60 protein-coding genes and 2 pseudogenes (2 of these 62 running past the window's edge) are annotated in these 57,671 nt (G+C 49.3%); 52 read left to right on the plus strand and 10 right to left on the minus strand.

Features of this window, described 5'->3' with window-relative positions:
• The 24 genes from gmd to THINI_RS08290 all read left to right on the plus strand — a co-directional run.
• Positions 1-794 carry the 3' portion of a GDP-mannose 4,6-dehydratase gene (gene gmd, locus THINI_RS08175; protein ID WP_002708145.1) on the plus strand. 313 nt of this gene lie to the left of the window's left edge, so only the last 794 of its 1,107 coding nucleotides appear in the window; the start codon falls outside the window, past its left edge; the stop codon is at positions 792-794.
• A gap of 74 nt (positions 795-868) precedes the next feature.
• On the plus strand, positions 869-1,450 hold the full coding sequence (locus tag THINI_RS08180; protein WP_245536594.1) for a Uma2 family endonuclease: 582 nt from the start codon (positions 869-871) through the stop codon (positions 1,448-1,450).
• A 295-nt stretch (positions 1,451-1,745) separates the two neighbouring features.
• Complete coding sequence (locus THINI_RS08185) at positions 1,746-2,912, plus strand: nucleotide sugar dehydrogenase (RefSeq protein WP_002708147.1); 1,167 nt, start codon at positions 1,746-1,748, stop codon at positions 2,910-2,912.
• Positions 2,912-3,919, plus strand: a complete 1,008-nt coding sequence (locus THINI_RS08190) for an NAD-dependent epimerase (RefSeq protein WP_002708148.1) — start codon at positions 2,912-2,914, stop codon at positions 3,917-3,919. Before THINI_RS08185 ends, THINI_RS08190 begins: the two co-directional genes overlap by 1 nt.
• Entirely contained in the window at positions 3,916-5,703 is a 1,788-nt protein-coding gene (locus THINI_RS08195) for an ABC transporter ATP-binding protein (RefSeq protein WP_002708149.1), read from the plus strand. The genes THINI_RS08190 and THINI_RS08195 overlap by 4 nt, the downstream gene beginning before the upstream one ends.
• Before the next feature lie 5 nt (positions 5,704-5,708).
• On the plus strand, positions 5,709-6,707 hold the full coding sequence (locus tag THINI_RS08200) for an NAD-dependent 4,6-dehydratase LegB (protein ID WP_002708150.1): 999 nt from the start codon (positions 5,709-5,711) through the stop codon (positions 6,705-6,707).
• Between the two features lie 8 nt (positions 6,708-6,715).
• The gene (locus tag THINI_RS08205) at positions 6,716-7,858 is read left to right on the plus strand and encodes a LegC family aminotransferase (RefSeq protein ID WP_002708151.1); all 1,143 of its coding nucleotides are present in this window, start codon (positions 6,716-6,718) and stop codon (positions 7,856-7,858) included.
• 5 nt (positions 7,859-7,863) lie between these two features.
• On the plus strand, positions 7,864-8,442 hold the full coding sequence (locus tag THINI_RS08210; protein ID WP_002708152.1) for an acetyltransferase: 579 nt from the start codon (positions 7,864-7,866) through the stop codon (positions 8,440-8,442).
• Positions 8,439-9,440 carry an N-acetylneuraminate synthase gene (gene neuB, locus THINI_RS08215; protein ID WP_002708153.1) on the plus strand — a complete coding sequence of 334 codons (1,002 nt, stop codon included), beginning with the start codon at positions 8,439-8,441 and terminating at the stop codon, positions 9,438-9,440. Before THINI_RS08210 ends, neuB begins: the two co-directional genes overlap by 4 nt.
• On the plus strand, positions 9,437-10,615 hold the full coding sequence (gene neuC, locus THINI_RS08220; RefSeq protein WP_002708154.1) for a UDP-N-acetylglucosamine 2-epimerase: 1,179 nt from the start codon (positions 9,437-9,439) through the stop codon (positions 10,613-10,615). The genes neuB and neuC overlap by 4 nt, the downstream gene beginning before the upstream one ends.
• Before the next feature lie 3 nt (positions 10,616-10,618).
• Positions 10,619-11,671, plus strand: coding sequence for a nucleotidyltransferase family protein (locus tag THINI_RS08225; protein WP_002708155.1), 1,053 nt, complete (start codon positions 10,619-10,621; stop codon positions 11,669-11,671).
• 68 nt (positions 11,672-11,739) lie between these two features.
• On the plus strand, positions 11,740-12,657 hold the full coding sequence (locus THINI_RS08230) for a Gfo/Idh/MocA family protein (RefSeq protein ID WP_002708156.1): 918 nt from the start codon (positions 11,740-11,742) through the stop codon (positions 12,655-12,657).
• Positions 12,650-13,354, plus strand: a complete 705-nt coding sequence (locus tag THINI_RS08235; protein ID WP_002708157.1) for an acylneuraminate cytidylyltransferase family protein — start codon at positions 12,650-12,652, stop codon at positions 13,352-13,354. The genes THINI_RS08230 and THINI_RS08235 overlap by 8 nt, the downstream gene beginning before the upstream one ends.
• Positions 13,344-14,111 (plus strand): oxidoreductase, encoded by a 768-nt coding sequence (locus tag THINI_RS08240; RefSeq protein WP_002708158.1) that lies wholly within the window; start codon positions 13,344-13,346, stop codon positions 14,109-14,111. The genes THINI_RS08235 and THINI_RS08240 overlap by 11 nt, the downstream gene beginning before the upstream one ends.
• The gene (locus tag THINI_RS08245) at positions 14,108-15,499 is read left to right on the plus strand and encodes a surface carbohydrate biosynthesis protein (RefSeq protein WP_002708159.1); all 1,392 of its coding nucleotides are present in this window, start codon (positions 14,108-14,110) and stop codon (positions 15,497-15,499) included. Before THINI_RS08240 ends, THINI_RS08245 begins: the two co-directional genes overlap by 4 nt.
• Before the next feature lie 4 nt (positions 15,500-15,503).
• A complete protein-coding gene (locus THINI_RS08250; RefSeq protein ID WP_040839282.1) occupies positions 15,504-17,006 on the plus strand; it encodes an asparagine synthetase B family protein in 1,503 nt (500 codons plus the stop codon).
• Positions 17,007-18,083: an EpsG family protein gene (locus tag THINI_RS27230; protein ID WP_002708161.1), complete on the plus strand. Its 1,077-nt coding sequence runs from the start codon at positions 17,007-17,009 to the stop codon at positions 18,081-18,083.
• Complete coding sequence (locus THINI_RS08260) at positions 18,080-19,168, plus strand: glycosyltransferase (protein ID WP_002708162.1); 1,089 nt, start codon at positions 18,080-18,082, stop codon at positions 19,166-19,168. Before THINI_RS27230 ends, THINI_RS08260 begins: the two co-directional genes overlap by 4 nt.
• Positions 19,165-20,421, plus strand: coding sequence for a TolB family protein (locus tag THINI_RS08265; RefSeq protein WP_002708163.1), 1,257 nt, complete (start codon positions 19,165-19,167; stop codon positions 20,419-20,421). Before THINI_RS08260 ends, THINI_RS08265 begins: the two co-directional genes overlap by 4 nt.
• Complete coding sequence (locus tag THINI_RS08270; RefSeq protein ID WP_002708164.1) at positions 20,418-21,242, plus strand: glycosyltransferase; 825 nt, start codon at positions 20,418-20,420, stop codon at positions 21,240-21,242. Before THINI_RS08265 ends, THINI_RS08270 begins: the two co-directional genes overlap by 4 nt.
• Positions 21,239-22,276 carry a UDP-glucose 4-epimerase family protein gene (locus THINI_RS08275; RefSeq protein WP_002708165.1) on the plus strand — a complete coding sequence of 346 codons (1,038 nt, stop codon included), beginning with the start codon at positions 21,239-21,241 and terminating at the stop codon, positions 22,274-22,276. Before THINI_RS08270 ends, THINI_RS08275 begins: the two co-directional genes overlap by 4 nt.
• 146 nt (positions 22,277-22,422) lie before the next feature.
• Positions 22,423-23,061: a hypothetical protein gene (locus THINI_RS08280; protein ID WP_002708166.1), complete on the plus strand. Its 639-nt coding sequence runs from the start codon at positions 22,423-22,425 to the stop codon at positions 23,059-23,061.
• A 42-nt stretch (positions 23,062-23,103) separates the two neighbouring features.
• Positions 23,104-23,457 carry a hypothetical protein gene (locus THINI_RS08285; protein WP_040839288.1) on the plus strand — a complete coding sequence of 118 codons (354 nt, stop codon included), beginning with the start codon at positions 23,104-23,106 and terminating at the stop codon, positions 23,455-23,457.
• A gap of 72 nt (positions 23,458-23,529) precedes the next feature.
• Positions 23,530-23,913, plus strand: coding sequence for an IS4/Tn5 family transposase DNA-binding protein (locus THINI_RS08290; protein WP_002708168.1), 384 nt, complete (start codon positions 23,530-23,532; stop codon positions 23,911-23,913).
• On the opposite strand, the gene THINI_RS08295 is transcribed toward THINI_RS08290, so the two are convergent.
• Together THINI_RS08295 and THINI_RS08305 are read right to left on the minus strand one after the other, a co-directional pair.
• A protein-coding gene (locus THINI_RS08295; RefSeq protein WP_425358282.1) for an IS3 family transposase occupies positions 23,903-25,065 on the minus strand; the annotation gives its coding sequence in 2 pieces (ribosomal slippage) (positions 23,903-24,801 and positions 24,801-25,065; 1,164 coding nt in all). The genes THINI_RS08290 and THINI_RS08295 overlap by 11 nt on opposite strands.
• A 203-nt stretch (positions 25,066-25,268) precedes the next feature.
• A complete protein-coding gene (locus THINI_RS08305; RefSeq protein ID WP_154724382.1) occupies positions 25,269-25,553 on the minus strand; it encodes a hypothetical protein in 285 nt (94 codons plus the stop codon).
• 43 nt (positions 25,554-25,596) lie between these two features.
• Here THINI_RS08305 and THINI_RS08310 point away from each other — a divergent pair, with 43 nt between their 5' ends.
• Positions 25,597-25,887: an integrase core domain-containing protein gene (locus THINI_RS08310; protein WP_040839292.1), complete on the plus strand. Its 291-nt coding sequence runs from the start codon at positions 25,597-25,599 to the stop codon at positions 25,885-25,887.
• Here THINI_RS08310 and THINI_RS24205 read toward each other — a convergent pair.
• The gene (locus THINI_RS24205) at positions 25,819-26,031 is read right to left on the minus strand and encodes a transposase (protein ID WP_081485796.1); all 213 of its coding nucleotides are present in this window, start codon (positions 26,029-26,031) and stop codon (positions 25,819-25,821) included. The genes THINI_RS08310 and THINI_RS24205 overlap by 69 nt on opposite strands.
• 458 nt (positions 26,032-26,489) lie before the next feature.
• Here THINI_RS24205 and THINI_RS08320 point away from each other — a divergent pair, with 458 nt between their 5' ends.
• From THINI_RS08320 to THINI_RS08340, 5 genes are all read left to right on the plus strand, one after another.
• Entirely contained in the window at positions 26,490-26,786 is a 297-nt protein-coding gene (locus THINI_RS08320; protein ID WP_050988014.1) for a PglD-related sugar-binding protein, read from the plus strand.
• Positions 26,787-27,003: 217 nt separating this feature from the next.
• Positions 27,004-27,267, plus strand: coding sequence for an LbetaH domain-containing protein (locus THINI_RS24210; protein ID WP_245536596.1), 264 nt, complete (start codon positions 27,004-27,006; stop codon positions 27,265-27,267).
• Positions 27,268-27,345: 78 nt separating this feature from the next.
• Positions 27,346-27,924: a sugar transferase gene (locus THINI_RS08330; protein WP_002708172.1), complete on the plus strand. Its 579-nt coding sequence runs from the start codon at positions 27,346-27,348 to the stop codon at positions 27,922-27,924.
• A 223-nt stretch (positions 27,925-28,147) separates the two neighbouring features.
• A complete protein-coding gene (locus THINI_RS08335; protein WP_002708173.1) occupies positions 28,148-28,588 on the plus strand; it encodes a Uma2 family endonuclease in 441 nt (146 codons plus the stop codon).
• Between the two features lie 17 nt (positions 28,589-28,605).
• Positions 28,606-28,806, plus strand: coding sequence for a hypothetical protein (locus THINI_RS08340; protein ID WP_040839297.1), 201 nt, complete (start codon positions 28,606-28,608; stop codon positions 28,804-28,806).
• Positions 28,807-28,825: 19 nt separating this feature from the next.
• Here THINI_RS08340 and THINI_RS27235 read toward each other — a convergent pair.
• Positions 28,826-30,093: pseudogene (locus tag THINI_RS27235) on the minus strand (ISAzo13 family transposase).
• Between the two features lie 92 nt (positions 30,094-30,185).
• Here THINI_RS27235 and THINI_RS08355 point away from each other — a divergent pair.
• The 8 genes from THINI_RS08355 to THINI_RS08390 all read left to right on the plus strand — a co-directional run bounded on the left by THINI_RS08355 (position 30,186) and on the right by THINI_RS08390 (position 36,541).
• Entirely contained in the window at positions 30,186-31,181 is a 996-nt protein-coding gene (locus THINI_RS08355; RefSeq protein ID WP_245536597.1) for an ATP-binding protein, read from the plus strand.
• A gap of 288 nt (positions 31,182-31,469) precedes the next feature.
• A complete protein-coding gene (gene tnpA / locus THINI_RS25625) occupies positions 31,470-31,817 on the plus strand; it encodes an IS66 family insertion sequence element accessory protein TnpA (RefSeq protein WP_002706643.1) in 348 nt (115 codons plus the stop codon).
• The gene (gene tnpB, locus THINI_RS25630) at positions 31,817-32,185 is read left to right on the plus strand and encodes an IS66 family insertion sequence element accessory protein TnpB (protein WP_002706841.1); all 369 of its coding nucleotides are present in this window, start codon (positions 31,817-31,819) and stop codon (positions 32,183-32,185) included. Before tnpA (THINI_RS25625) ends, tnpB (THINI_RS25630) begins: the two co-directional genes overlap by 1 nt.
• A 35-nt stretch (positions 32,186-32,220) precedes the next feature.
• A complete protein-coding gene (gene tnpC, locus THINI_RS08370) occupies positions 32,221-33,846 on the plus strand; it encodes an IS66 family transposase (RefSeq protein ID WP_002707094.1) in 1,626 nt (541 codons plus the stop codon).
• Between the two features lie 271 nt (positions 33,847-34,117).
• Positions 34,118-34,594: a Uma2 family endonuclease gene (locus tag THINI_RS08375; RefSeq protein WP_002708174.1), complete on the plus strand. Its 477-nt coding sequence runs from the start codon at positions 34,118-34,120 to the stop codon at positions 34,592-34,594.
• 36 nt (positions 34,595-34,630) lie between these two features.
• Positions 34,631-35,071, plus strand: a complete 441-nt coding sequence (locus THINI_RS08380) for a DUF29 domain-containing protein (RefSeq protein WP_002708175.1) — start codon at positions 34,631-34,633, stop codon at positions 35,069-35,071.
• Positions 35,068-35,301: a hypothetical protein gene (locus THINI_RS08385; protein WP_040839298.1), complete on the plus strand. Its 234-nt coding sequence runs from the start codon at positions 35,068-35,070 to the stop codon at positions 35,299-35,301. The genes THINI_RS08380 and THINI_RS08385 overlap by 4 nt, the downstream gene beginning before the upstream one ends.
• Before the next feature lie 451 nt (positions 35,302-35,752).
• On the plus strand, positions 35,753-36,541 hold the full coding sequence (locus tag THINI_RS08390) for a nucleoside-diphosphate sugar epimerase/dehydratase (RefSeq protein ID WP_050988015.1): 789 nt from the start codon (positions 35,753-35,755) through the stop codon (positions 36,539-36,541).
• A 22-nt stretch (positions 36,542-36,563) separates the two neighbouring features.
• Here THINI_RS08390 and THINI_RS08395 read toward each other — a convergent pair whose 3' ends face one another.
• Positions 36,564-37,709, minus strand: a complete 1,146-nt coding sequence (locus THINI_RS08395; protein WP_002708100.1) for an ISAs1 family transposase — start codon at positions 37,707-37,709, stop codon at positions 36,564-36,566.
• A gap of 108 nt (positions 37,710-37,817) precedes the next feature.
• Between THINI_RS08395 and THINI_RS08400 the strand changes: the two genes are divergently transcribed.
• The 10 genes from THINI_RS08400 to ltrA all read left to right on the plus strand — a co-directional run bounded on the left by THINI_RS08400 (position 37,818) and on the right by ltrA (position 48,660).
• Entirely contained in the window at positions 37,818-38,978 is a 1,161-nt protein-coding gene (locus THINI_RS08400; protein WP_425358283.1) for a UDP-N-acetylglucosamine 4,6-dehydratase family protein, read from the plus strand.
• 197 nt (positions 38,979-39,175) lie between these two features.
• Positions 39,176-39,988, plus strand: coding sequence for a tyrosine-protein phosphatase (locus THINI_RS08405; RefSeq protein WP_002708176.1), 813 nt, complete (start codon positions 39,176-39,178; stop codon positions 39,986-39,988).
• Positions 39,989-40,077: 89 nt separating this feature from the next.
• The gene (locus THINI_RS08410; protein ID WP_169314596.1) at positions 40,078-40,731 is read left to right on the plus strand and encodes a polysaccharide biosynthesis/export family protein; all 654 of its coding nucleotides are present in this window, start codon (positions 40,078-40,080) and stop codon (positions 40,729-40,731) included.
• A gap of 87 nt (positions 40,732-40,818) precedes the next feature.
• Positions 40,819-43,029, plus strand: coding sequence for a GumC family protein (locus tag THINI_RS08415; RefSeq protein WP_002708178.1), 2,211 nt, complete (start codon positions 40,819-40,821; stop codon positions 43,027-43,029).
• A 15-nt stretch (positions 43,030-43,044) separates the two neighbouring features.
• On the plus strand, positions 43,045-44,352 hold the full coding sequence (locus THINI_RS08420; RefSeq protein WP_002708179.1) for a hypothetical protein: 1,308 nt from the start codon (positions 43,045-43,047) through the stop codon (positions 44,350-44,352).
• A 5-nt stretch (positions 44,353-44,357) separates the two neighbouring features.
• A complete protein-coding gene (locus THINI_RS08425) occupies positions 44,358-45,719 on the plus strand; it encodes an O-antigen ligase family protein (protein WP_002708180.1) in 1,362 nt (453 codons plus the stop codon).
• 195 nt (positions 45,720-45,914) lie between these two features.
• Positions 45,915-46,181, plus strand: a complete 267-nt coding sequence (locus THINI_RS25115) for a hypothetical protein (protein WP_002708181.1) — start codon at positions 45,915-45,917, stop codon at positions 46,179-46,181.
• Positions 46,182-46,386: 205 nt separating this feature from the next.
• Positions 46,387-46,821, plus strand: coding sequence for a transposase (locus tag THINI_RS24220; RefSeq protein WP_081485801.1), 435 nt, complete (start codon positions 46,387-46,389; stop codon positions 46,819-46,821).
• Positions 46,784-47,092, plus strand: a complete 309-nt coding sequence (locus tag THINI_RS08435) for an IS3 family transposase (protein WP_169314597.1) — start codon at positions 46,784-46,786, stop codon at positions 47,090-47,092. Before THINI_RS24220 ends, THINI_RS08435 begins: the two co-directional genes overlap by 38 nt.
• Positions 47,093-47,580: 488 nt before the next feature.
• The gene (ltrA, locus tag THINI_RS08440) at positions 47,581-48,660 is read left to right on the plus strand and encodes a group II intron reverse transcriptase/maturase (protein ID WP_002708182.1); all 1,080 of its coding nucleotides are present in this window, start codon (positions 47,581-47,583) and stop codon (positions 48,658-48,660) included.
• Between the two features lie 6 nt (positions 48,661-48,666).
• Here the strand turns inward: ltrA and tnpC (THINI_RS08445) are convergent, their stop codons facing one another.
• The 3 genes from tnpC (THINI_RS08445) to tnpA (THINI_RS25640) are packed head-to-tail and all read right to left on the minus strand — an operon-like array spanning position 48,667 to position 51,043.
• Complete coding sequence (tnpC, locus tag THINI_RS08445) at positions 48,667-50,292, minus strand: IS66 family transposase (protein WP_002707094.1); 1,626 nt, start codon at positions 50,290-50,292, stop codon at positions 48,667-48,669.
• 35 nt (positions 50,293-50,327) lie between these two features.
• Positions 50,328-50,696, minus strand: coding sequence for an IS66 family insertion sequence element accessory protein TnpB (tnpB, locus tag THINI_RS25635; protein ID WP_002706841.1), 369 nt, complete (start codon positions 50,694-50,696; stop codon positions 50,328-50,330).
• Entirely contained in the window at positions 50,696-51,043 is a 348-nt protein-coding gene (tnpA, locus tag THINI_RS25640) for an IS66 family insertion sequence element accessory protein TnpA (RefSeq protein WP_002706643.1), read from the minus strand. Before tnpA (THINI_RS25640) ends, tnpB (THINI_RS25635) begins: the two co-directional genes overlap by 1 nt.
• Before the next feature lie 355 nt (positions 51,044-51,398).
• Here tnpA (THINI_RS25640) and THINI_RS08460 point away from each other — a divergent pair.
• Positions 51,399-51,857, plus strand: a pseudogene (locus THINI_RS08460) (IS3 family transposase); the annotation flags it as partial.
• 90 nt (positions 51,858-51,947) lie between these two features.
• Here THINI_RS08460 and THINI_RS08465 read toward each other — a convergent pair.
• A complete protein-coding gene (locus THINI_RS08465; protein WP_002708183.1) occupies positions 51,948-53,321 on the minus strand; it encodes an HlyD family type I secretion periplasmic adaptor subunit in 1,374 nt (457 codons plus the stop codon).
• Positions 53,318-55,048, minus strand: coding sequence for a type I secretion system permease/ATPase (locus tag THINI_RS08470; protein ID WP_050988017.1), 1,731 nt, complete (start codon positions 55,046-55,048; stop codon positions 53,318-53,320). Before THINI_RS08470 ends, THINI_RS08465 begins: the two co-directional genes overlap by 4 nt.
• 439 nt (positions 55,049-55,487) lie before the next feature.
• Between THINI_RS08470 and THINI_RS08475 the strand changes: the two genes are divergently transcribed.
• The 3 genes in view from THINI_RS08475 to THINI_RS08485 are tightly spaced (at most 25 nt apart) and all read left to right on the plus strand, a layout consistent with a single transcriptional unit that may run on beyond the window.
• The gene (locus THINI_RS08475; protein ID WP_002708186.1) at positions 55,488-56,354 is read left to right on the plus strand and encodes an SAM-dependent methyltransferase; all 867 of its coding nucleotides are present in this window, start codon (positions 55,488-55,490) and stop codon (positions 56,352-56,354) included.
• Between the two features lie 25 nt (positions 56,355-56,379).
• On the plus strand, positions 56,380-57,153 hold the full coding sequence (locus THINI_RS08480; protein ID WP_002708187.1) for an ABC transporter permease: 774 nt from the start codon (positions 56,380-56,382) through the stop codon (positions 57,151-57,153).
• Positions 57,140-57,671 carry the beginning of an ABC transporter ATP-binding protein gene (locus THINI_RS08485; RefSeq protein ID WP_002708188.1) on the plus strand. The gene runs 665 nt beyond the window's last position, so the window shows 532 of its 1,197 coding nt (coding positions 1-532); the start codon lies at positions 57,140-57,142; its stop codon lies beyond the right edge, outside the window. The genes THINI_RS08480 and THINI_RS08485 overlap by 14 nt, the downstream gene beginning before the upstream one ends.

Consider the following 57,671-nt stretch of genomic DNA (forward strand, 5'->3'; position numbering starts at 1 on the left):
AGCCGGAATATACTGCAAACTCTGACGCACTGGGGACTTTACGCTTGCTGGAAGCTATCCGCATTCTGGGGCTGGAAAAGAAAACCCGTTTTTATCAGGCTTCTACTTCAGAGTTATATGGGCTGGTTCAGGAAAGCCCCCAGAAAGAAACTACGCCTTTTTACCCACGCAGCCCCTATGCCGTTGCCAAACTGTATGCTTACTGGATTACGGTCAACTACCGCGAAGCGTATGGCATTTACGCCTGCAATGGCATCCTGTTTAACCATGAGTCACCCAAGCGTGGGGAAACCTTTGTCACCCGCAAGATCACCCGCGCACTGGCGCGTATCAAGCTGGGTTTACAGGATTGCCTGTACATCGGCAACCTGGAAGCCAAGCGCGACTGGGGACACGCCCGCGACTACGTGGAAATGCAATGGCTGATGTTGCAACAGGAACAGCCCGAAGATTTTGTGGTGGCAACCGGGGTACAGCATAGCGTGCGTGAATTTTTGGAGATTGCAGCCCAGGAACTGGATATTCCGTTGCGCTGGGAAGGCTCAGGAGTAGAGGAAAAAGGCTACGATACTGCCACGGGCAAATGCATTGTGGCTGTTGACCCGCGCTATTTCCGCCCTACGGAAGTGGGTAATTTGCTGGGGGATGCCAGCAAAGCCAGGGAGAAACTTGGCTGGAAACCCAGAATTACTTTTGCTGAACTAGTGCAGGAAATGGTGCAGGAAGACATGCGCTTGGTGCAGCGGGATGAGCTGGCTAAACAGCATGGGTTTGTGAGCCATTTGCGGCACTAACCTCAGCATTTACAGCCCTGCCCTTGTCCTGCTAGCCTTACCGGATGGCTAAGGAGAACAAGGTAAGCAAAAACATGGCACATGCACAGAAATATGACCTCATCCCGTTTGAAGATTACCTGGCGGGTGAACGCGACGTTGAGATTCGCAGCGAGTATGTGGATGGCCTAGTTTACGCAATGGCAGGGGCAAGCGAAACACACAATACCATTGCAGGTTCATTTTTTGCACAGATTGAAATCAACCTGAAAGATGGTTGCCGCGTATGGCAGTCAGACATGAAAGTGGTTATCCGTAATAAAGGGCAGAAATTCAGCTATTACCCCGACACCATGGCGGCTTGTGGTGAAAATACGGATGACTTGTATGTGCGTACCAACCCAATTCTGATCGTCGAGGTGTTATCCGATAGCACCGAACGCACTGACTTAAAAGAAAAGTTCGATAACTACATCAGCATCCCCACGCTACTGGAATACGTGGTGGTGTCGCAGGATGTGCCACTGGTGCGCCTATGGCGGCGACGTACCTCCTGGGAGCGGGAGATGTACCGTGCTGATGACACTTTCAGGTTGGAATCAGTGGAACTGGATGTACCCGTACAGCATATTTATCGGCGGGTGCGTAAAGAAGTCGGGCTGGACGTATCGCGATAAAATATCTTATCGACGTAAACCTGCCACGATAAGCAAGCATACCAGCAAGACATCATCTATGCCTAAGCGGTAACCCGGCACTTTACATTGATGACATTCTTGATTCCATTCAGGCCATCAGGTCATTCACTGCCGGTATGGAGCTGGAAACCTTGGTATTGACGCCCGTATCCTGTGGGATTTGACCACACAAGAGCTATCAACACTCGAAGCAATGGTAGTCACGCTAAAAGGCCAGCTTCAGCACAGGCAATCCACACTTGATCACTTTAACATACACACTTGTAATTTCCCCATGAAAATAGCTATCGCCGGAACCGGCTACGTCGGTCTTTCCAATGCCTTGTTGCTTGCCCCCTATAATGAAGTCGTGGCGCTGGACATCTTGCCCGAGAAAGTCGCGCAACTGAACGCAGGCCAGTCGCCCATTGTGGATGCGGAAATCAGTGAGTACCTGCAACGCGGTGACCTCAACTTCCGCGCCACGCTGGACAAGCACGAAGCTTACGCCAACGCTGATTTCGTCATTATCGCCACACCGACGGATTACGACGCCAAGACCCACTATTTCAACACCCAGTCGGTTGAGTCGGTGATCCGGGATGTGATGAGCATCAACCCGCAGGCGGTGATGGTGATCAAGTCGACCATACCGGTGGGCTATACCAAACGCATCCGTGAAGAGCTGGGGTGCGGCAACATCCTCTTCTCGCCCGAGTTTTTGCGTGAAGGCAAGGCGCTGCATGACAACCTCTACCCTTCGCGGATCGTGGTGGGGGAACGTTCGCAGCGGGCGCAAACGTTTGCGGAATTGCTGGTGCAGGGTGCGGTGAAAAAGGATGTGCCGGTACTGTTCACCGACTCGACGGAAGCGGAGGCCATCAAGCTGTTTGCCAACACTTATCTGGCGATGCGGGTGGCCTACTTCAATGAACTGGACACCTACGCGCTGACACATGGGCTGGATACGCGCCAGATCATTGATGGCGTCTGCCTTGATCCACGGATAGGCAATCACTACAACAACCCGTCGTTTGGTTATGGCGGTTACTGCCTGCCGAAAGACACCAAGCAGTTGCTGGCGAATTATCAGGACGTGCCGCAAAACATGATCAATGCGATTGTGGATGCCAACCGCACGCGCAAGGATTTTATTGCGGATGACATTATCCGGCGCAATCCACGGGTGGTAGGGATTTACCGGCTGATCATGAAGGCGGGGTCAGATAATTTCCGGGCGTCTTCCATCCAGGGGATCATGAAGCGCATCAAGGCCAAGGGGATTGATGTGGTGGTGCATGAGCCGGTGCTGGAAGAAGAGACTTTTTTCCGGTCTGCGGTGATTCGTAATGTGGAAGCGTTCAAGCAGATGAGCGATGTCATTATTGCCAACCGGATGGTGGCTGAACTGGATGATGTGGCAGCTAAAGTCTATACACGGGATTTGTTCGGGAGCGATTAATGAAAGTACTGATCACAGGTTCGGCTGGTTTCATCGGCTTTTTCCTTGCCAAGGCTTTATTGGTGCGTGGCGATAGCGTGGTGGGAATTGATAACCTCAACAATTATTACGACCCAGCGTTAAAGCGTGCGCGTTTGCAGGATTTGGAACAGTTCGCGGAGAAGCAGCAGGCAAACCAACATTATACCTTTATCCAGATGGATATGGCAGATCGGGCGGGTATGGCGCAGTTATTCGAGCGTCATGCGTTTGATGCGGTGGTGAATCTGGGGGCGCAGGCGGGGGTGCGGTATTCGATTGATAACCCGAATGCTTATGTCGATTCTAATGTGGTGGGCTTTGTGAATGTGCTGGAAGGTTGCCGTCACCGTGGGGTGAAGCATTTGGTGTATGCGTCGTCGAGTTCGGTGTATGGGATGAATGTGAAGCAGCCGTTCAGCACTGCTGACCGGGTGGATTATCCGATCAGTTTGTATGCTGCAACTAAGAAGTCGAATGAGTTGATGGCGCATACTTACAGCCATTTGTTCAATATTCCGACGACGGGTTTGCGCTTTTTTACGGTGTATGGACCGTGGGGCAGACCGGATATGGCGTATTTCAAGTTCACTAAGGCGATTTTGGCGGGCAAGCCGATTGATGTGTATAACCACGGGGATATGCTGCGGGATTTCACGTATATCGACGATATTATCGAGGGTGTGGTGCGGATTATTGACCGTATTCCTCAACCGCAGGTGAATGACACGACGACGGTGCAAGCGCCTTATAAGATTTATAATATTGGGAATAATCAGCCGGTGACGTTGCGACGGTTTATTACGGCGTTGGAAACGGCACTGGGGCAGAAGGCGGTGGAAAATCATCTGCCGATGCAGCCGGGGGATGTGCCGGTGACGTATGCGGATGTGGATGAGTTGATTGCGGATGTGGGGTTCAAGCCTGCTACTGAGGTGGAGGATGGGCTGGAGCGGTTTGTGCGGTGGTATATAGGAGCGATACATTGACAATTCAATCTGAGACGCGATCTATAAAATCGTTACTAGCTCGCCTCTGGAAGCATATCAACCCACGTCGCCGTCACCAGTTTAGCTTATTGCTTCTATTGATGGTACTAGCTTCTTTTGCCGAAATCGTCAGCATTGGAGCAGTTTTACCTTTCCTTGGGGTGTTAACAGCACCAGAACGAGTATTTGAACATGCAGCCGCTCAACCGCTCATTAATGCATTAGGGTTGAACGAACCAAAACAGCTATTGTTACCATTGACCATTGCTTTCGGGATAGCGGCTATTGTTGCAGGAACAATGCGCTTGCTGCTGTTGTGGGCGAGTACTCGCATATCTTTTGCGACAGGTGCTGATTTAAGCATTAGCATTTATCGCCGTACACTGTATCAGCCTTATGCTATACATTGTGCGCGTAATAGCAGTGAAGTCATTACCGGAATCTCAACTAAAACCAACCAAGTCATCTATCAGACCATTGTCCCTGTCTTAACACTAATTAGCTCCAGCATTATGTTAATCGTCATTTTGGTGGCACTGTTAGCGGTAAATCCTATGATTGCACTGCTTGCGTTTGGGGGGTTTGGTTTGATCTACGCACTGATTATTCGCCTCACTCGTAAACGTCTATTAGCAGGTAGCAAGCGTATTGCTCATGAATCCACTCAAGTAATTAAATCGCTACAGGAAGGTTTAGGGGGGATTCGTGACGTACTTATTGATGGTAATCAAGCGACTTACTGCCAAGTTTATCGCAATGCCGATTTACCGCTACGCCGCGCCCAAGGTAATAATATGTTTATCAGCAATAGTCCGCGCTTTGGTATGGAAGCCTTGGGAATGTTGTTAATCGCTTTATTGGCCTATTCACTTGCCCAACAAGTGGATGGAGTAGCTAAAGCTATTCCAGTGTTAGGTGCTTTGGCATTGGGTGCGCAACGTTTATTACCTGTACTGCAACAGGCTTACAATGCATGGTCACAGATTCGCGGCGGTCAGATGTCATTACAAGACACTATTGCCTTACTCGAACAGCCCCTTCCCGCTCACGCTAATCAGCCTGTCAGTGAAGCACTGTCTTTCAAACAACAGATTCAGCTTCAGCAACTAGCGTTTCGCTACAGTGGCGCAACACCGTGGATATTGCGGGATATTAATTTAACTATTCCCAAAGGTAGTCGTATTGGTTTTATTGGTGCGACCGGCAGCGGTAAAAGCACCTTAATTGATATTATTATGGGTTTATTACCGCCTACGGAAGGAACTTTGGCTATTGATGGTCAAGTGCTCACAGCGGAAAACCACAGGGCTTGGCAACAGCATATCGCTCATGTTCCGCAGAGTATTTTCTTGGCGGATAGCACCGTGGCTGAAAACATCGCCTTCGGTATTCCCAAAAAACAAATTAATCATGAGCGTGTCAGGCTAGCAGCCCAACAAGCGCAAATCGCTGAGAGTATTGAAAGCTGGTCTGAACAATACCAGACTTTTGTGGGTGAACGCGGTATTCGCTTATCCGGTGGTCAGCGGCAACGGATTAGCATTGCCCGCGCACTGTACAAACAAGCAGACGTTATTGTATTCGATGAAGCCACGAGTGCACTGGATACCGAAACAGAACAGGCTGTCATGCAGGCGATTGAAAGTCTAAGTAATGACCTCACACTTATTATCATTGCGCACCGGCTGACAACCCTGAAAAACTGTACGCAGATTGTGGAGTTAGGGGATGGGCATATCAAGCGTATTGGTAGTTTCAATCAAATCGTCAATCAATCAGCATAAAAGTCATGATAAACAACAACGAAATTTCAACTGTTCTTATCACGGGAGCCGACGGCTTCATCGGCTCACACCTAACCGAACTGCTCGTGCGCGAAGGCTATCAAGTCAAGGCGTTATCGCAATACAACTCCTTCAACAACTGGGGCTGGTTGGAAGATGTAGACTGCCTAAATAAAATAGAAGTCTTAACGGGTGATGTTCGTGATCCACATTACTGCAAACACATTACCAAAGATGTTGATATTATCTTTCATCTGGCTGCATTAATTGCTATCCCCTACTCTTACGTTGCTCCAGATAGTTATGTGGATACCAATGTCAAAGGCACGCTTAACATCTGCCAAGCTGCATTGGAAAATGGGGTAAAACGAATTATCCATACCTCAACCAGTGAGGTTTATGGTACGGCGCAATATGTTCCTATTGATGAATCCCATCCCTTACAGCCGCAGTCACCCTACAGTGCCTCCAAGATTGGTGCTGATATGATGGCAATGAGTTTTTACAATGCTTTTGAGCTGCCTGTAACTATCGCTAGACCATTCAATACTTATGGGCCCCGCCAGTCAGCTAGAGCAATTATTCCGACCATTATTAGTCAGATAGCGACAGGACAGAAACAGATAAAATTGGGCGACTTATCCCCAACCCGTGACTTCAATTATGTGGAAGATACTTGCAGAGGTTTCTTAGCGTTGGCACGTTGTGATAAGGCGATTGGCAAGACCGTTAATATTGCCTCTAACTATGAAATCTCTATGGCGGATACCCTAAACATTATCCGTGAGTTAATGCACAGCGATGTGGAATTCATTACTGATGAACAACGTCTACGCCCCGGTAAATCAGAAGTCTTCCGGCTTTGGGGTGAAAATCGCTTGATCCGCGAATTGACAGGCTTTGAGCCACAGTATGATATTCGTGCCGGTTTACAAAAAACTATTGATTGGTGTACCCGACCTACCAATCTGGCAAAGTACAAAGCCACCATCTATAACGTTTGAGCATAGCAATGTATCAACAGTTAATTGAATTTGTGCGGGATCACTACCAAACCACAGCATTTATCCCGCTCCACGCCCCAATATTCAATGGGCAGGAAAGGAACTATGTCTTAGAAACTATTGATTCAACCTTTGTTTCCAGCGTTGGGGCATTCGTAGACCGTTTTGAACAAGAGGTTGCCGCCTACACCCATAGCCCCAAAGCCATTGCTACTGTCAATGGCACTGCTGCATTACACATTGCTTTAAAACTCGTGGGCGTGGAAAACGGTGACTTGGTTATTACCCAGCCACTTACCTTTGTTGCCACTTGTAATGCGATTGCCTATTGTGGTGCTGAACCCGTTTTCGTTGATGTAGATAGGCATACACTGAGTTTATCTCCACAAGCAATGCAGGCATGGTTGGAAGAATACGCTGCTATTGATGACCAAGGTATCTGTCGCCATCGTGATAGCCAACGCATCATTCGGGCGTGTTTGCCCATGCACACCTTTGGGCATCCTGCTGATCTTGAAGGCATCATGCAGGTTTGTGAGAAGTGGCATATTGCATTAGTTGAAGATGCAGCGGAGTCACTAGGTAGCCTGTACAAGGGCAAACATACTGGCGCATTTGGCTTGTTAGGCATACTCAGTTTCAACGGCAACAAAATCATTACCACAGGTGGCGGCGGGATAATTCTGACGAATGAAGCTTTGGGTCAACACGCAAAACACATCACCACGACAGCAAAACAGCCACACCCTTATGAGTTTGTGCATGATGAGTTGGGTTATAACTACCGTTTGCCGAATCTGAATGCCGCACTCGGCTGTGCCCAACTGGAACAGTTGGAAGCTTTCGTTGCTGAGAAACGTGCTTTGGCTAAAGCCTATACAGATTTATTGGCTCATTCCTCACTGCAAGTTGTGGTCGAGCCAGAACATTGCCGCAGTAATTACTGGTTGAATGCAGTGATCTGCGAAAACCAACAACAACGGGATGAATTGTTAAAAGCCACCAATGATGCAGGTGTTATGAGTCGCCCCATTTGGCAACTGATGAACCATTTACCCATGTACCGCCATGCATTGAAAGGCGATATACCGAATGCTGAATGGTTGGCTCAACGGGTAGTCAATTTGCCTAGCAGCATAAAAAGCCAATAGCGTTTATGAAAAAACTTCTGCTAATCGGTGCCGGTGGACATTGCAAGTCTTGTATTGATGTGATTGAGCAACAAGACTTATACGAGATTGCAGGCATTATTGACAAGCCAGATTCTGCATCTGAAGCCGTGTTGGGCTACTCAGTGATTGGCACAGACGGTGAATTACCCGCTTTGAAGCAAAATTTTGACTATGCTTTGATTACCGTAGGTCATCTAAGAAATGTCACCCCTAGAGTAAAACTTTACGAACTGTTGAGAAAACTGGGTTATCAACTCCCCGTCATTGTTTCACCTTTGAGCTATGTTTCAAAACATGCCAAGGTTGGAGCGGGCACAATTATCATGCACCATGTGATTGTTAATGCTGATGCCGAGATAGGTGATAATTGCATTATCAACACCAAAGCCTTGGTAGAACATGATGCACAAGTGGGCAACCATTGCCATATATCCACCAATGCTGTGGTAAATGGTGGCGTGAATGTGGGGGAACGTAGCTTCATCGGCAGTTCAGCCACCACAAAACAATACATCGATATCCCGACAGATTCTTTTATCAAAGCAGGAAGTTTGACGCAGTGAGTGTTTTTATTATTGCCGAGGTTGGAGTCAACCATAACGGCTCGCTAGACTTAGCCAAACAGTTGGTTGATGTTGCCAACCTTTGTGGCGCAGATGCTGTCAAGTTTCAAACATTCAAGGCAAGTACCTTAGTTACCAAAACAGCGCGGCAAGCCGATTATCAAACAACCAATACCCAGAAAGAAGAAAGCCAGTTTGATATGTTGACACGTCTTGAGCTGAGTGAAGCCGGTCATCATGCCTTGTTTGAATACTGTGATCGGAAAAATATCGAGTTCATGTCTACACCATTTGACTTGCACAGTATTCAATTCTTGGCTGAACTTGGTGTGAAACGCTTCAAGATACCTTCGGGTGAGATTACCAACTACCCTTACCTCAGCCTGATTGGGTCGTTCAATAAAGAGATTATCCTCTCCACTGGCATGGCAAATTTGGGGGAAGTTGAAGCGGCCATTCAGGTATTGCTGGAGGCTGGTACGGAACAGCATAAAATCACCGTACTGCACGCAACAACGGATTATCCTACCCAAATGATAGATGTTAATTTAAGAGCCATGCAGACTATGGCACAAGCCTTTAAATTCCCCGTTGGTTATTCGGATCACACCCCCGGCATTGAAGTGCCTACTGCTGCGGTTGCTCTGGGGGCAAGTGTCATCGAAAAACATTTCACCTTAGATCGCAATCTGCCGGGGCCTGACCATAAAGCGAGTTTAGAGCCTGACGAACTTAAAGCAATGGTCGTTGCCATCCGCAATATAGAGATTGCCTTGGGGGATGGGATAAAACGCGCCTCCCCGAATGAGGCTAAAAACAAACCTATTGCTCGTAAATCCATTGTTGCCAAGCAAGATATTCAAGCGGGTAAGGTATTTACCCTTGAAAATCTAACCACTAAACGCCCAGGTACAGGTGTTTCGCCTATGCGTTGGCATGAAGTGTTAGGTAAAACAGCAAACCGTGCTTTTGTCGCAGATGAGTTAATTGAACTATGAGCCGTAAGATTTGTATCATTACTGGCACTCGTGCTGAATATGGCTTGCTGCGTTGGGTTATGCAGGGTATCAAAGATGACTCTGAACTAACCCTGCAAATCATTGCTACAGGTATGCACTTGTCACCGGAATTTGGTCTTACTTACCAAGCAATAGAACAAGACGGTTTTCAAATTGACCGCAAAGTTGAGATGCTAACCAGCTCAGATACTTCCGTCGGGATTGCCAAATCCATGGGGTTAGGCATGATCGGCTTCGCCGATGCTTTAGCGCAATTACAACCGGATATTATTGTGGTCTTAGGAGATCGTTTTGAAATTTTTGCCGCAGTATCGGCAGCATTAGTAGCCCGTATTCCAGTTGCACATTTGCATGGTGGTGAAACGACTGAAGGTGCATTTGATGAAGCATTACGGCATTCCATCACTAAAATGTCGCATTTGCATTTCGTAGCAGCCGAGGCATACCGCCAACGGGTCATTCAACTGGGTGAGCAGCCTGAACGTGTGTTTTTGGTCGGTGGGCTGGGTATTGATAACATCAAACGCCTGTCATTACTGAATAAAGCCGAAATTGAGCAATCACTGGATTTCAAACTAGGCACTAAAAACCTGTTGATCACATTCCACCCTGTCACGCTGGAAACGGCTACGGCGGCTGATCAAATGCAGGCACTGCTGTTAGCCTTAGAAGAATTGGAAGATACACAACTTATTTTCACACTCCCCAATGCTGATACTGATGGACGCACCCTTATAAAGATGGTCGAGCAGTTCGCGACTAAACATAGCAATGCCCGTGCTTACACATCTCTAGGACAACTACGTTATTTATCTTGTATAGCTCATATAGATGGAGTGGTAGGTAATTCATCTAGTGGTTTAGCTGAAGTCCCTAGCTTTAAGAAAGGGACAATTAACATTGGAGATCGTCAACGCGGCAGACTTCAAGCTGACAGTATCATCAACTGTGAACCTAATCTTGCGAGTATCAGAGCAGCTTTAGGGCAACTTTACTCTATTGAATTTCAAGAAAAGCTTTGCCATGTCATTAACCCTTACGGTGAGGGTGGGGCTACTATCAAAATTATAGATACTTTGAAACATTATAAAATCAACGAAATTCTTAAGAAAAAATTTCACGATTTACCAACAAACAATATTACGGCACATTAATTCATGAACTCATCCGAACAATTGTGGCAACAAGCTATTCTCAAGACTGATGCAACCATTGGCGAAGCCATCCGCAATCTAGATCAAGTTGCCATTAAAATTATCTTAGTGTGCAATGAGGCGGGAATTCTGGAAGGTACAGTATCTGATGGTGATATACGACGCGGGTTACTGAAAGGCTTAAACATGGATAGCCCTATTCTCAGTGTCACGCATCGCAATGCACTGGTTGTGCCACCTGATTTTAGCCGTGAAATGGTGATGCAGCTCATGGTAGCGAATAAGATCCACCAAATTCCTGTACTTGATGAAGAGCGTCATGTTATTGGCTTATACCTTTGGGATGAAATGACCTCGCCACCAGCACGCCCGAATCTTATGGTCATTATGGCGGGTGGTATGGGGACACGTCTACGCCCTCATACTGAAAACTGCCCTAAACCATTATTGCCAGTGGCAGGTAAGCCCATGCTGGAACACATTATTGAGCGCGCCAAACAAGAAGGATTTAACCAGTTCGTGCTTGCCATTCACTACCTTGGTCACATGATTGAAGATTACTTTGGTAATGGCGAGCGCTTAGGGGTACAGATTAACTATCTGCGAGAGGAAGCACCGTTAGGGACGGCTGGGGCATTGAGCTTGCTTAATCCCGTGCCTGATGCGCCCTTTGTGGTGACTAATGGCGATGTAATGACTGACATCCGTTATGGTGAACTTCTTGATTTTCACATCCGACACGCTGCGGCTGCTACTATGGCGGTACGGGTGCATGAATGGCAGCACCCCTTTGGTGTTGTGCAAATGCAAGGGGTGAATATTGTTGGTTTTGAAGAAAAACCCACCGCCCGTAGCCATATCAATGCAGGCGTTTATGCACTTGATCCGGCAGCATTGGATGTTTTAACTGCGGATAACCGTTGTGATATGCCAACGCTGTTTGAACGTTTGCAAGCTCAAATAAAACGGACGGTTGCTTACCCGATGCATGAGCCTTGGCTAGATGTGGGTAGACCGGATGATTTAGCTGCCGTGCGACTCAATGCAAATCCATGAAATTAGTTAGACATTGGACGCATGTACCAATACGAACAAGCTAACCGACTATACCGTCAGGTGTTTGGATGAAAGTGCTTTTAATTGGTTATGGCTCAATAGGACGACGCCACGATGAGGTCTTGTCTTCATTTGCAAAGATTAATGAAACGCACATCGTCACTAAACAAACCTTGGCTGATCGCGTCACGTTTAGCGCCCTTGAAAATGTCGGGAATATTCAATCGTATGATTATTTCTTAATTGCATCTGAAACTAAAAAACACTATGAGCAACTTTGTTGGTTGAATGAGCAGGTAAGTGGCAAAAAAATATTTTGTGAAAAACCTTTGTTTGAAAAACATTACGATTTGCCACCAATGAATAACCAGATTTATATAGGTTATGTTTTACGTTTTCACCCGATTTTGCAAAAAATGAAAAGCTTACTCGATGGTCAGGAAGTTTTAACGGCTAATATTGCCTGCGGTTCATACCTTCCAAGCTGGCGAACGAATATTGATTATCGGGATTCATACAGCGCGAAAAAAGCTGAAGGCGGTGGGGTGTTACTCGATTTAAGCCATGAGCTAGATTATGCCGCCTGGTTGGTAGGGAGTTTGCAGGAGGTTAAAAGCTACCAGGCCAAGGTGTCAGACTTGGAGATCGACAGCGATGATCTTGTTTCATTAGTCGGGAAAACAGATCAAAAAGCCATTATCAATTTAGTAATGGATTACTTTAGTCCATCTGCGCATCGTTTAATTCGCATCAATACTAATACGTTTACGCTCGAAGCCGACTTGATTAAAAATGAACTGATTCAAACCCACGTGAATGGTGAAAAAGACGTGTTTGCATTTCAAAGGCTGCAAAGAAACGATATGTTTCAAGCAATGCATCACGAAATTCTGTTCAATGAGCAAAAGAATTTTGTCTGCACCCTAGGTCAAGGGTTAAGCATTATGCAAACGATTAATACGATACAGGAACAAAACAATGAGTGATGTGCTTTGCACTATTTGTGCTCGAGGTGGCTCAAAAGGCGTAAAAAATAAAAACATTAAACTGCTCAACGGTAAACCCTTGCTTGCTTATACCATTGAGCAGGCATTGCAAAGTGAGTTATTTGATCATGTGGTGGTGAGCACTGATTCGGATGATATTGCGAATGTGGCAACACAATGCGGCGCAGAGGTGTTTTTTCGCCGTTCGCCGGAATTGTCTTCGGATACCGTAGGGAAATTGGACGTGATTCGCGATGCCTTGTTAAAAAGCGAAGTGCATTACAATAAAACTTACGCTTATCACGTGGATTTAGATGCTACTTCACCATTGCGTGATGTGATCGATATTGTAGTGTCGTTTAAGCAATTCAAGGCGAATAACAACAGCAATTTAATCACCGCAATGCCCAGCCGTAGAAGCCCATATTTCAATTTAATTGAGGTGGATGCAAATGGGCGGGTGGCGCTGTCTAAGAAACTAGACGGAACCGTTGTGCGCCGACAAGATGCGCCTAAGAGTTATGACATGAATGCCTCAATTTATATCTGGACAAGAGATGCACTGTTAAATCAGCCAAGTTTATTTTCAGAAACAACGGGGTTATATGTTATGCCCGAAGAACGCTCAATCGATATAGATGCCGAAGTGGATTTTGAATTTGTCGAATTTTTAATGAGAAAGAAAGATGCTAAATAATCAAATTGTAGTGGTAACCGGCGGAGCAGGCCTGATAGGTAAAGCTTTTGTTGAAGCGATTGCACAGAATGGCGGTGTCGCGATAATTGCAGATATCAGTATAGAAAGAAGTCACCAAGCTAAAGCAAGTTTGCCAGAAAGCTTGCAATATAATATTGATGTGATCGAATTGGATATTACCAATAAAGAATCCATTACCCAACAAATACAAGCCTTGCATCAAAAATATGGGCGAATCGATGCATTAGTGAATAACGCCTACCCAAGAAATAAAAATTATGGTCGTCATTTTTTTGATGTCGAGTATGAAGACTTTAATGAAAACGTAGGGTTGCATTTAGGAGGATACTTTAATGTCTCAAAACACTTTGCGAAATTCTTTGTTGAGCAAGGGCATGGCAATATTATCAATATTTCGTCTATATATGGCTTAGTCGCACCGCGCTTTCACATCTACGAAGGCACAAAAATGACCGTGCCAGTGGAATATGCGGTTATTAAGTCGGGTTTAAATCATCTAACCCAGTATATGACCGTCTACTTAAAAGATAAAAATGTCCGCGTGAATACCTTAGCGCTCGGCGGTATTTTAGATGGTCAGCCGGAATCGTTTCTTAAAAACTATCGGGATGAATGCTTAAACAAAGGCATGCTTAATCCTAAAGATATTGTGGGTTCATTGGTTTACTTGCTTTCAGAGCAAAGCAAATACGTCAATGGACAGAATATTGTTGTAGATGATGGGTTTAGTTTGTGACTTTAAAGAAGCCATTAGCATTGTTCCATATAGAATTGTATAAAAGGGAGATAGTACCCAAGCTATATCTTGCTATGTACTTGGCCAAAAACTTTAATTTTCAAATTTATCTTGGAAAAGTTGAGAATTATGCACAGGCGACAATCGGAAAAGGTGTTTACCTTAATAAAGATCATGGTGTATGGAGTGAAGAAAGGTTATTGAAAATAAAGTCTAATGGATACTTTGTTACAGCGTTTGATGAGGAGGGTATGATATATAAATCTGATGAAATTTATAACCGTTCTAGAGGTTCAAAAAAATTATTGGATGAACTCGATGCTATTTTTCTTTGGGGAGAAAATCAATCAAAAACAATCGGAAAAATTTCCCAAAATTTTAATAACAAGTTTATAACAGGATCACCTAAGTTTGATTTTTATAAAAGCGTTAAAAATAGATCTATAGATCAGAAGATTGGGGGAAGGGATGTTATAAAAGTTTTAGTCAATACACGATTTACATATGTTAATAGTTTAAACCCCACTCTCCAAAGTGACATAGATAATTTAAAAAAACTTAGTTTTGTTAAGTCAAAAGAAGATGAATTTTTATTTAGACAACTTGTTGAATCAGATAAAGTTATTTTTAATGAATTTTGTAAGTTATTTAACTTATTAGGTGATGATGAGCGTTTTGCTGTCGTCATAAGGCCACATCCTGCTGAAAATGGCGAAGTTTATAAAGAGTTCGCGAGTAAATACAATAATATACACGTTGATGGTAATTCGGATTTGATACAGCAAATTATTACGCATGACTGTGTAGTACACGATGGTTGTTCTACAGCAATTGAAGCAAGGGTTTTAGGTAAGTATGTTTTTGGATTAAGGCCTGAAAATTTAAAATCAGCATATATAGCTACAGCGAATAGATTTTCAAGAAATTTCATGGATGCAAGTTCTTTAAAGAAATATTTACTTAACAAGTCTGAATGGTACTTGGAGGATGTCGATCACTTGGGGAAATTGTTTATAGAAAACTGGAAAGATAAATCTGCGTCCATTTCGTTTGGAAAGATAATCGATTCTTTTGATTTAGAAAAAGTTGAAATATTGAAACCAAGTATTGAAAAACAAAGTGTTAAGCGATTTATTGCCGATGTAGTCTACTTTTTTGTTAGAAAATATCCCTCTTTGCTAAAACTGTTGCCAACAAGCACAGCGAAAAAGGTTCAAAACTTTTATCAGGCTAGATCTAAAAGCCAGAAAGTTTTTCCAAAAATTAAACTAGAAAATGTGAAAGAACAAATTAATTATCTATGTGGTCTTGATGAAATCCTTGGTAATTATGAAAAATACAATATAAAAAAAATAAATTCTTATTCCTTTGTTATTACCTATGATTAACTCTATGATTAACCAATACCTCTCCAACCAACCAGGCATGGTGCTTGAATCCGATTTAGCGGGCGAGTTTCCGCTGTATCTTTATTGGCCGCAAGATCAATCGACCTTGTTGTATTCCACCTCGATTACCGAGTTATTAAACGATGCGTGCGTGCCGAAGCCGTTAAAGGTCAGCACAGAAGGCCTGTCGTTTTTATTGCAAAGCGGAGTGGTGCCACCGCCGAAAACCGCTTATCAGGATATTTACCTTCTCGGCATTGGCGACAAGGCGAAGGTATCCACGATCAATGGCAAAGTCGACATTCAATTTAGCCACGCATTTCCGTTTTTAAACGCCAACCGTTTACAAGCCGATGAAATGCAGCCGGATGAAAACTTAATCCTGCAAATGTTGGCAGAAGCAACAATCAGTCGCATAGATCAATCAAAACCAAGTTTTTTATTCCACAGTGCAGGAAAAGATAGTAATACGATTGCATTAGCATTAGCTGAAGCAGGCTGGCAAAATAAGGTGACTCTTATTACCCACAAATCCAAAGGCAAAGCTGACGAAAGTGAAATTAGTAAAAAAATTGCTAAGCAACTTGGCTTTAAACATCAAGTGTTATATGAAGTCGATCAACTACAAATCAATCACAAACTCGCGATTAAAGAATATTTAATCCAGACACCTTTCCCTTGTACTGATAATGTGACACTAGCTTATCCTATTTATACACATCAACTCCCAGAGCTTAAAGGTGCAAATATTATTGATGGAGGTGGCAACGATAGCTATATGACGATACCACCGAGTGTTCGAGACTTAAAAGTCATTCCACTATCGAAGTGGACACATTACGCCAGCTTTATTCGTCACCTAGTACAGTCAGAGAGTGTACTATCTCTAGTGATTCGCACCCCAGCAGAATGGTGTGGCATGAGTGGTCTAAGTCTTGCTGATGCAAAAAAATTAATGCCTGATACAGTGAGTGTTTATCCGTATTGGAAACAAGAAAGTCAACTACGTAAAGATTTGGATTTATTTGATTTTAAAACTAGTATATTAACGCCAGTAACTGCTTCTGAATTGCATATTAGAAAAGTCAGGAACTTTGCTGATTCTATCTCTTCAAACATGGTATTACCTTTTGCCAATCAAATCATTGCTGAATACTTCGCCAATATGCCGGAAGAATATTTATTTGACCGTAAAACTCTTAAAAACAAACTTATTCTCCGCAAAATTTTAAAGGAGCGTATCGGCTTAGATTCTGATGCATTAGGTAAAATGGGATTCAAATACGATTCACGTAGCATTGTACTACAAAACAATGATGAACTTTTCCAGGAAATTTTTTCTTGTAAACTTTGGAATCAAGTAGGACTAGAGAAAGTGCTAAAGCGTCTGAAGCACAACATGAATGGACAAGGTTGGAGTTCTATAGCATCAGGGCGATTTTTGTATAGAATCTACCTTTTATCAGGATGGTATAACAATAATTTCACTATAAATATTGAGAGCTAGATGAATCTTACTACACTGCACCTATACTTATTTGTTAGCTTTGTTGCACTAATAGGTTTTAGCACAAAAGTAAAAAAATTACATAAGTATTACAAAATAGGGATTTACTTTATACTTCTACTAGGGTCTACTCTTCTATTAGCTAGAGACCCTCTAGCACCAAATGATGCTTATAATTATATAATAATGTATAATAATAGTGATAGTTTTAGGCAAATTTTTAACGCTTATCATGGTAACTATTTTTTTTCTTTTACTCAATTTATTGGAAATTATTTTAATGTAGAAGCAGAAAGATTTCTTCTTATTCAATCCTTTCTGCTTTTTCTTTTAACTTTAATATCATTCAGACTTATTTTTAGAGAAAGCCATGAGTACCTTCTAGGCATATCATTATTTTTATTAACATCAACTTTTATTTTATTATATACTAATGTTATCAGACAAGGCTTGGCTCTATCATTGTTGTTTTTGGCATTGGGTTTTTTCTTAAGAAAGTCGTATATAAACTCATATTTAGCCATGGCACTTTCTTTCTTTTCACACTATTCGGCAATAATTTTTATATTATTTATTTTCACACAATCATTTATAAAAATAAATAACAGGTCTTACTTTTATATTTTAATAACCCCACTTGTGATAGCTCCAGCTTATTACATACTACCAAATCTTAGTAATTTTTTCTCAAAAATAGATACCTTTTCCGAAAAAAGTTATGAGAACGCACTAGTTTATGCAAAAATCTTCATACTATATATCTCTCTTATTTTATTTTTCTATTTAGGGAAAAAAAATAACTTGTTCAGCATTAAAAAATATAGTTTCTTGTTTAAAATTTATTGGCTTTTAGTCATTTTTACGTTTTTTACACTTCCTGTATTACTCTTAGCCTCTCGCTTCCTATATTACGCCAGTGCATTAATGCCATTATTGTTTACTATTGTAATTTTTCGCTCTAAAAGCTCTTTAAGAATAAGTTATAGGCTATTTATAAGCTTCATTTCAACATTAATATATGGCTACTTTGTTTATAGTTACTCATCTACGCAACAGATGTTAGGAATATATTTTTGAAAAAAATTCTTTACATTACTAGTACACTTAAAAACTCTGGTCCAACTAATCAACTCTTTAATCTAATAAAGTATCTTGATCGAAGCCAGTTTACCCCTCATCTCATAACTCTTTCTCCAGAGCCAACGGATAGCAGATGGAAAGACTACAAAAATATAGGTGTCCAACTACATACACTTAACTTATCTCGATTCTCAGGTATGCTCTTTGCTAAAGAGTATCTCTACAACCTAATCAAGGTAATTCAACCGGATTTGATTCATACGCAAGGAATACGCGCTGATAGTCTGTTGGCTTCACTCCGCCTCAATGCTCCTTGGGTGATGACTTCACGTAACTTTCCTCCTGATGACTATCCAAGCAAATTTGGTCGCTTAAAAGGTGCACTAATGATTAGACAACATTTTTCGACCATGAAGCATTGTAAGTACTTAGTTACTTGCTCTAAAACCATACAGAAAAAATTATCAACTGTAGGTATTCAAGGAATAGCGATACAAAATGGAGTACAAACCTCGATAGGTGATCCATCAAAAGTTTCTTTATTTAATGATTTACCTCGACCTATCTTTATTTCAGTAGGCAGCTTGATTCCACGTAAAAACATGCACTTATTAATCAAGTCCTTTGCTGATTTATCTAAAAAAGATAAAGGCACTCTTATTATCTTGGGTGATGGTCCATTGATGAATCAATTAAGTGCAACTGCTATCAAAGATGTTCATCTCGTTGGTAATGTTAATAATGTTCCTGACTACCTTGCAGGTGCTGATTACTTTGTCTCTTCTTCTTTATCAGAGGGTTTACCTAATACTGTGCTTGAAGCATTAGCGGCTGGTCTTCCAGTTATTTTATCAGATATTGAATCACATCAGGAAATCGCTTATGAATCCTCAAAATCTTGTAAAATATTCAGCCTAAAAGCAGGCTCAACATCTTTAGCTGAGACTATGGCAAGTGCAACTAAAGACTTCGATGATACTGCACGATTGGATGCAAAGAGACTTGCTAATGATGTTTTTTCAGCAAAGCGTATGTCTATAAATTATCAGGAATTTTATAACAGCATATGGGAGATGAAGTGAGTAGTTATAACGTCTTAGAACGCGGTATTGCAAGGCTTCTTGGATACTTTCCGGCAGCAAAAAAATTTTCCAAATTTAGTTACTCTCACTTGATGTACTTGATATACAAAAAATCTTTCAAGCATCAATCAATTGCTGATCCGGTAGCTTACACACCAAACCAACAAAGTAGCTTTTTCGGCTATTACGATAAAGCACCTGAAAGTAGTAAAGGCGTTATTTTAGCTCAGATTTTCGCCAACTCAACCCATAAAAAGCCTTCTGCTCAGAAAGGGATTGAATTAGTAGTTTTTGATAAACAAAAAAAGCCTCTACTTCATATACCCATCTGTGCTTATAACTGGCAACAAGGTTGTCGTGCGCATTGGTTATCTAATGATCTTTTTATCTTCAATGATTTTAACCACTCAAAAAATTCTTATGTAGCTCGTGTTTATTCACTTGCCACTCAGCAACAAGTCAAAACCTTTGATCACCCTGTTCAAGATTCCTTTAAAACAGACTATTTTATTTCATTAAATTACCGACGTTTAATGGCTTTACGACCTGATTATGGTTATCGAAATTTACCTTCTTTGGAAAAAGAACAACTATCTGATCTACAAAACGATGGACTCTGGCGTATTGAATATGCCACAGGTGAAGCTAAATTACTTATCTCTTTGGCTGATGCCTGTAAGGTCAATCCACACCCTGAATTTGAAAACGCTACCCATAAATTTAACCATGTAATGATTTCCCCAGATGGGACACAATTCATTTTCTTACATCGTTATCTTCTTGGAAAACGCCGCGTTGACCGACTCATGTTAGCAGATTCAAAAACAGGTGTACTAAAACTACTCTCAGACTACGGTATGGTAAGCCACTGCTTCTGGGCTGATGACAAAATAATCCTTGCTTATATGAGAGGTCCAGAGAATAAAGATGCTTACTGGCTACTTGATATAACAACAAAAACTTTCACACACTTCCCTTACTTAGAAAGTTATGGAGACGGTCATCCCCATGTACACGGTGACTGGTTCGTTACAGATACTTATCCAGACAAAGCACGTATGCAACACTTATTATTAGCGAATTGGAAAACAAGCGAAGTAAAAAAATTAGGCGAATTTTTTCATGGCTTTGAATTTAATGGTGAGACACGTTGCGACCTACATCCTCGATTTAGCCCTGATGGCAAAACTGTTTACTTTGATTCAGTTTTTTCAGGCAAACGTCAACTTTATGCAATGGGGATAGACTATTGAATTTTTCAGTCTTAATGTCTGTCTATGCTAAAGAAAATGCTCGCTATTTAGAGGAATGCCTAAATAGTCTAGCAAAACAAACACTTCAAGCAAACGAAGTCATTTTGGTTGAAGATGGACTGATTACTACGGATCTGTCTGAAATAATTAAACAATATCGAAACGAGTTAAATATTATATCTGTCCGCATTCCAAAGAATGTAGGTTTAGCCATGGCTTTAAATACAGGCTTGAAAAACTGCTCATATAACTTAATAGCTCGAATGGATACAGACGATATCGCTTTACCCATACGATTTGAAAAACAAATAGACTTTATAAAAAAGAATCCTGATGTAGATATTGTTGGATCATTTGCGATAGAGATAGATGAGCATGGAGCACATGGAAATACAAGAAAAACCACAGTCAACCATGACCAGATCCACAAAAACTTATTTACCTGTCCCTTCATACATCCCACTATCCTTTTTAAAAAGGATAAAATCACAGCACTGGGAGGATACAATACGAAACTGAAACGTCGTCAGGATTATGAGCTATGGTTTCGATGTGCACAAGCTGGCGCGAAATTTGCCAATATTCCAGAATCCTTATTGTTATACCGTTTTACAACACAGACACATAAACGCCAAAACCTTAAAACTTGTATTGAACAAGGAAATATTGGATATAACGGTGTCAAGTCACTCAAACAACCATTATGGCAAGGCATTGCTTGTTATATTCCTATCCTAAGAGCAATACTACCCCATAAAATACAACATATAATCTATCCAATTTTAAAAAAATTTGATCCAAGGCAAAAGGAATATTCTTGAACAAACTCTTAATCACTGGTGCTACCGGCTTCGTCGGCTCTGCCCTCATCCAACACCTACACCAACAAGGTCACACCCTCACCGCAGCAGTACGCCGCGTCACCGATAGCCTCCCCTCCAATATCCAACAAGCCCCCATAGGCAACCTACTCCCCGACACCAACTGGACACCCGCCCTCAATAATGTGGATACCATCATCCACCTCGCCGCCCGTGTCCACGTCATGCACGACACCGCCACCGCCCCCTTAACCGAATTCCGCCGCACCAACACCGCCGCCACCCTCAACCTCGCCCAACAAGCCGCCGCAGCCGGAGTACGCCGCCTCATCTACCTAAGCTCCATTAAAGTCAACGGCGAAACCACCGCACCGGGGCAACCTTTCGTGGCTTCGACTACGCTCAGCCACCACGCTGTGAATTGCCCTTCGACTTCGCTCAGGGCGCGAACTCGGTCACTGAGCGAAGCCGAAGTAGACCCCTACGGACAATCCAAACAAGAAGCCGAACAAGGCTTACGTGAAATCGCCCAACAAACCGGCTTAGAAGTCGTCATTATCCGCCCCCCCCTAGTCTACGGCGCAGGCGTAAAAGCCAACTTCCACAATATGATGCACTGGCTACACAAAGGCATCCCCCTCCCCCTAGGCAACATCCATAACCAACGCAGCCTAGTCGCCCTGCCCAACCTCATCGACTTAATCACCACCTCCATCGACCACCCTGCCGCCGCCAACCAAACCTTCCTCGTCTCTGACGGCGAAGACCTTTCCACCACCGAACTCTTGCAACGCCTCAGCCGCGCCTTGGGCAAACCCGCCCGCTTACTCCCCATCCCCCAAAGCTGGCTGGAAACCGCCCTAACCCTGGTGGGCAAACGCGCCATCGCCCAACGCCTCTGCGGCAACCTGCAAGTCGACATCAGTAAAACCCACGACCTGCTCGGCTGGTCTCCCCCCGTCAGCGTCGATGCAGCCCTGCGTCAGACTGCCCAAGCCTATCTCACCAATACCCAACGTAATAAGCAATCATAAATAAATACAATCCATGTGACACCCATCACAGAAACCACCAAGGGTAAGTTATATAAATATAACTAATTAATATAAATGCTATTTCAATGCTGTTTACTGATACGATCAGCATTATTTATTGATTAACACAAAGGGGTATAGAGGAAATGCTGCGTAACAAACGTTTCTTAGCCATAGCGCTCGTCGTTAGCACAGTTTGCAGCTACTACCTGTTTGCATCGCCTAAGCTGTGGGATTCCGCACCAACCGACGCAGCCCTAAATCAATTACCCGATGTATCCACATCTCTGGAATCACCACCCTCGCCCACAGATCAAAGCAACACGGCAATGATTCCAGAAAGTATAATTTCAAGCATCCCCGCTAAGAGCGATACCATAGCACCAACCAATGCAGCGGAAACCTCAATCAATCATGACTTTAACGTAGTATCAGCCGAAGTCTTAGCATTAGAACAGCAATACCGCGAAGGCAAACTGCCAATAAGCGCATCCGATGAAGTTGATTTCTCCCCCGATGCGGCTGTCACACCAGAGGTCGCAGAGCTTGAAAGGCAATACCGCACAGGTGAAATACCAATACTCACAATTGATGACATCGACACCACGCCTAATGCCCCGGTTACACCAGAAACCGCCGAACTCGAAAGACAATACCGAGCGGGGGAGACTCCACTTTATTCACCTGATGAAATTGACTTCTCACCAGACGCTGCCATCACTCCCGAAGTCGCGGAACTCGAAGCACAATATCGCCAACGAGAAACCGGACAACGCGAGGAATAAACCTCGAAATATTTACCAACCACGCAAATTCAGGAAACCGACATGAAACCTAAACTCTTCACACTATTACTCACTGCCATCTTAGTAATGGCGACCAGCCAAGCTAATGCAGCAATATTTACAAAAACAGGAAAAATCGTTAGAGTGCTATCAGATTCAAAGAAATATGGAGGCTGTATGGCGCTACTCGATGTATCAATCGGTAACAGTTGCCCTAATAGTGGCTGGGTCTCTTTAGATTGCAAAGCAGTTAAAACTCCTGCCGGTGATGGCAATCGCCATTTTGCTAGCGCACTATTAGCCGCATCATTAAATAAACAGGTCACAGTTTATATTAATAATGCCAACAAGATTGACAACTACTGCGTAGCCGACAGAATTGACACCATATTTTAAACAACCACTACCTTCAGGGCATCTCCTTATACACAAGTCACCAAGCTACTGTAAACTGAGCCATTTTTGCCGATGAACTGGTCATCCACCGAACTTAACGATCTTGACTTGGGAGACAATCGTCTCGAAGTCCGCGCCGCCACGATCCTCAACGCCATGTTGCACGCCCCGCAATCCAGCATCCCCAAGGCTTGCCGGATCAGGTCAAGCACCTTGGCAACCTACCGTTTCTTCTGGAATGAGGCGGTTAGCCATGAAGCATTGATGGCCTCACACTTTGAGGCGACCGAGTGCCGAATCCGTCAACAGGACTCGAAGATAATCCTGTGCATCCAGGACACCACTGAACTGGACTTCAACGGGCAGGAAACCGAAGGTCTGGGCCGGTTATCCTACGACAGGCAACGCGGGATGTACCTGATCTGGCCCAGCAATTCCGGACATCTCAAGAAGTGAGGGCTTTAGCCTCAAAGTCCACCGGGCTGAGATAGCCAAGTGTACTGTGCAGGCGGTTGCGGTTGTAGTCCGTTTCGATATATTCAAACACGGTTTGCTTCATATGTTCACGGGTGGCAAAGCGTTCACCCTGGATGGCCTCCACTTTCAGGGAATGGAAGAAGCTTTCAGCACAGGCATTGTCATAACAGTTCCCTTTGGCACTCATGCTGCCAAGCAGTTGATACTTTTGTAACAAATCCCGGTAGGCATGTGAACAGTATTGGCTGCCACGGTCAGAATGCACAACCACGCCTTTGGGGCGTTTGCGCTTGAAAATGGCCATTTGCAGGGCATCACACACCAAATCAGCGGCCATGCGCTCACCCATAGCCCAGCCAATCACCTGGCGTGAAAACAGGTCAATCACAACGGCGAGATAGGGCCAGCCTTCGTCTGTCCCCAGGTAGGTGATGTCACCCACCCACTTTTGGTTGGGTGCTGTGGCGGTGAAGTCTTGCCCCAGCAGGTTATCAAATACCGGCAGGTTGTGGTTACTGTTGGTGGTGGCCTTGAACTTACGGGCAGCCTTGGCAACCAGCCCTTGGCGGCGCAGGCTGGCAGCAACGGTCTTGCGGTTACAGGCATGGCCTTGTTTGACCAATATACGTTGCAACCGGCGTGCGCCGGAACGGCTTTTGTGTTTGGTAAACAAGCGGGCAACCTCCTGATCAAACTCAGCTTTTTGTTGCTGGCGGCGTTGCTTGCGCTCCACTTGAACCAGCCATTCGTAGTAACCGCTGCGGGACACCGCCAACAGGTGGCAGAGGGTTTTCAGCCTGAATTGGGTGCGGTGCTCCCGGATAAAGGCGTACTTCACTTGAGCTGTTTCGCAAAGTACGCGCTGGCTTTTTTTAGGATGGACACCTCTTCCTGTGCTACTGCCAGTTCACGGCGCAAGCGGGCGTTTTCGGTTGACAGTTCCTGTTCACGTTGGCTGACCGTCTGTTGGTGCTGTTGCTGGCTGCGCCATTGGTACAGTTGCGGTTCGCGCAAGCCCAATTGCCGCGCTGCTTCAGGTACACCAAGCCGCTCTGCCAGTTTCAGGGCTTCAGCCTTGTAGCTGGCGCTGTGGCGGGTATAGGGCTTTTTGTCGGTTTTTGCAGTTTTCATCGTTCACCTCAAGGTCAAGTACGTAGTGTACTCACTTCTTGCTGTGTCCGGAGGTGCTGGGCCGAATCAGGAATGGTCTGCGCCAAAATCCGTGACCACCCGTTGCAACGGGCCGGACACGCCCCGGCAGCAAACGGCCGCTGAGGCTGAAAAAGGCCGTTGCCGACGGGAACCCTGGCGGAATAGCCGCTCGTTGACTTCAATCAACCCGTAGGTGCTTTGCCAGTAGAGTTTTTTTGACCCATAGGCCGCCAACCCGGCTCCTGCCTGCCTTGTTCGACGGCAGTTTCCGCGCGTTGTTCCGCCCAGCCTGACAGGGCGTCATGCCCCAGTTGGCGCAGGGTTTCGATGATCTGGCGTTCGGCTTCATCGGCGAGCTTCAGGTCATCCCCTCTGGACTCCACGATGTTCAGGATCGCTTCGATCCGTTCTTGGAGGGCGGGGTGGCGGGCAATGCGTTGGGCCAGGATCATTGGTTTGCCTGACATGCTGCGTTCTCTTCTCATAGGAAATTCCAACAGAGAGTAGACTATGCATCACTTCCGGTCACGCCCCAAGGAATACCAGCAGTTGCTTAGGCAAAACCACATGGTTTGCTCCATGAGCCGCAAAGGCAACTGCTGGGATAATGCCCCCACCGAACGTTTCTTCGGCAGCCTCAAACGTGAATGGCTGACAGGGAATCACTATGTGACACGGGACGCCGCTATCCGGGATGTACGTGACTACATCGCGTACTACAACTCACGGCGGCTACATACAACCATTGGGGACAAAACTCCGATTGAATTTGAGACAGGACAATTGGCTAAATCCGCTTAACAAGGTGTCCGGTTTTACTTGACCAGAACAGTCCCGTGAACCGCAATGTGGGCACACCGTACCGTCAGGCCAGCGCAACACACGCACTTGCTGGTAGCAAGCTTCATCACTGGTCAGGCTGGCTAGGCTAATCAAACTGCCCATATGGCTCCCTCACTGGCTTGTCGGATGCTTATCAGTTGGGGATTCTACCAGCGCTTTCAAGGTTCAGGTGGCAAGACCCCGAAACACATAATGAGCCTTGTTCAAAACGGGTATCCAGTACAGGTGGCAACTTCATCGGGACTTTCACTTTGGTCGGTAAAAGCACTTGATGTTGTTGCCACATCTCGCTTTTTCAAGCTTTAACATGAAGTTATCGATTAAGTTGGCGCGTATGGGGCAAGCCCTCTCCCCTCGGTCGACTTTCTCGTTTCACTCGAAAGCGGGGTATCACTTCACTTCGCTCACACACTTCGTGGATCGCTACGTTCAACAGCGCCTTGCGACGCTGTTTGAAGAATCGCCCCAAGGGGCGGGGAATAAAACCCGAAGTGATTCAATAAGCGGGTCTATGATCACATGGGTCTTGACAATCATTCAAGCCGAGCTGCTCCTCAATAATGCCTGAGCTTTACCTCTACGGCGCTGGCGGTCACGGCAAGGTGGTGTTCCATGCCTTCGCCAGCCAAGGCAAAATCATCACCGCCTTCATTGATGACCAAGCTGATCGCCGCGTGTGCGGCTTGCCTGTCCTCAGCCCTGCGGAAGCGCGGGACATCTTCCCCCGCGTCATCCATGTCGCGATCGGCAACAACCAGGCGCGCCACGACCTGCAAACGGCATGGGAATGCCTGGGAGTGACCGCGGCAACCGCCATCCATGGCCGCGCCACGGTTTATTTCCATACCCAAGGTTAAAACCACCGGCTTTAGCCGGTCAGCTTTAGCTCAGGTCGCTTTTTAAGGCTGTTGCAAGTTTGCACAATCTTTGTCGAAGCGGTTCTTAAGCGCGGGGAGCGAAACGGGTGGACTTTCAGTCCTCTGCGACCCGCGCCAAACCCACCTACTTTAGTAGGTGGTCGTTTAGTCCACCGCCACGGTCGGAGCCGGCAGCCTAATCGCGGCGGGCGCGGTCGTGGGGCCGGACGCCACCGTCGGCGCGGGCTGTATCATCAACCATAACGCAGTGGTGGAACATGACGCCTTCATCGGCGACTTTTGCCATATCGCCCAGTGCGCCGTTATCGGCGGCGGCGGGCGCGTTGGGACGCAATGCCACGTTGGCGCCGGCGTCGTCATCCTGCCTTATGTAAGTATCGGCAACCACGTCACCATCGCGGCGGGCGCGATTGTCTCTCGCGACCTGCCTGACCACGGCATCTTCCCCCCGCCCCTGTGATACCGATCACAGACATTAATTAACCCAACTTATATAAAAACACTATATTGTTGTTGGGCTTAAAACAGGGGAAGCATCATGAGTCTGCGTACAACCTTCAAACGCCAGTCCGATATTACACTGGCATTCATCGCCGCCACTGTGCTGTTATTGCCAGGGTTATTGGTGGCCTTGCTGGTGCGCCTTACCTCTCCCGGCCCGATCCTGTACTGGTCCGAGCGCGTGGGTGAAAACAACCGCATCTTCAGGATGCCCAAGTTCCGCACCATGCGCACCGACACTCCCGCCGTCGCCACCCATTTGCTGCAAGACCCGGCCCGTTGGCTAACGCCTATTGGCGGTTTCCTGCGCAAGACCAGCCTTGACGAACTCCCCCAGTTGTGGAGCATCCTGAAAGGTGACATGAGTTTCGTCGGCCCCCGCCCCGCCCTGTTCAACCAGGATGACCTCATCGCCCTGCGTACCGAACGTGAAGTTCACCGCATCCTCCCCGGCCTCACTGGCTGGGCGCAAATCAACGGGCGTGATGAACTCCCTATTCCGCAAAAAGTGGCGTTGGACGCCGAATACCTGCTGCGCCAATCCTTCTGGTTTGACCTCAAAATTATCTGGCTGACGGCGCTCAAGGTCATGCGCAGCGAAGGCGTGACCCATTAATCTACCCACGAGGGCAGCCAACGGTTGCCCTCTCCCCTCCCTCTGGCGCGTTGCGCGACCAGAAAAACTTCCGCCACACTCCCCCACCTGCCCCATGCTATACTCCCTCCCCCTATGTCAGGATAGTTGTCGCATTTGCTGATGTTGGCAACCAAAACACATTTGCAGCCAGTCCCCTGCCTTGCTACCCTCAAATCATGGCAAACACAAGCAGTTGATACACATGGCGCAAGCATTATCCAAACATCCCCCTGTTTCACCAGAACAATACCTGCTGGATGAAAATGACAATCCCGGTGGTATCCGGCATGAATACGTCAACGGGTATGTCTATGCCATGGCAGGAGCAAGCCGGGGGCATAACCGTGTAGCAATGAACCTCGCAGCAACGCTCCATAGCCATCTAAAAAAAAGCCATTGTGAAGTCTTCCAGTCAGACATGAAGGTCGGCATCCGGCACCAGGATGATGTCCGCTTTTACTACCCCGACATTCAGGTCAGTTGTGAAGAAGAAAGCGACGCCTATTACAACACTTCACCCTGCCTGATCATTGAAGTATTATCGGAAAGCACCGCTCGAAAAGACCGCACCGAAAACCTGCTGCTGGAGTCCGTTGACCTGACCATCAGCGTGGATGATTTGTACGGCTTTTTACAAGCGTAGGTGGATGATCCAGACACATGCCCAGACACTTCAACACCACCGGCCCCGTTCACCCAGAAGATCACTACTGCATCGACCCCATGACCCGACTCGATTGGGAAGAAGTCCACGCGCTCATCGATGCGAAAAAATTCTTCGTCCTGCACGTCCCCCGCCAGACCGGCAAAACCACCACCCTGCTGGCGATGGCAGACGTACTTAACCAATCGGGTAATTAGGTGATTTACCTCAAAGACATTACCCAAAAACAGGGCGAATCAGAATGTCCCATTTTGGTAAAGCAGCATTTCTTTCCAGCCTCGCCTCAACAGCCTCCATAGCTTTTTTGCTGAGGGTCACACCCTTCTCATAAACCTTGCGACTGAATTCGACCATGGGGTTGATGCCTTTCCAGGTCATGGTTTTTGCCCATTCCAGCAGGGTTTCGGCATCCTTGAGCTGGGTGCCGTTCCAGTGTTGTTCCAGAATCCCCCAGCAGCGTTCAATCGGGTTGTACTTGCTGTGGTAAGGCGGGTAGTACAGCAGGTGGACTGTCTTACCGGTATGGTTGGCGAATTCCACCATGCGCTTGAGGAATTGCGTCCTGATCCCGCTGCTTTCCGGGCCATTGTCCGCTTTGATCTGGATGCACTGGCAGGCGTCCTTGTCAGCAGAAGGCATCTGTTCCCATACCCGGCACAGGGAATCCACGATGAAGTCACTGGTTTTGCTGGAACTGCCGAAGGTCAGGTAAACCTGCCCACTGTCCTCATCCAGTACGCCAAAAGGGATGTATTTCTCTTTGCAGCCCATCTCATGGTCAGCGGCTTTATTGTCACCCCGTGTTTTCCCGCCCCGTGAGTAGTCACCGATGTTGACGGTCGCCTTGCAGTCCATGCTCAGGCGTTTGACCGCCCCATCGGCAAACTGCCCATCGTTGGCCTGGATATTGGCGAAGATGGCGTCGGTTTCTGGAATTTTTTTTGCGGCTTGGCTTTCTCCACCTTGCGCAGGCGGTAGCCATTCCGGTTGAGTATCCGCGCCATGGTGCTGGGGGCGGGCACTTGTCCACCGCTGAAACCCATGGCCTGTAACTGCCGGATGGCTTCCGCCGCCGTCAGGCGGGTGTAGGCGATGCTGCTGCGGAATGTCGGGTCTTGCTGGCTATGTGCTTCCGCCAGCGCCAGCAAGGCGGCTGCCGCTTCCGGCTGGGTTTCCTCCCAGCGCTTCTGGCCACAATACGCCGCCTGCGCACCCACGCAAACCATGCCGCTGCGCTGTTCCTCCAAACCCAACTGCACCCCCTCCCGACCCCAGCCAAAACACCTTTCAGTCTGGCGGGCGTTGCCTGCACAATATTTCCGGCTCATGTCCGCCTGGAACGCACGGCGGGTGCTGCCAGACATTTTCGAGGCCGCCAGTTTCAGGTCGGCTATCTGGGATTCACTCAGGATCGGGTTAGCTGTTTGGGGTTCGGGGGGCATGGGGATAGGGACTCCGCTTGTCGATAAGACAAGTGTAGCCATTGCGGGGGAATCTTTCAGGGAAATCCCCTTACACCGCCCTCTACATTAATGTGGAATCGGCTCAATCTGCCCGTGGCGATGTGCAACAAGGCATGAAAGCCATCATTGATAGCCTGATTGAAGGAGCCACGTTCCGTTTAGGGGATGAACGTATGCAGGCATGGCGCGAAGCCGCCTGGAATAACGCAGGCCCACACGCTGCCTTCAAACACCTGCTAAGCCGCTGGACGCAAGCCTCCACCAAGCCGATCGTCTTGATGATCGACGAAGTGGATGCCCTGGTTGGCGACACCCTCATCTCGCTGCTGCGCCAGCTGCGCGAAGGCTATATCGGGCGGCCTGTTGTGCCTTTTCCACAAAGCGTCATTCTGTGTGGCGTGCGTGACGTGCGCGATTACCGCATCCACACAGAACACCACGAAATCATCACTGGCGGCAGCGCCTTCAACATCAAAGCCAAATCGCTGCGCATGGGCAGTTTCAACCAGGCCGAAATACAAGCCCTGTACCAACAACACACCGATGAAACCGGTCAAGTGTTTGACTCGACCATTTTCCCTGAGCTGTGGGAAGACACCCGTGGGCAACCATGGCTGGTGAATGCGCTGGGGCATGAGCTGATCTGGGAAGACAAAACCGCCCGTGACCGCTCCACCCCCATCACGCTGGAACGCTATCGTGCTGCCCGCGACCGTCTGATCTATTCCCGCACCACCCACCTGCACCAATTGACAGATAAATTGCATGAGCCACGGGTGCATCGCCTGATCGCGGCCATGTTGGCGGGTGATGAAAACCTCAGCGGCATTCCTGCGGATGACCAGGAGTACGTAGCCGATCTGGGGCTGATCGAAACCCGCCCGCAGATGCGTATCAGCAACCGCATCTATCAGGAAATCATCCCCCGCGAGCTGATCTGGGTCGAGCAAACCAGCATCGTGCAGCAGCAGGCATGGTATCTCACCCCCCAACGGCGCATCGACATGCCCAAACTGCTGGCCGCTTTCCAGCAGTTTTTCCGCGAAAACTCGCAAAGCTGGATCGAACGCTTCGACTACAAGGAGGCCGGGCCGCAACTGCTGCTGTAAGCCTTCCTGCAACGCATCATCAACGGCGGCGGGCGCATCAACCGCGAATACGGCCTGGGCAGGAAACGCACCGACCTGTTCATCGAATGGCCTGTCGATGAGCAACAAGGCTATTCCGGCGAGGTGCAGCGCATCGTCCTGGAATTGAAAATCCTCCACAAATCGCTGGAAACCACCATCGACGATGGGCTGGAACAAACGTAAGCGCTTCTAAATCCCCCTCCTTTCAGCGCCCCACGTAATCCCGGACACTCAGCCCATCAGCAACAGATTGCATGGGAGAACACGATGAATCCAGGTCAAGATGGGCGTCTGGCGTACTGGCAAGCCCAGCTCCAACGCTTCCAGTCCTCCGGCCTTTCCGGAGTCCAGTATTGTGAACAGGAACAGTTGAGTTACCACGGCTTTGTCTACTGGCGGCGCAAATTATGCGGTACGGCGGGCAAGCCGCCCGGGGATGGCAAACGCCCGGTATTGCCAGAGCCTTCCGGTTTCGTGACTGTCCGCCCGGCGCAGCCGGGGACAGACGCCCGGACGGGCGATGGCCTGGAGCTGTCCCTGCCGAATGGCCTGGTGATCAGGAATATCCACCCCGGCAATGTGGCCTTGCTGCGCCGGTTGCTGGGGCAGTTGTAATGGCCCGTTATTTCCGCCCCGCCGGGGAGATGCCGGACATTTACCTTTACCGCCCGCCCATTGATTTCCGCAAGGCCGCCCAGGGGCTGGCGGCGATCGTGGCGCAGGAATTGGGCCACGACCCGTTTGCCGGGGCGCTGTACGCCTTCACCAACCGCCAGCGCACGAAAATCAAATGCCTGTATTGGGAAGACAATGGCTTTGTGCTGTATTACAAAGCCCTGGCGGAAGAGAAGTTCCATTGGCCGCAAACGGGGGATGGCGGGGTGATGGCGCTGACGGCCCAGCAGATCAACTGGCTGCTGGACGGTTATGACATCAGCCTGCTCAAAGGGCATAAAAAGTTGTGCTACGGGGCGCTGTTTTAGCGACTTATCCTGATGATTTTGTTATCATTTAACCCATGGATTTAGCACCGCCGCCAGCCCCCAAAACCACATCCCATAGCGACCTGGACGCTGCCCGCCTGCGCCAGTTGCTGGCGCAGCAAGAGGCGGAATTTGCCGCCGTCCTGAAACAGCGTGACCACCATATCCAGCTCCTGGAAGAAATGCTGCGCCTGGCCAAAATACAGCGGTTTAGCGCCCAGTCTGAAAAGCTCCCCTTCCAGATTGACCTGTTTGATGAAGCCGAGTTGGCAACCGCGCTGGAGGACATCGCCGGACGACTGCCGGAGGCGGAACCCGCCAGGCCCCGCCCCAGCCAACGCCAGCGCGGCTTCCCGCCCGGGCTGAAGCGCCAACGGGTGGAGCTGTTGTTGGGTGATGCGGAAAAAGCCGGGGCGACCCGCACGTTTTTCACCAAGGTCAAGGAAGAGCTGGACTACATCCCGGCGCAACTGGTGGTGCTGGAATACTGGCAGGAAAAAGCCGTGTTTGCCGCCGGGGCCAGCCAGGATCCCGCCCCGGCAACGGCAGATGGCGGGCCAACGCTGGTCGCCGCCGCCCGTCCGCCCCATCCGTTGGGCAAATGCCATGCCAGCCTCAACCTGCTGACGCAGGTCATCATCGCCAAATACGCCGATGGCCTGCCCCTGTACCGCCTGGAGGGCATTTTCAAACGCCACGGCGCGGAACTCAGCCGCAGCAGCATGGCCCACTGGATCATCCGTCTGGAGGACAGCTTCAAACCCCTGCTCAACCTGCTGCGCGAAACCCAGAACAGCGGCGCTTACCTGCAAGGCGATGAAACCCGCATCCAGGTGCTGAAGGAGGACGGCAAAACCGCCCAGGCCGACAAATGGATGTGGGTGGTGCGGGGCGGCCCGCCGAACCAGGTGGCGGTCTTGTTTGAATACGACCCCAGCCGGGCGGGGAGCGTCCCCGAACGCCTACTGATGGACTTCCACGGCATTTTCCAGGCCGACGGCTATTCCGGTTACGCCGCCGTGTGCCGCAACAACGCCATCACCCGCATTGGCTGCTGGGACCATGCCCGCCGCAAGTTCGTGGAGGCCGTCAAGGCGGCGGGCGGCAAACAGGCCCGTGGCAAACCCACCCTGGCGGATATTGCCCTGGGCATGATCCGCAGGCTCTACCGCATCGAGGACAACATCAAGGGCCTGGACACGGCGGAGAAATACCGCCTGCGCCAGCAGTTGAGCGTGCCCCTGCTCAACGAACTGAAAACCTGGCTGGAAACGCAGGTCGGCAAGGTGATGAAAGGCGGCCTCACCCGCAAGGCGATGGAATACTGCCTCAACCAGTGGGAATACCTGAGTGGCTACTGCCAACGCGGCGACCTGCATATCAGCAATGTGCTGGCGGAGAACGCCATCCGCCCCTTTGCCGTGGGCCGCAAAGCCTGGCTGTTTGCCGACACCCCGCATGGCGCGCGCGCCAGCGCCGCCTGTTATTCCCTGATTGAAACCGCCAAGGCCAACGGCCTCGAACCGTATGCCTATATCCGCTATCTGCTGGAGCATATCGCCCAGGCCGACACCCTGGAAAAATGGGAGGCCCTCCTGCCATGGAATGTGCCGCTGGAGAAATGTGCGAAAAAAGTCCCTTTTTTTGACAAGGGCAAGTAGGGCGATTTAACGGCGCTTACGAACAAACCAGTGGATATGCCGACCAATGCGGTGCGGACGAGGCCCACCTCATCATCTTTGACCGTCGGCCAGAAGTGGCATGGGATGACAAGATCTGGAAGCGGCAAGAAAGCTGGCAAGGGCGTAGTTTGGGTGTATGGGGAATGTAACATCACAATGGAGCACCGGAAGCCAGCATGCCGAATTTTACAGGTTTATCAGGCTCTGCTACGCTATAAACCATTAATTTTTGGACGTCAGGCGGTAAGTTATGAATTGGCAAGAGGTCTGCGCCAACACTGCATTGCAAAACCTACCCTACAAAATGGAACTGAATCGACAAGGACAGATTATCATGAGTCCAGCCAGCGTCCGTCATGTCATCTTTCAGGCCAGAATCATTGCGTTACTCAACAAACAGGCTGGCGATTGGTTAGTTGTTCCAGAATTTCCAATCGAAACACCCGATGGCGTCAAAGTCGCTGATGTTGGTTTGTTGACAATCGAGCAGGCCAGAACCATCAAAAATAATATAACATCGGCTTTTGCCCCAATCATTTGTGTAGAAGTGTTATCCCCCAGCAATACCCTAGCGGAGATGCACCATAAAAAAGCTCTGTATTTCGGGCTAGGCGCGGAAGAGTTCTGGCTCTGCGACCAAATGGGTAGTATGACGTTTTATGATGAGAGCGGGGAATTACTAGCCTCCAAAAAGGTACGGGATTTCCCTGTAAATGTTGATTTTTGATTGAGAGATAAAATACAAGGGGCGTATTGCATAAATATGAGTACCGCAACCTACGATCAGGATTTGTACACATGGGCACTGGAACAAGCCGCCTTGTTACGCGCCCGTAAATTCGACCAGATTGATCTGGAGCATATCATTGAGGAAATCGAGGACATGAGCAAATCTGAAAAACGCGCCTTGCAATCCTTTTTGGAAACCTTGCTCATGCACTTGCTGAAGTGGCAATACCAATCAGCCTATCAAGGCAATAGCTGGAAATTCACCATTATCGAACAACGCGAACGTATCATTGAACATCTACAGGATAATCCGGGGTTAAAAAGCAAATTACCTGATTTGATCATCAGAGCTTACAATTATGCTGTCAAAGGTGCAGTGCGTGAAACAGGTTTGCCTGTCATCCACTTCCCGGCAGATTGCCCGTGGACTTTTGAAGAGTTCATGAATCCTGATTTCTGGCCTGAATCCTCATGATCTTGGCCGAACAAACCAGCATCGTGCAACAACAAGCGTGGTACCTTACCCCGCAACGGCGTCTCGACATGCCCAAACTGCTAGCCACTTTCCAGCAGTTTTTCCGCGAAAACTCACAAAGCTGGATCGAACGTTTCGACTACAAGGAGACCGGGCCGCAACTACTGCTGCAAGCCTTCCTGCAACGCATCATCAACGGCGGGGGGCGCCTCAACCGTGAGTACGGTTGAGGGAGAAAGCGCACTGACTTACTTATCGAGTGGCCTGTCGATGAAGCACAAGGCTTTTACGGCGAAGTCCAGCGTATCGAGCAGAAAACGGGCAAGGGCATACAGTCGGCGTATGGGGGATGTGACGGGGTAAGTACCACCTTGGGTAGCCAGATATGTAAAGTAGCCGTAACGCGACCCTGAATACAATAATTTTAAGCCCCATAATTCATTGATAACATTTATGTGCTTCCCGTCACATCCAGACACTTGCCCATTACAATAGACTTGTCTTATTGAGCATTCATAAACACTTTCAGGCGAGCAGGTGATGCTAGGGCATATTGGGCATCCCGATGAAACACATGGTTTCCGATCCATTCTCAAACAACCAAGCCCCATTGTCTTTATAGACAAAACCATCGCCTTCCTGAAAGCTGGTTTATCCGCATCTCTGACAGGAATAATGGTTATGTTTTTTGGACAACAATTTGCGACTTCCCTGTTCACACTGCCCCGCTGGCAAAAACGCTTGCTCATGCTGGCCAGTGACCTTGTCCTGTTACCACTGGCAGTCTGGCTCAGTTTCTGCCTCCGCTTCGGAAGTTGGCATCCCCCCCTGAATGACGGCGTGTGGTTGATGCTGGCCTCCCCGCTACTGACACTTCCCATCATCATGGGAGCCGGCTTGTATCGGGCGGTTATCCGTTTTATTGGTAACCATACCCTGACAACGGTTTTCTACAGCCTTACCCTATCCTCTGTCCTGCTGGCGGTTACAGCCGCCTTATTCGATTGGCAGGGCATCCCCCGTTCCATTTATCCTATCTACTGGGGTGTTGCTTTTTTGCTGGTCGGTGGTAGCCGTTACCTGATGTTGCGCTACCATCAATCCCTCCGGCACAAGCCTGACCGCATCGGCGTGGCTATTTATGGCGCTGGGCAATCAGGCACGCAACTGGCCATTGCCCTGGAAAATCTGCCGGAGTACCGGGTCGTCGCCTACCTCGACGATAACCCACGCCTGCATAAATCCATCATCCACGGCGTCTCCGTCCACTCCCGGGAAACACTGCCAAAGTTGCTGGAAAAACACGACATCCAGCAGATTCTGCTGGCGATGCCATCCGCCACCCAGGCACAACGTAGTGAAATTGTCCGCTACCTGGAACCCATGGATGTGCATGTCCGCACTATTCCTGGGCTGAATGAACTGGTTTCCGGCCAACATTCCATTGCTGAACTAGGGCAATCGCATTAAAAACATCTTGTTTTACAATGGTCTAAATTTTAATCTTGGTAGCCCCCAGTCTGCCGGTGACAATTTTTAGCAGATAATCTTCATCCCACCCGGCATTGAGGCGTTTGTTTTTCACACCGACCTTGATGGTTTTGTCAGTTTTAACCAGATTGAGGGCAATGTGGCGGACGACAGCCATGTTGGCGTCGCTGTTGCCGGAACGCATCCGCTGGTCATCTTCGCGGAAAGCGTAATCCAGCACCCAGTGCAGGTTGTTTTCAATGCCCCAGTGTGCCCGCACGACCTGTCCCAGCCGCTCCGGGTTGGAGGCATCCATGCTGCTGATGAAGTAACGGGTTTCTTCAGTGGTCTTATCCTTGCATTCACGGATGGCAGTGACAGCGATAATGCTGGTCAGTTTTGTCCAATGGGGATGGTCTTTCTTCAACCAGCCAATGTTGGAGGTAGCCCGCACGATGCGGGTTTCAATCCGTCCATGCCCGCCGTCATAACGGGTATGGCCAATGGGTGGGCAGGTGTTGGCCGATTCAAAAAATAGCTTCACGTCCTGATGGAGCGTGCCCTGGTTGCCTTTCAGGCTGAGCAGGTAATCGGCTTGCTGGTCGATGATCTGCCTGGCAATGGCCGTTTGGCAACCCATCGCATCCAACGTCACTACCGCTCCTGTCATGTTCAGTTGCATCAATAGTTTAGGGATGGCAGTGATTTCGTTGGATTTATCATCCACCCGCTGTTGTCCCAGCACCAATTGATTCCGGGTCGCCCAGGCACTGACCATGTAGATGGCCGCTTTGTCCGAAGCACTGTCCAGGCTGCGGCGCAGGCATTTGCCATCAATCGCGATGATTTCGCCATCACTGAGGTCGGACAGGTCAGCCACCCAGCGGCTGAAACATTCACTGAACTGCTGTGTGTCGATCAGGCCAAAAACCCGGCCAAAGGTATCGTGTGACGGGATGCCGTGTTGCAACCCCAACACCTCCGTGAACCATTTTCGTTTGGATTTGCCGAACAGCTCAATGGAAGCCCAGTCATCCGCCCCGCAAATCACTGCGCACAGGGTAATGAAGAAGATGTCACTGAGTTTGTGCCGCTTACGGCGGTTCAGACGTGGGTCAGGGATGGAGGCAAAATGGTCAACAATAGCGGCGGTTGGGTGGAGTTTCATGGGCTACCAAAATACCCGCAGCTAACCCTCGGCACAGCAGTTTGTCAATAGCGTTTTAATGCGATTACCCTGATTGCTGAACTGCGTGAGATTGACATTGATGACCTGTTGGGTCGTTTGCCAGTACAACCTGACCCGGAATTGCTACATCACTGCATCACCCATAAGGCAGTCATGGTCACAGGCGCGGGGGGATCTATTGGATCTGAACTTTGCCGACAGATCATCCGCCTGCAACCTACTTGCCTGGTACTGTTTGAGCTTTCAGAGTTCGCCCTCTACCAGATTGACCAGGAGCTATCCAACCTGACAGCCAGTGAAGGGCTGAATGTTCCCCTTATCCCTGTCCTGGGTTCTGTCCAGGACAGGGCAAGGGTCGAAGATGTATTGCGCACTTACCAGGTTGACACCTTGTACCATGCAGCAGCCTACAAGCATGTGCCCATGGTGGAGCACAACCCTGTGGAAGGTATCCGCAACAACGTGTTCGGAACCCTGCACACTGCTCAAGCTGCCTCTGCTTGTGGCGTCAGCCATTTCATCCTCATTTCCACCGACAAGGCGGTACGCCCCACCAATGTCATGGGTGCCAGCAAGCGCATGGCGGAACTGGTACTGCAAGGGCTGGCGCAACTGCCGGGCAACACCACATTCGGCATGGTGCGGTTTGGTAATGTACTGGGGTCATCCGGCTCTGTCGTGCCCCTGTTCCGCAAACAAATTCAGGCTGGTGGTCCACTGACCGTCACCCACCCCGAGATTATCCGTTACTTCATGACCATTCCCGAGGCCGCCCAACTGGTTATTCAGGCGGGTGCCATGGCGGCTGGTGGGGAGGTTTTCCTGCTGGATATGGGAGAGCCTGTGCGTATCTTTGACCTGGCACAACGCATGATTCGCTTGTCAGGGCTGGAAGTAAGGGATGAATACACCCCGCACGGCGACATCCGCATTGAATTCTCGGGGTTGCGCCCGGGCGAAAAACTGTATGAAGAACTGTTGATCGGCGAAGCACCCGAAACCACAGGACATAGCCGTATTTTCAAGGCTAGGGAAGACGCATTGGAGTGGAGAGAGCTGGAACGTATATTGGCGCAACTGCAAACTGCCTGCCGCCAGTATAACCTGCCAGTGATTTACCGCCTCCTCAAGCTGCATGTGCAAGGCTTCAAACACTCCGGAAATATGCCGGGCGTAGGTGGCAACCACCCAGCAGTATTTGATACACCTGCACAAACTCCCCAGACCCATATCAAATGCGTCGCATGACCGCATAACCCGAGGATGTGATCACTATCACATCCCGGGAACCATTCATCGGGTATTCTTATCGCAGCAATTAAGGCCGGGTATAACTTGGCAAATGAATTTACAGAATTTTGGGCATCATTCTGTCAAAAGATTGCTGTATACTAAATGCTCAAGAATATGCTTGCGGCTAACTTCTTTATTAACGGGCGATACACATGATTGATTTACATAGCCACATTCTTCCCGCGCTGTGTGACGGCTCACAAGACATTGAGACTTCATTGGCCATGGCCCGGATTGCCGTTGCTGATGGCATCACCCATATGGCTTGTACGCCGCATATATACCCAAATGTTTATGAAAACACAGCAGCCGATATTCGACCGGCACTGGAATCCTTACAAGCGGTACTTAACCGGGAAGGCATCCCCTTGAGGCTCGTGATGGGCGCTGACGTGCATATGGTTCCCGAGGTCATCAGCGGATTGCGGCGGGGAACCATCCCCACCCTGCATGGCTCACGCTATTTTTTGCTGGAACCATCCCACCATGTGCCAGTCCCCAACTTTCTGGAGCAGGTGGAAAATTTTGTGAACGCCGGTTATGTCCCGCTTATCACCCATCCTGAACGTTTGCACTGGGTGCATGGGCATTATGAAACCTTTCTGGAGGCCGCCAAGCTGGGGGCCTGGATTCAGATTACGGCTGGCGCCGTTACCGGGCATTTTGGCCGTTCCGCCAAAAACTGGTGTGAACGCTTCCTGGGTGACGGTTATGTGCATGTGATCGCCTCCGACGCACATGAAGCCCGCTCACGTATTCCCGTTCTCACAGATGGCGTGGAAGAGGCTACCAGGATTCTGGGTGACGAAGATGAAGCCTGGCGTTTGGTGCGGGATCGCCCCCAAGCCATCCTGGACGACCTACCGCCGGAAGAAGTCTACGCCCCACCTGCGTTCCAGCTGGCTCGGACTGCCGCCCCCATCCCTGCGGCCAGAAAACCTTGGTTGCAACGCCTATTTGGTTAAATGGATTAACAATGATGCGAAACAATATTCCCCGGTACGGCTCACTGGCGTTGGTTGTGTTGATGGCAACAGCGTGCAGCAGCAATTACATGCCCGAAGATAAAGCAGGTGTTAGTGCCGCCGCCATCAATGAGCAGGAGCTGTTTTCCAGCGTCAGTGAACTGGATTACTCTGCCAAATCCGAGGATTACCGGATTGGGGTTGCAGATTTGCTGAAAATTAGCGTATTCCGCGCCGACGAGTTTGAACAGGAAGCCCGGGTAGACAGTGATGGCAGCATTTCCTTACCCTTGTTGGGCAATGTCCGGGTGGAAGGCTTAACCCCTTCCCAGCTTGAACAGCAGCTTGCAAGCCTGTTGAAACAGAAATACCTGCAAAACCCGCAAGTGACCGTATTCGTCAAGGAATATAGCAGCCAGCAGATTACACTGGATGGCGCTTTCAGGAAACCAGGCATTTACCCGGTAACAGCAGGGCAAGTCACTTTACTTCAAGCATTGGCTTTAGGTGGTGGTTTAGACACTATCGCCGACCCGGGCAAAGTCGTGCTGTTCCGCAAAATTGGCAACCGGCCCAAAGCCTTCCGCTTGAACATCGACGCCATCCGCGATGGCCAGATGAAAAACCCCTACTTGCGTAACAATGACATCATTGTCGCGCATCGTTCCAACAGCCGTTACTGGCTGAAGGAAGTTGCCTCCACCATCAGCAGCGCCAGAAGCATTGCCATCCCCTTCTATTAAGCGAATCGTGTTATGTCAAGTATGAACGCACCCTACCCTATTGCCCTCGCCCAGAAGCCTCACAAACTGGTTGTTCACGAGGAAGAAATGCATAGCATCATCAATCCAGAGACTCCGCGGGACAATGAGGATAATGACGATGAAATTGACCTGCGCCAACTATGGGCTGTTATAAGGCGCTATCAGTGGACTATTCTTGGCATTGCACTGCTAATTTTTGCCGTGGTTAGCGTGGTAACCCTCATGATGACACCCACTTACCGCTCTACCGTCACACTTAAAATTGACATGGAAGACAGTGGCAAGGTACTGAATTATGATGTTCAGACGCAGCCATCGCGCCCCGTCAATGACAAGGACTTTTATCAGACCCAGTATGAGCTATTGCAAAGCCGTTCCTTGGCACGCAAGGTCATTGACCAACTCAACCTGTACCCCAATGATGAAGACAGCGAAAACAAGCTGGCCAAACCTTTTTTTGCTGACACGCTAGACCAGCTCCACGCTTTGTTAGCAGGCGAAGCAGCCGACATGCCAGACACAAATAAGTTAGGTGTCTATCCGGTGGAAGATAAATTTCTGGCAGGTTTGGCGGTTGAACCGATTAAAAACTCCAGCTTGGTCAAGGTCAGTTACACAGATAAAGATCCCGCCTTGGCACAGCAGATTGCCAACGAAATTGGTGCCCGATTCATCAGCCTGAACCTCGAACGGCGGGTAGACGCCACCTCATATGCCAAGGAATTTCTGGATGACCAGCTGGCTCAGGCTAAAAGCAAGCTGGAAGAATCTGAAGCCAAACTGGTCGATTACGCCAAAAAAGAGCAGATCATCAATACCGATGAGAAAAATAGCCTATCCTCCCAGCGGCTGGATGCACTTCATGCTGCCGTGACCGAAGCTGAAAAAGCCCGCATTATCGCCGAAGGCATTTATGAGCAGGCTCGCCAGGGGGACACCGCCCTGTTCTTGGCAAACAGCACCAACATCCAGAACCTGGAAAACAGCCACACCAAACTGGATGCCGAATACCAGGAAAAACTGCAAATCTATAAACCAGATTACCCAGCAATGGTGGAATTGCGCCAGCAAATGAACACCATCCAGGCACATATCAACCGGGAAATCAATTCAGCCCGCGAAGGCCTGAAAGCCAAATATCTCGCCTCCAAGCAGCAGGAAGATACCTTGCGCAAAAAGATGGAAGCACAGAAGGGTGACCTGCTGGACGTGCGCGACAAGAGTATCGGCTACAACACCCTGCAACGCGAAGTGGAAACCAACCGCAATTTGTACGAAGGCTTGTTGCAACGTATCAAGGAAGTTGGCGTAGCGGGTAATATCGATAAAAACAATATCACCATCATTGATGAAGCCATCCTGCCCTATAAACAGTTCAGCCCCAACGTCAAACTGAACCTGACACTGGGCGCTGTAGCTGGTCTGTTCATCGGCATGGTCATTGCCTTTATGCTGGAGTTCTTTGATGACCGGGTAAAAACCAAGGAATCCCTGGAAAACCTGTTGGGCTTGCCAGTATTGGGTATGGTGCCCAAAGCAAAATCCAAAGATGAAAAACAGGCTGCCTTGATGAGTAATATTGACCCTCGATCAGCCATTGGTGAGGCATTCCGCTCCTTGCGTACCAATTTGTTGTTTGCCACCCGTGAAGGTGCTCCCAAAGTATTGCATGTCACCAGCGCGGGGCCAGGAGAAGGTAAATCCAGTATCTGCGTGAACATGGCCACGACGTTCGCCCAATCTGGCAAGAAGATTCTGCTGGTGGACTGCGACCTGCGCAAACCATCGCTACACCAAAAACTCAAGCTTGACAACTCAGAGGGCATGAGCAACTTCCTGACTATGCAGGCAAGCGCCAAACAGTTGATCCGCCCTACCCAGATACCGAATGTATTCATCATTACGGCAGGCCCGCTTTCCCCCAACCCGGCGGAATTGTTGCTCAGTGATCGTATGGGTGAACTGTTGAAACTGGTGCCAACCGAATATGACATGATCATCATTGACTCCCCACCAATCATGGGCTTGGCTGATGCCTTGATCCTTTCCAATTGGGGTAGTGCCACCCTGCTGGTAGCAACTTACGCGCAATCACGGAAAAAGCCTTTACTGGATGCTTATCAACGCTTGCGCCATGCCCGCTCACATGTCATTGGCTCAATCCTGACCAAAGTGAAATCAGGTGGTGCTGGTTACGGCTACAGCTATGACTATGAATATCACTATACCTATGGTGGTGAAGATCCCAAAGGCAAAAAGCGCTTGGGGCGCGCTTAAAGGTAGTTGTTGGAAATGATACTGGGACGCTTGGCATGGGGCGCATTAGTACTCGGGTTTGCCATATTGTTAGTTGTAACGGGTTTTTCTGATTGGCAAGCCCGGGAATTTAATGACCCTGATGGGGCATTTGAAATTGGTTACAACCCTATTATTAAGGAATACACCCCCCCTAATAGCTTTTATCCACTTTTTCCCAGTAATGCGTATTTAGCACTGGGTTTGCAGGCAGCCACAAGCGAAAAGCCTAGTTTAGCGATAGCTAATATCGCCCAAGCATTACACGAAAACCCAGCCAATGCGGAGGCGGCAGTATTAATGCTACGCCTTTTCATGCTACCTGAAGAAATCATAAAATCAACCAACTTTGCATTACCACCACAGCAACTCATCGATGCGGTTGCAGATATTAATATCAAATTACGTCCAACATACGAATCGACCTTATCAACGGTTGTTGAATATAGATCCATAAACCAACAAAATGAAAAAACCATCCAAACATTGGCCGACTTGTTAATCAATTATCGCCATTATGCGGATCAAGCCTTCCCGATTTTCCATATCGCCTTAAATGACCCGGAACTAAGCCGCATACTCCAGCCATACCTCGACTCACCTCTTCCATGGCTACCTGCCTTTTTCCGCTATCTGCTTGAGCATGAAACAGACCAAAGAAAAATTCAGGACTATTACGTCAAGCGTCTGCATTCACAAAATCCACCTACCCAACAAGAAACACTTAGCTACATTAACTACCTTATTAAGCAAAAGCAATGGGCTATAGCTTATGAAATATGGTCTGAACACTTAAACCAATCTTCCTCTTTTAATCTAGCGCTGTACGATGGCGGATTTGAAGACACCGAAAACCTGAATCAAACATTCGGTTGGAATTTCAGGAACTCAAAAGAAATCAACATCAAACAAGCCAACACCAGTGGTACGGATGGTAAAAAATCCTTAAGCATTGCTTTCAAGAAAGGGGATAGCATTGTGTTTCGGCATATTGACCAAAACAGGTTATTGCCACAAGGCGAATATAGTTTCACCGGCAAATACCGCCTCGGCCCGCTCAAGACCAGTAACGGCTTACGCTGGAGAGTCTATTGCGTCGGCGAAAACAACAGAAAAATCGCCGAAACTGAAGCCTTCAAGGGCTACAACCAGCAGTGGCAGACGTTCAAGGCAGACTTTACGGTTCCCGATAACTGTGAAGTACAAAGAATAGCACTAGAATCTGACAGTCAATACGCCCACCAGAACCTGTTCCAAGGGAATATCTGGTTCGACAAGCTTTCAATCACAGAAGTCCAGCATTAACGCGCATGAAAAATCTTTCTACCCAATCTGCTTACCCTGGCGAATTATTTCTGGCCGCTGGGGCTGCCGGACTCTTGCTGATCGGGCCCTGGATAAAGACCAGTCTTTCATTCTTTATTCTGGAAGTCGTTGGCTTACTGTTGCTGATGATGGTGCTTGCCTTATACCGGCGAGCACTCCCCATTCCAACCAGCGTAACAGTTTTTATTTTTACATCAATTTTGTTATTGGGCAGCTATCTTATACCAGTCCCCATGGAAACATGGCTGAATCTTCCGGGGCGTGAATTTTACCGGGATGTTACACAATTACTAGCAAAAATGGATTATTCATTTGCATGGCACAGCATATCAGTGGAAGCTTATGCAAGCGCCCAAATGTTATTATCCATTTTACCCGCCTTGGGGATTTTCTTGGTTACCGCCACCCTAAACACAAAAAATACTTTAAGGGTGTCACAGATTTTTATAGCATTAGCTGTTTGCCAAGGGTTATGGGGGCTGGCGCAATCCAGCATGGGTGGCTCCGCTACTGGTTCTTATAATAACCGTGACCATTATGTCGCATTATTTGAGTTAACGCTGCCACTTACCATGAGCTTGCTGTTGTTCTCACTTTCTTCAAGCCCCCGTAAACGCCAGCATCACCCCCATGCATGGATGGGTTCAGGCATATATGGGCTGGCTGCTACCATCATCTTGTTGGGAGGGCTATTTTCACTTTCCCGTGCGGGTATCGGTGGCTTAGTGTTGGCGTTGTTTTTTTTACTGCTGATATTCATTGGCCAATTCCGCATTTGGCATAGTATAATTGGCATCTCCATCTTCATCGCCGTTATAACTTTTTTTCTGTCCAGTTCTGAACGTAGCCTTACGGCAACCCTAAACCGTTTTTTAGCTGTTGACCCCCTGAAAGATGCAAGGTGGCATATTTTTGAACAGGCATGGGTTGCAATAAAGCATTTTTCCCCTTTAGGCAGCGGGCCAGGAACATCCAAGGATGTATACACCGCATTCCAGCCACATGAAACCTTGGGAAGCACCCTGATTCATCATATACACAATGACTACCTAGAGTTGTTTCTTGAAACCGGCATGATCGGGGCATTTATCCTGTTTGCATTTGTAGTCTTATACATGATCAATTGGTTTAGCCTGATTAAGACAGCCCAAAAGTCTGATATTTCTTACTATTTGAAAGTAGGTGCGGGTATTGGCCTTTTAACCTCACTGTTCCATGCTTACTTCGACTTTAACTATCATACGTATTCACATCCTTTACAGGTTGCTTTCCTATGCGGTATTTTTTTCGCCAAAAACCGCCATTCAGGCGACCAAGAAACATCTAAAAAACAAATTATTAGCTAGATTTTAATCAAAATAATTTCCCTATTGAACTTTCAGATCAAGAGTGATTGACATCACACCCCCAAAAAGACTTTATTGCTACAATACATCTGGGTAATATCTATGGTTTGTCCGCCTAACGTTCTGTTGAAGCAGAATCAGGAAGACATCCTATAGATGCCTGGTTTTTATTTTTTATGATTAAGGAGAAAGTCCATGAAATTGTTCGTTAAGGCTGCTGTCACAGCAGCGTTGCTGGTGTCAGGCTTTGCTGCCAGTAGTGCCGCCATGGCTGAAGCAACCCTCAATGTCCCTAGTCGTGCAACAGGACGGCTGCCAACTTTCGTAGCCACCCAGAATCCTACTGGCGGCACAATAACTCGAGTTGTCATTCCCACTGGCACTACTCCAGCACAACTCATTCAATTGATTTCCCAAACTGGTGCAAACGTCAGAGTAGTACCTCCTTCTCCTAGCAACTAAGAAGCTGATCTTCGGATAAGCTTTCACCAGACCCCTCCCCATTTGTGGGAGGGGTTTTTTTTTGAGGATCTGAATCCAGACCCCTTCTTCAATCGCACCACAAGAAAGTGTACTGGTCTAATGGACAGTCACCGGGTGATCCGGCCCAGCACCTCCGGACACAGCAAGAAGTGAGTACACTACGTACTTGACCTTGAGGTGAACGATGAAAACTGCAAAAACCGACAAAAAGCCCTATACCCGCCACAGCGCCAGCTACAAGGCTGAAGCCCTGAAACTGGCAGAGCGGCTTGGTGTACCTGAAGCAGCGCGGCAATTGGGCTTGCGCGAACCGCAACTGTACCAATGGCGCAGCCAGCAACAGCACCAACAGACGGTCAGCCAACGTGAACAGGAACTGTCAACCGAAAACGCCCGCTTGCGCCGTGAACTGGCAGTAGCACAGGAAGAGGTGTCCATCCTAAAAAAGCCAGCGCGTACTTTGCGAAACAGCTCAAGTGAAGTACGCCTTTATCCGGGAGCACCGCACCCAATTCAGGCTGAAAACCCTCTGCCACCTGTTGGCGGTGTCCCGCAGCGGTTACTACGAATGGCTGGTTCAAGTGGAGCGCAAGCAACGCCGCCAGCAACAAAAAGCTGAGTTTGATCAGGAGGTTGCCCGCTTGTTTGCCAAACACAAAAGCCGTTCCGGCGCACGCCGGTTGCAACGTATATTGGTCAAACAAGGCCATGCCTGTAACCGCAAGACCGTTGCTGCCAGCCTGCGCCGCCAAGGGCTGGTTGCCAAGGCTGCCCGCAAGTTCAAGGCCACCACCAACAGTAACCATAACCTGCTGGGGCAAGACTTCACCGCCATAGCACCCAACCAAAAGTGGGTGGGTGACATCAGTGTGCCGCAGCAAGCGGCGTAGAAGATGAGGGAAAGGCCCCTCGCAGTCGATGTACAGGCATGGGCTGCAAACCCCCTTAAGCGGCGTTAGTCAAAAGCTCCCGTCGTGAGCGTTAAGGAAAAGGCGTTGATAAACGTCAGGTAAGGATCAGGAAGGCGAACAACCGTGAACTGCCGTTCAAGTGTCGAAAGAGTTCAGATGACATCAAAACCGGAGAGTGATGTTGCTCCGGGATCAGCGCAGACAGTACCTGTTTATGGGCTGCGTGGTGTCCGGCATAGAGGCAGCGCGAGCCTGATTCAGGCTTCTATGTTGAACTGCGGGAACCTTCGATGGCAATGCCAAGGGAAAGGCACAAGTGTCAAACTACACAAGGCTGACAATACCGATGTGCCATCAAGGGACGGAGCTGCCCGTAGTAGTGTTGAAGTGGCTGTAATGGTCATGGAGCGAAGGGGCAGCGTCATTCAGCCGGAGTTACTGGTCAACTGTCATGACAGGATGAGCCAATGACAAAGGCAAAACCATTCGATATACCCAAACGTTGGGTATGGGAGGCTTGCCTACAGGTAAAACGCAATCGTGGTGCTGCGGGCATTGACCAACAATCGATGCAGCAGTTTGAAGAAAACCAGAGCAAGAATCTGTATCGGCTATGGAACCAGCTGTCATCGGGAAGCTACTTTCCGCCAGCAGTCAAAGCCGTACCGATACCGAAGAAGTCAGGCGGCGAACGGATACTGGGTATTCCCACCATTACGGATCGCATCGCGCAAACCGGGGTGAAACGGGTCTTCGAACCTTTGGTTGAGCCGCATTTTATCCGGGATTCCTATGGTTATCGTCCTGGCCGGTCAGCGCATGATGCGATGCAAGTGGTCAAATGGCGATGCTGGGAGTACGACTGGGTAGTCGAGTTCGACATCAAAGGCTTGTTTGATCACATTGACCATGAGCGACTGATGCGGGCAGTGCATAAACACTGCGAAATCCGCTGGGTCGTCCTGTACATCGAACGCTGGCTGACGGCACCGATGCAGTATGCGGATGGCATGCAACAAAACAGGACAAAGGGCACGCCGCAAGGCGGAGTAATCAGTCCGGTACTGGCCAACCTGTTTCTGCATTATGCATTGGACCGCTGGATAAGGCAGGAACTGCGCAGCGTTCGCTTATGCCGCTATGCCGATGATGGCGTAGTGCATTGCAAAAGCAAGGCACAAGCTGAATATGCTTTGCGGAAAATTAGCCGAAGGCTGGTTGAGTGCGGGTTGGAAATCCATCCCGGCAAAACCCGTATCGTCTACTGCAAAGACATAAACCGGCAGGGAAATCATGACCATACCGAATTTACCTTTTTGGGGTATAGTTTTAGACCCCGGAAAAGTGTGGACAAGTATGGTCGTATTTATCCCAATTTTACGCCAGCAGCCAGTCCTCAAGCCTTGAAAAGCATGAGGCAAACGGTAAGAAGCTGGCATCTTCAACTCAAGTGTGACAAATCCCTGTTCGACCTGTCCCGAATGTTTAACCCCATTCTGAGAGGTTGGTGGCAGTACTATGGGCGTTTTTACCGTAAGCGCCGTTAAATCGCCCTACTTGCCCTTGTCAAAAAAAGGGACTTTTTTCGCACATTTCTCCAGCGGCACATTCCATGGCAGGAGGGCCTCCCATTTTTCCAGGGTGTCGGCCTGGGCGATATGCTCCAGCAGATAGCGGATATAGGCATACGGTTCGAGGCCGTTGGCCTTGGCGGTTTCAATCAGGGAATAACAGGCGGCGCTGGCGCGCGCGCCATGCGGGGTGTCGGCAAACAGCCAGGCTTTGCGGCCCACGGCAAAGGGGCGGATGGCGTTCTCCGCCAGCACATTGCTGATATGCAGGTCGCCGCGTTGGCAGTAGCCACTCAGGTATTCCCACTGGTTGAGGCAGTATTCCATCGCCTTGCGGGTGAGGCCGCCTTTCATCACCTTGCCGACCTGCGTTTCCAGCCAGGTTTTCAGTTCGTTGAGCAGGGGCACGCTCAACTGCTGGCGCAGGCGGTATTTCTCCGCCGTGTCCAGGCCCTTGATGTTGTCCTCGATGCGGTAGAGCCTGCGGATCATGCCCAGGGCAATATCCGCCAGGGTGGGTTTGCCACGGGCCTGTTTGCCGCCCGCCGCCTTGACGGCCTCCACGAACTTGCGGCGGGCATGGTCCCAGCAGCCAATGCGGGTGATGGCGTTGTTGCGGCACACGGCGGCGTAACCGGAATAGCCGTCGGCCTGGAAAATGCCGTGGAAGTCCATCAGTAGGCGTTCGGGGACGCTCCCCGCCCGGCTGGGGTCGTATTCAAACAAGACCGCCACCTGGTTCGGCGGGCCGCCCCGCACCACCCACATCCATTTGTCGGCCTGGGCGGTTTTGCCGTCCTCCTTCAGCACCTGGATGCGGGTTTCATCGCCTTGCAGGTAAGCGCCGCTGTTCTGGGTTTCGCGCAGCAGGTTGAGCAGGGGTTTGAAGCTGTCCTCCAGACGGATGATCCAGTGGGCCATGCTGCTGCGGCTGAGTTCCGCGCCGTGGCGTTTGAAAATGCCCTCCAGGCGGTACAGGGGCAGGCCATCGGCGTATTTGGCGATGATGACCTGCGTCAGCAGGTTGAGGCTGGCATGGCATTTGCCCAACGGATGGGGCGGACGGGCGGCGGCGACCAGCGTTGGCCCGCCATCTGCCGTTGCCGGGGCGGGATCCTGGCTGGCCCCGGCGGCAAACACGGCTTTTTCCTGCCAGTATTCCAGCACCACCAGTTGCGCCGGGATGTAGTCCAGCTCTTCCTTGACCTTGGTGAAAAACGTGCGGGTCGCCCCGGCTTTTTCCGCATCACCCAACAACAGCTCCACCCGTTGGCGCTTCAGCCCGGGCGGGAAGCCGCGCTGGCGTTGGCTGGGGCGGGGCCTGGCGGGTTCCGCCTCCGGCAGTCGTCCGGCGATGTCCTCCAGCGCGGTTGCCAACTCGGCTTCATCAAACAGGTCAATCTGGAAGGGGAGCTTTTCAGACTGGGCGCTAAACCGCTGTATTTTGGCCAGGCGCAGCATTTCTTCCAGGAGCTGGATATGGTGGTCACGCTGTTTCAGGACGGCGGCAAATTCCGCCTCTTGCTGCGCCAGCAACTGGCGCAGGCGGGCAGCGTCCAGGTCGCTATGGGATGTGGTTTTGGGGGCTGGCGGCGGTGCTAAATCCATGGGTTAAATGATAACAAAATCATCAGGATAAGTCGCTAAAACAGCGCCCCGTAGCACAACTTTTTATGCCCTTTGAGCAGGCTGATGTCATAACCGTCCAGCAGCCAGTTGATCTGCTGGGCCGTCAGCGCCATCACCCCGCCATCCCCCGTTTGCGGCCAATGGAACTTCTCTTCCGCCAGGGCTTTGTAATACAGCACAAAGCCATTGTCTTCCCAATACAGGCATTTGATTTTCGTGCGCTGGCGGTTGGTGAAGGCGTACAGCGCCCCGGCAAACGGGTCGTGGCCCAATTCCTGCGCCACGATCGCCGCCAGCCCCTGGGCGGCCTTGCGGAAATCAATGGGCGGGCGGTAAAGGTAAATGTCCGGCATCTCCCCGGCGGGGCGGAAATAACGGGCCATTACAACTGCCCCAGCAACCGGCGCAGCAAGGCCACATTGCCGGGGTGGATATTCCTGATCACCAGGCCATTCGGCAGGGACAGCTCCAGGCCATCGCCCGTCCGGGCGTCTGTCCCCGGCTGCGCCGGGCGGACAGTCACGAAACCGGAAGGCTCTGGCAATACCGGGCGTTTGCCATCCCCGGGCGGCTTGCCCGCCGTACCGCATAATTTGCGCCGCCAGTAGACAAAGCCGTGGTAACTCAACTGTTCCTGTTCACAATACTGGACTCCGGAAAGGCCGGAGGACTGGAAGCGTTGGAGCTGGGCTTGCCAGTACGCCAGACGCCCATCTTGACCTGGATTCATCGTGTTCTCCCATGCAATCTGTTGCTGATGGGCTGAGTGTCCGGGATTACGTGGGGCGCTGAAAGGAGGGAGATTTAGAAGCGCTTACTTTTTACCCATCAGCACTGCATGGGCTGGGACGCCACATCAATGGGTATCTGGTGCGCTGGTTGCAGAGAAAATACAAGCGACTGGCAGGCCATAAAACCCGAGCTTGGCGAACACTCGACAAACTCAGGGAAAAGTATCCATCTGTGTTTATCCACTGGCAGCTTTCCCCGGAAGGTTGAATGATGGGAGCCGGATGAGCTGAGAGGTTCATGTCCGGTTCTGAGAGGGGCTGGGGGTGAAATTCCCCTGGCCTACTTACCCCTACATATGGACGCTGCAAGGCTGGGTTTATCTGGCGGTTGTGTTGGATTTGTATTCCCGCCGGGTGGTAGGCTGGAGCCTTGGCGATTCCATGGAAACCGCGCTGGTGATACGCGCGCTGGCCATGGCCATCAACCTGCGCAGCCCCCCTGCTGGCGTGTTGCACCATTCTGACCGGGGCAGCCAATACGCCAGCAAGGAATACCAGCAGTTGCTGAGGCAAAACCACATGGTTTGCTCCATGAGCCGCAAAGGCAACTGCTGGGATAATGCCCCCACCGAACGTTTCTTCGGCAGCCTCAAACGTGAATGGCTGACAGGGAATCACTATGTGACACGGGACGCCGCTATCCGGGATGTACGTGACTACATCGCGTACTACAACTCACGGCGGCTACATACAACCATTGGGGACAAAGCCCCGATTGAATTTGAGACAGGACAATGGGCTAAATCCGCTTAACAAGGTGTCCGGTTTTACTTGACCAGAACAACCACGGGTGGGCTGCCCTAAACTATCAACTGAGGAAAATTGCATTATGGACGAAAAGGCTTATGCCTCGTTAAACGCCCGCTCCACCATGTCACGCAATGGCTTGATCAGGTAATCAAGCAGGGTACGCTCCCCGGTTTCCAGGAAAACCTCCGCCGGCATCCCTGCCACCAGCGACAGGCCCTTTTCGTCCAGCACCTTCATGCTGTCTTCCTGGATAGCCAAAGTCGCTTTGTAGTATGACGCCTTGGATTTTTCATCCACCAGCGTATCCGCTGAAACATCAATCAGATTGGCAAAAATAGTAGGGAAATAACGGGCATCATCAAAAATGGAAAATTTGACTTCTGCCGCCTGACCAGTAACCAAAACATCAATATCCTGTGGGCTAACCTCGGCAATCACCTTATAGGCTTGCTCTGTCGGCACAACTTCCATGATCAGGCTACCAGGCCCAATGACAGCGCCTAAAGTTGTCAGCTCGAAACCTTTCACCCGCCCCGTAACCGGCGCATCAATGACCAAGCGCCCCAGCTTGTCTTGCAATGCAGCCTGCTGGGATTTCAACTGGATCTGTTTAGCCTGTAACTCGCTGATACTGGAACTGATTTCCTTCAGGTACTCTTCCCGGCGCAATACCATCTGGTGTTGGGTTTCCGCGACAACATCATTCAGGCGGGCAACTTCTGCGCTGCTGCGGGCAATGTCGCCCTTAATTTCTTCGTAGTCCCGTTCATTCTGGCGCACCAAACTTTTGGCCACCATTTCGCGGGCGACCAGTTTGTTCAGGGAACCGAGATCCTCACCCAAGGAAGTACGGCGTTTTCCCAAACTCTGCAATTCCTCCTCTAACCCGCCAATCTGCTTATTGGACTGCGCCAGACGTTGTGCAAGCACACTTTTTTCAGATACAAACGCTTGTCTGCGGGCGCTAAACAGTTCATTTTGGGTTTTCAGAATTTCCTGCAACACAGGATTATCCCTGCTAGTCTGCTCCAATCCCGCATCCCAAACCAAAGCCTCCCGGCCATCACGTTCAGCCGCCAAACGTTCGAGGCTGGCTTCAGTTTCCCACAACTGCCCGTTGGTATTGTCCAACTGGGCGCGCAATTGCGTGTCATCCAGCACCAATAGCGGTTGCCCCGCTTTGACCAGATCACCGTCATGGACGTTAATTTCCTTGACGATGCCACCATCGAGATGCTGCACCTTTTTGTTTTGCGAAGCGACAATCACTTTGCCAACCGTCACGACGGCGCTATCAAGCGGGGCAAAGGCTGCCCAACCACCCATCACCACAAAGGTGATAAACAACATCAGCCCACCCAAAAAACGGTAAGGGCTTTCATTCTTGGGCAGTTCAATACCCGCAACAGAATCTGCGGGTAAACCGATTGTCCCCAGCGTGGCTAATGCCTGACCGTTACTACTCATGCTGCACTACTCTTGTGTGATGAAAAATCAGCAATTGATTTATTCATTGCCGCTTTACGTTGCGCCAGCGACTTGAGGACAAAATCACGTTCGCCGAACATGCCTACCTGCCCATCCGCAAGCACCAACAACTTGTCTGCGATTCCCACGACACCGGGGCGATGCGTTACCAGCACCAAGGTTGTTCCTTGCTCTTTCAAAAGTTGGCAAGCCCTCAACAGAGCAGCTTCACCCGCCTCATCCAGACTCGCATTAGGCTCATCCAGAACCACTATTTTGGGGCTGCCATATAACGCCCTGGCCAAACCAATACGCTGACGCTGACCACCGGACAAAGCAACCCCACCCACACCAATCGGTGTGTCATAACCCTCGGGTAAACGCCTCACCAGGCTATCCACACCTGCCATCTGCGCCGCGAGATGCACTTTTTCCGGCTCAACCCTGCCAAATCTGGCAATATTTTCCGCCACCGTACCCTCAAACAGCTCCACATCCTGCGGCAGATAGCCGAGGTAAGGCCCCAGCTCCTCCCGGTTCCAGTGATTGATATCCGCATTATCAATGCGGATTTTGCCTGCTACTGCTGGCCAGACCCCGACCAAAGCACGCGCCAGGGATGATTTACCAGCAGCACTAGGCCCGAGCACCACCAGGGTTTCGCCCGCCGGCACCTGAAACGTCACCGCCCGCAAAACTGCATTCTGGGTTCCTGGTGCCAACACTGACAGGTTTTCGCATTGCAAGCTGCCTTGTGGAGCAGGCAAGGACAAGCGCTCATCGGTAGCCGGAAGCGCTGCCAACATCCCATCCAGGCGCTCATAGGCCTGACGTGCGCTGCCAAACTGCTTCCAGGTCGAAATCATCTGGTCGATAGGCGCCAAAGCACGCCCCATCAGGATAGAACCCGCAATCAACATGCCCGAAGTAATTTCATTGTGGATGGCAAGGTAAGCACCAACCCCCAAAATCAGGGACTGGAACAACATTCTCACCACTTTACTCAGGTTTGACCACAGACCAGATTGATCAGAAGCCAGTGACTGCTCACGCAAAAAGCTCAGGTGCTGCTTCAACCAGCTTTCCCGCAAAGAGGCTTCCATGCCCATGGCATGGATGACTTCAGCATTGCGTACATGTGCCGATGCCACTGCGTTTGCTTTGGTGTACTGGTTATTAGCCGCCTTCATCCGGTCACGAGTGACAAGGTTATTGGCAATGGCAATGACGATCAGCAATGACGCGGCAAACATTGAAAACCACCCAAACCATGGGTGAAACAAGAACAGCACCCCAATGTAAATAGGAATCCAAGGGGTATCAAAAAAAGCAAACGGCGCATTACCGGTCAGAAACTGGCGGATACTGGTCAGGTCGCTCAGTGGCTGGACGCTGCCTTTCCCCGGAAACTTGATGGCCATGGTCATAATGGCGCTGTACAAGCGGCTACTGAGGGCATCATCCAGCTTTGTCCCAATTCTCACCAACAGGCGTGAACGTACTAACTCCAGCACCCCCATGGTAAAGAACAACCAAGCCACAATCAGGGTCAACATCAACAAGGTCTCCCCGCTGCGGCTAGCCATCACCCGGTCATACACCTGCAACATATAGAGGGAAGGAACCAGCATCAAGACATTCACGAACAAGCTGAAAAAGCCCACATACATGAAACTCGATTTAAGGCCGCCCAGCAACCGGGCTAGGTCTCCTTGTTTTTTCCCCATCCGATCCTGTTGAATCCCCATTTAGTCACCCGTAATAAACGTGAAAATTTATGTGCATGGCGCAGCCATTACTTCATTTGCCTGGTAGCTAACAACAAGACATCGCGAAAACCAGTCATCCGGCAACGTATCTGACTGATAAACGCTGTACCGGGTGAAATGAGAAACGCCAGCCCTTGCCCTTAAAATTGATGAATATATAAAAAATTCAAATAATTTATAAGCAACCATGCAGCCAAAATATGGAACTAGTCCATATCCGCCAATACACGCCATCTTAATAAGCAGACAAAAAAATGGATGTGATCTTCGTCACATTTATGCTGACACCTTCCATCACTTGCGAACCACCCAAGTTCCAACGTTACAAAATAATCAGCCAAGCCGGTTTTTATGGTACTCTTCCGGGCTACCCTACCCCCAGCACGGATTGACTGAGATGCCAGACAGTATCGACCTCACCCAGCTAGCCCGCACTTGCACCGGAAATAGCCAACGCTCCCTTGGCTGCATCCCTTTCAGGTCAGAAACCTGTAGCAGCCACCACTACCTTTACGAATGCTACCCTTACTGGTGCGCCCAAATAAAGGAAGCGCCCCGCTATCACCGTAAACAATGGGAATTCGTTTATATCGCCCAGGCATTGTGGGAGAGGGGGATGCTGAAACCAGGCATGAAAGGGCTGGGGTTTGGTGTTGGGCAAGAGCCATTGGTGGCATTGTTTGCATCGCATGGCTGCACCATTACCGCCACTGATATGGACAGCAGCCAAGCCCAACAGGTTGGCTGGACCCAGACCAACCAACATGCAGGCAATCTCGCCCGCCTGAATGCTCGGGAAATATGCGACCCCAAGGATTTTGAAGAGCTGGTAGCGTTTGAAACCGTGGACATGAACCATATTCCCCCACACCTACACGGATACGACTTTTGCTGGTCAGCGTGTTGCTTCGAACACCTGGGTTCCATCCCCCAAGGGCTGGGGTTCGTCAAAAATTCACTTAAAACCCTGAAGCCAGGCGGGCTAGCCATCCATACAACAGAGTTCAACCTATCCTCAAACACCAGAACCATCAAGCAAGGGGGAACAGTCTTATACCGGGAACACGACCTGCAAAATTTGTTGCAAGAGTTACAAGAGTCAAGCCACCATATGGAACCCCTGCTGATCCATAAAGGCTCCCAGCCTTTGGACGATCATGTCGATACCCCCCCTTATTCCGATGACCAACACTTACGGTTGTTGATTGGCCAATATGACGTTACGTCGGCTGGCTTGATCATCCGCAAGGGAACCACAGCCTGAATACACAACACCACAAACTTCAGACATGAAACACCATCTGCAAATGATCCTCCTGTTCACCAAACAGGAGCTGTTTGAGCAATACCGGGGCAACGCTTTGGGTGTAGTTTGGCTGTTTATCCAGCCGCTGACCTACATCCTGATCTTCACCCTGATCTTTTCCGACATCATGAAAACGCGCCTGGCCAATTTCGACCAGCCGTATGCCTACAGCACCTATCTGGTGGCGGGCATCCTGTCCTGGAACATGATCATCAACATCATCACCAAAACCTCCAGCGTCTACCAGACCAAAGCCGGGCTGATCAAAAAAGTGCCGACGCACCTGCTGCTGCTGCCGCTCTACATCCCGCTGGCGGAAGTGATCATTTACATCATTGGCATGGCACTGTTCAGCATCGTCCTGTTACTCGTTGGGTACGATTTCAGCGCGACCTGGCTATGGCTGCTATTACTGACCTTGTGCGCCACCCTGTTTGCCTACGTTAGCGGCATGTTGTTTGGCCTGCTCAGCCCTTTTATCCCCGACATCCGCAACGCCATTCCGGTGTTGTCACAGCTGTTGTTCTGGATGACACCCATTATCTACTTGCCCAATATCGTACCTAAACAGTTCCAGTGGCTGTTGGACGCCAACCCGTTCACCTGGCTGATCAGCAATTTCCAGGCTGCCATCTTCTATCAAGCCCCGCTGCACTGGGGTACGCTGACCGCCTCCCTCGGCTTGACCGCCAGCATCGGCCTATTGGTCTATTGGCTACATTTGCGTCTGGAGAAAGACATCCGTGACCTCATCTGAGATCCTTTGCGTCAAGGGCTTACACAAATCCTTCCGCTATTACGCCTCCCCACTCAGCCGCCTGCGGGAAGCCTTGACCGGTAAAAGTTGCCACCAAACCGAAAAGGTCATCGACGACATCAGCTTCAGCCTGGAACGTGGTGAAACCCTGGCATTCCTAGGGCAAAACGGCGCAGGCAAATCCACCCTGCTGAAGCTGATCACCGGCATCCTGCTGCCCGACAGCGGCACGGTGCAGAAAAACATCCGCATCACCGGGCTGCTGGAACTGGGCACCGGCTTTGACCCCAACCTCAGCGGCAGGGAAAACATTTTCATCAATGGCCAGCTGATCGGCATGGATCACGCCGAAATCGAAGGCAAGCTGGACGCCATCATGGCGTTTGCCGAACTCGGCGAACACATCCACCAACCGGTGCGCACCTATTCTTCCGGCATGGTCATGCGTCTGGGGTTTGCCATCGCCATCCACGCCGACCCCGGCTGCTTTGTGGTGGATGAAGCCCTGTCGGTCGGCG

This window comes from Thiothrix nivea DSM 5205 (genome assembly GCF_000260135.1).
GTDB classification, from domain to species: domain Bacteria; phylum Pseudomonadota; class Gammaproteobacteria; order Thiotrichales; family Thiotrichaceae; genus Thiothrix; species Thiothrix nivea.

Bases quoted from the DNA above. Each gene is read 5' to 3' on its own strand.
- THINI_RS08180 (WP_245536594.1), top strand. From the start codon at position 869: ATGGCACATGCACAGAAATATGACCTCATCCCGTTTGAAGATTACCTG.
- THINI_RS08185 (WP_002708147.1), top strand. From the start codon at position 1,746: ATGAAAATAGCTATCGCCGGAACCGGCTACGTCGGTCTTTCCAATGCC.
- THINI_RS08190 (WP_002708148.1), top strand. From the start codon at position 2,912: ATGAAAGTACTGATCACAGGTTCGGCTGGTTTCATCGGCTTTTTCCTT.
- THINI_RS08200 (WP_002708150.1), top strand. From the start codon at position 5,709: ATGATAAACAACAACGAAATTTCAACTGTTCTTATCACGGGAGCCGAC.
- THINI_RS08205 (WP_002708151.1), top strand. From the start codon at position 6,716: ATGTATCAACAGTTAATTGAATTTGTGCGGGATCACTACCAAACCACA.
- THINI_RS08210 (WP_002708152.1), top strand. From the start codon at position 7,864: ATGAAAAAACTTCTGCTAATCGGTGCCGGTGGACATTGCAAGTCTTGT.
- neuC (WP_002708154.1), top strand. From the start codon at position 9,437: ATGAGCCGTAAGATTTGTATCATTACTGGCACTCGTGCTGAATATGGC.
- THINI_RS08225 (WP_002708155.1), top strand. From the start codon at position 10,619: ATGAACTCATCCGAACAATTGTGGCAACAAGCTATTCTCAAGACTGAT.
- THINI_RS08230 (WP_002708156.1), top strand. From the start codon at position 11,740: ATGAAAGTGCTTTTAATTGGTTATGGCTCAATAGGACGACGCCACGAT.
- THINI_RS08235 (WP_002708157.1), top strand. From the start codon at position 12,650: ATGAGTGATGTGCTTTGCACTATTTGTGCTCGAGGTGGCTCAAAAGGC.
- THINI_RS08240 (WP_002708158.1), top strand. From the start codon at position 13,344: ATGCTAAATAATCAAATTGTAGTGGTAACCGGCGGAGCAGGCCTGATA.
- THINI_RS08250 (WP_040839282.1), top strand. From the start codon at position 15,504: ATGATTAACCAATACCTCTCCAACCAACCAGGCATGGTGCTTGAATCC.
- THINI_RS27230 (WP_002708161.1), top strand. From the start codon at position 17,007: ATGAATCTTACTACACTGCACCTATACTTATTTGTTAGCTTTGTTGCA.
- THINI_RS08280 (WP_002708166.1), top strand. From the start codon at position 22,423: ATGCTGCGTAACAAACGTTTCTTAGCCATAGCGCTCGTCGTTAGCACA.
- THINI_RS08285 (WP_040839288.1), top strand. From the start codon at position 23,104: ATGAAACCTAAACTCTTCACACTATTACTCACTGCCATCTTAGTAATG.
- THINI_RS08290 (WP_002708168.1), top strand. From the start codon at position 23,530: ATGAACTGGTCATCCACCGAACTTAACGATCTTGACTTGGGAGACAAT.
- THINI_RS08305 (WP_154724382.1), bottom strand. From the start codon at position 25,553: ATGTCAGGCAAACCAATGATCCTGGCCCAACGCATTGCCCGCCACCCC.
- THINI_RS08310 (WP_040839292.1), top strand. From the start codon at position 25,597: ATGCATCACTTCCGGTCACGCCCCAAGGAATACCAGCAGTTGCTTAGG.
- THINI_RS24205 (WP_081485796.1), bottom strand. From the start codon at position 26,031: ATGGGCAGTTTGATTAGCCTAGCCAGCCTGACCAGTGATGAAGCTTGC.
- THINI_RS08320 (WP_050988014.1), top strand. From the start codon at position 26,490: ATGCCTGAGCTTTACCTCTACGGCGCTGGCGGTCACGGCAAGGTGGTG.
- THINI_RS08330 (WP_002708172.1), top strand. From the start codon at position 27,346: ATGAGTCTGCGTACAACCTTCAAACGCCAGTCCGATATTACACTGGCA.
- THINI_RS08335 (WP_002708173.1), top strand. From the start codon at position 28,148: ATGGCGCAAGCATTATCCAAACATCCCCCTGTTTCACCAGAACAATAC.
- THINI_RS08340 (WP_040839297.1), top strand. From the start codon at position 28,606: ATGCCCAGACACTTCAACACCACCGGCCCCGTTCACCCAGAAGATCAC.
- THINI_RS08355 (WP_245536597.1), top strand. From the start codon at position 30,186: ATGAAAGCCATCATTGATAGCCTGATTGAAGGAGCCACGTTCCGTTTA.
- tnpA (WP_002706643.1), top strand. From the start codon at position 31,470: ATGAATCCAGGTCAAGATGGGCGTCTGGCGTACTGGCAAGCCCAGCTC.
- tnpB (WP_002706841.1), top strand. From the start codon at position 31,817: ATGGCCCGTTATTTCCGCCCCGCCGGGGAGATGCCGGACATTTACCTT.
- tnpC (WP_002707094.1), top strand. From the start codon at position 32,221: ATGGATTTAGCACCGCCGCCAGCCCCCAAAACCACATCCCATAGCGAC.
- THINI_RS08375 (WP_002708174.1), top strand. From the start codon at position 34,118: ATGAATTGGCAAGAGGTCTGCGCCAACACTGCATTGCAAAACCTACCC.
- THINI_RS08380 (WP_002708175.1), top strand. From the start codon at position 34,631: ATGAGTACCGCAACCTACGATCAGGATTTGTACACATGGGCACTGGAA.
- THINI_RS08385 (WP_040839298.1), top strand. From the start codon at position 35,068: ATGATCTTGGCCGAACAAACCAGCATCGTGCAACAACAAGCGTGGTAC.
- THINI_RS08390 (WP_050988015.1), top strand. From the start codon at position 35,753: ATGTTTTTTGGACAACAATTTGCGACTTCCCTGTTCACACTGCCCCGC.
- THINI_RS08395 (WP_002708100.1), bottom strand. From the start codon at position 37,709: ATGAAACTCCACCCAACCGCCGCTATTGTTGACCATTTTGCCTCCATC.
- THINI_RS08405 (WP_002708176.1), top strand. From the start codon at position 39,176: ATGATTGATTTACATAGCCACATTCTTCCCGCGCTGTGTGACGGCTCA.
- THINI_RS08410 (WP_169314596.1), top strand. From the start codon at position 40,078: ATGCCCGAAGATAAAGCAGGTGTTAGTGCCGCCGCCATCAATGAGCAG.
- THINI_RS08415 (WP_002708178.1), top strand. From the start codon at position 40,819: ATGCATAGCATCATCAATCCAGAGACTCCGCGGGACAATGAGGATAAT.
- THINI_RS08420 (WP_002708179.1), top strand. From the start codon at position 43,045: ATGATACTGGGACGCTTGGCATGGGGCGCATTAGTACTCGGGTTTGCC.
- THINI_RS08425 (WP_002708180.1), top strand. From the start codon at position 44,358: ATGAAAAATCTTTCTACCCAATCTGCTTACCCTGGCGAATTATTTCTG.
- THINI_RS25115 (WP_002708181.1), top strand. From the start codon at position 45,915: ATGAAATTGTTCGTTAAGGCTGCTGTCACAGCAGCGTTGCTGGTGTCA.
- THINI_RS24220 (WP_081485801.1), top strand. From the start codon at position 46,387: ATGAAAACTGCAAAAACCGACAAAAAGCCCTATACCCGCCACAGCGCC.
- ltrA (WP_002708182.1), top strand. From the start codon at position 47,581: ATGACAAAGGCAAAACCATTCGATATACCCAAACGTTGGGTATGGGAG.
- tnpC (WP_002707094.1), bottom strand. From the start codon at position 50,292: ATGGATTTAGCACCGCCGCCAGCCCCCAAAACCACATCCCATAGCGAC.
- tnpB (WP_002706841.1), bottom strand. From the start codon at position 50,696: ATGGCCCGTTATTTCCGCCCCGCCGGGGAGATGCCGGACATTTACCTT.
- tnpA (WP_002706643.1), bottom strand. From the start codon at position 51,043: ATGAATCCAGGTCAAGATGGGCGTCTGGCGTACTGGCAAGCCCAGCTC.
- THINI_RS08465 (WP_002708183.1), bottom strand. From the start codon at position 53,321: ATGAGTAGTAACGGTCAGGCATTAGCCACGCTGGGGACAATCGGTTTA.
- THINI_RS08470 (WP_050988017.1), bottom strand. From the start codon at position 55,048: ATGGGGAAAAAACAAGGAGACCTAGCCCGGTTGCTGGGCGGCCTTAAA.
- THINI_RS08475 (WP_002708186.1), top strand. From the start codon at position 55,488: ATGCCAGACAGTATCGACCTCACCCAGCTAGCCCGCACTTGCACCGGA.
- THINI_RS08480 (WP_002708187.1), top strand. From the start codon at position 56,380: ATGAAACACCATCTGCAAATGATCCTCCTGTTCACCAAACAGGAGCTG.